The sequence below is a fragment of the Pedobacter vanadiisoli genome (assembly GCF_042684385.1).
GTDB lineage: Bacteria > Bacteroidota > Bacteroidia > Sphingobacteriales > Sphingobacteriaceae > Pedobacter > Pedobacter vanadiisoli.
On sequence record NZ_JBHULL010000009.1, the window covers coordinates 1 to 57,671 of the forward strand.

Annotated in this window: 44 protein-coding genes and 2 tRNA genes (1 of these 46 running past the window's edge); 26 read left to right on the forward strand and 20 right to left on the reverse strand. The window is 39.6% G+C overall.

Annotated elements, in window-relative coordinates; all coding sequences use genetic code 11:
- Positions 1–505 precede the first annotated feature (505 nt).
- From rlmN to ACFSR6_RS11270, 5 genes are all read right to left on the reverse strand, one after another.
- Positions 506–1,561 (reverse strand): 23S rRNA (adenine(2503)-C(2))-methyltransferase RlmN, encoded by a 1,056-nt coding sequence (gene rlmN, locus ACFSR6_RS11250; RefSeq protein ID WP_379078750.1) that lies wholly within the window; start codon positions 1,559–1,561, stop codon positions 506–508.
- Between the two features lie 89 nt (positions 1,562–1,650).
- A complete protein-coding gene (rluF, locus tag ACFSR6_RS11255) occupies positions 1,651–2,625 on the reverse strand; it encodes a 23S rRNA pseudouridine(2604) synthase RluF (RefSeq protein WP_379078754.1) in 975 nt (324 codons plus the stop codon).
- Positions 2,626–2,652: 27 nt separating this feature from the next.
- Positions 2,653–3,174, reverse strand: a complete 522-nt coding sequence (locus tag ACFSR6_RS11260) for an NADPH-dependent FMN reductase (protein ID WP_379078757.1) — start codon at positions 3,172–3,174, stop codon at positions 2,653–2,655.
- 118 nt (positions 3,175–3,292) lie between these two features.
- A complete protein-coding gene (locus ACFSR6_RS11265) occupies positions 3,293–3,829 on the reverse strand; it encodes a DinB family protein (protein WP_379078760.1) in 537 nt (178 codons plus the stop codon).
- A gap of 270 nt (positions 3,830–4,099) precedes the next feature.
- Positions 4,100–4,789: a helix-turn-helix transcriptional regulator gene (locus ACFSR6_RS11270; RefSeq protein ID WP_379078763.1), complete on the reverse strand. Its 690-nt coding sequence runs from the start codon at positions 4,787–4,789 to the stop codon at positions 4,100–4,102.
- Between the two features lie 136 nt (positions 4,790–4,925).
- On the opposite strand from ACFSR6_RS11270, the gene ACFSR6_RS11275 reads away from it, so the two are divergent.
- Positions 4,926–7,403, forward strand: a complete 2,478-nt coding sequence (locus ACFSR6_RS11275; RefSeq protein WP_379078766.1) for a hybrid sensor histidine kinase/response regulator — start codon at positions 4,926–4,928, stop codon at positions 7,401–7,403.
- Here ACFSR6_RS11275 and ACFSR6_RS11280 read toward each other — a convergent pair whose 3' ends face one another.
- From ACFSR6_RS11280 to ACFSR6_RS11295, 4 genes are all read right to left on the reverse strand, one after another.
- Positions 7,404–8,735, reverse strand: coding sequence for a sigma-54-dependent transcriptional regulator (locus tag ACFSR6_RS11280; protein WP_379078768.1), 1,332 nt, complete (start codon positions 8,733–8,735; stop codon positions 7,404–7,406).
- A 69-nt stretch (positions 8,736–8,804) separates the two neighbouring features.
- Entirely contained in the window at positions 8,805–9,119 is a 315-nt protein-coding gene (locus ACFSR6_RS11285; RefSeq protein ID WP_025145420.1) for a hypothetical protein, read from the reverse strand.
- Between the two features lie 86 nt (positions 9,120–9,205).
- Positions 9,206–9,517: a hypothetical protein gene (locus ACFSR6_RS11290; protein ID WP_379078771.1), complete on the reverse strand. Its 312-nt coding sequence runs from the start codon at positions 9,515–9,517 to the stop codon at positions 9,206–9,208.
- A 76-nt stretch (positions 9,518–9,593) separates the two neighbouring features.
- Entirely contained in the window at positions 9,594–9,908 is a 315-nt protein-coding gene (locus tag ACFSR6_RS11295) for a hypothetical protein (RefSeq protein ID WP_379078773.1), read from the reverse strand.
- Between the two features lie 351 nt (positions 9,909–10,259).
- On the opposite strand from ACFSR6_RS11295, the gene ACFSR6_RS11300 reads away from it, so the two are divergent.
- The 3 genes from ACFSR6_RS11300 to ACFSR6_RS11310 all read left to right on the forward strand — a co-directional run bounded on the left by ACFSR6_RS11300 (position 10,260) and on the right by ACFSR6_RS11310 (position 12,529).
- A tRNA-Thr gene (locus ACFSR6_RS11300) sits at positions 10,260–10,332 on the forward strand.
- Positions 10,333–10,406: 74 nt separating this feature from the next.
- Positions 10,407–11,567, forward strand: a complete 1,161-nt coding sequence (locus ACFSR6_RS11305) for an amidohydrolase family protein (RefSeq protein ID WP_379078776.1) — start codon at positions 10,407–10,409, stop codon at positions 11,565–11,567.
- A gap of 5 nt (positions 11,568–11,572) precedes the next feature.
- On the forward strand, positions 11,573–12,529 hold the full coding sequence (locus ACFSR6_RS11310; RefSeq protein ID WP_379078779.1) for an NAD(P)H-dependent flavin oxidoreductase: 957 nt from the start codon (positions 11,573–11,575) through the stop codon (positions 12,527–12,529).
- A gap of 242 nt (positions 12,530–12,771) precedes the next feature.
- Here the strand turns inward: ACFSR6_RS11310 and ACFSR6_RS11315 are convergent, their stop codons facing one another.
- Both ACFSR6_RS11315 and ACFSR6_RS11320 read right to left on the reverse strand, forming a co-directional pair.
- Positions 12,772–13,773, reverse strand: coding sequence for an aldo/keto reductase (locus ACFSR6_RS11315; protein WP_379078782.1), 1,002 nt, complete (start codon positions 13,771–13,773; stop codon positions 12,772–12,774).
- Between the two features lie 239 nt (positions 13,774–14,012).
- A complete protein-coding gene (locus ACFSR6_RS11320; protein ID WP_379078785.1) occupies positions 14,013–14,378 on the reverse strand; it encodes a hypothetical protein in 366 nt (121 codons plus the stop codon).
- A gap of 275 nt (positions 14,379–14,653) precedes the next feature.
- On the opposite strand from ACFSR6_RS11320, the gene ACFSR6_RS11325 reads away from it, so the two are divergent.
- The 13 genes from ACFSR6_RS11325 to sov all read left to right on the forward strand — a co-directional run bounded on the left by ACFSR6_RS11325 (position 14,654) and on the right by sov (position 34,962).
- The gene (locus ACFSR6_RS11325; RefSeq protein ID WP_379078787.1) at positions 14,654–14,926 is read left to right on the forward strand and encodes an acylphosphatase; all 273 of its coding nucleotides are present in this window, start codon (positions 14,654–14,656) and stop codon (positions 14,924–14,926) included.
- A 79-nt stretch (positions 14,927–15,005) separates the two neighbouring features.
- Complete coding sequence (locus ACFSR6_RS11330) at positions 15,006–16,487, forward strand: lipopolysaccharide biosynthesis protein (RefSeq protein ID WP_379078790.1); 1,482 nt, start codon at positions 15,006–15,008, stop codon at positions 16,485–16,487.
- Positions 16,488–16,543: 56 nt separating this feature from the next.
- The gene (gene dut, locus ACFSR6_RS11335; RefSeq protein WP_379078793.1) at positions 16,544–16,975 is read left to right on the forward strand and encodes a dUTP diphosphatase; all 432 of its coding nucleotides are present in this window, start codon (positions 16,544–16,546) and stop codon (positions 16,973–16,975) included.
- 31 nt (positions 16,976–17,006) lie between these two features.
- Positions 17,007–18,704 carry a tetratricopeptide repeat protein gene (locus ACFSR6_RS11340; RefSeq protein ID WP_379078795.1) on the forward strand — a complete coding sequence of 566 codons (1,698 nt, stop codon included), beginning with the start codon at positions 17,007–17,009 and terminating at the stop codon, positions 18,702–18,704.
- Positions 18,682–19,473 (forward strand): DUF4292 domain-containing protein, encoded by a 792-nt coding sequence (locus tag ACFSR6_RS11345; RefSeq protein WP_379078797.1) that lies wholly within the window; start codon positions 18,682–18,684, stop codon positions 19,471–19,473. Before ACFSR6_RS11340 ends, ACFSR6_RS11345 begins: the two co-directional genes overlap by 23 nt.
- A 190-nt stretch (positions 19,474–19,663) precedes the next feature.
- Positions 19,664–20,959 (forward strand): murein hydrolase activator EnvC family protein, encoded by a 1,296-nt coding sequence (locus tag ACFSR6_RS11350; protein WP_379078799.1) that lies wholly within the window; start codon positions 19,664–19,666, stop codon positions 20,957–20,959.
- A 40-nt stretch (positions 20,960–20,999) separates the two neighbouring features.
- The gene (locus ACFSR6_RS11355; protein WP_379078801.1) at positions 21,000–21,362 is read left to right on the forward strand and encodes a Sec-independent protein translocase subunit TatA/TatB; all 363 of its coding nucleotides are present in this window, start codon (positions 21,000–21,002) and stop codon (positions 21,360–21,362) included.
- Between the two features lie 11 nt (positions 21,363–21,373).
- The gene (locus tag ACFSR6_RS11360) at positions 21,374–21,574 is read left to right on the forward strand and encodes a Sec-independent protein translocase subunit TatA/TatB (RefSeq protein WP_029986031.1); all 201 of its coding nucleotides are present in this window, start codon (positions 21,374–21,376) and stop codon (positions 21,572–21,574) included.
- A gap of 18 nt (positions 21,575–21,592) precedes the next feature.
- Positions 21,593–23,011 carry an Asp-tRNA(Asn)/Glu-tRNA(Gln) amidotransferase subunit GatA gene (gene gatA, locus ACFSR6_RS11365; RefSeq protein WP_379078803.1) on the forward strand — a complete coding sequence of 473 codons (1,419 nt, stop codon included), beginning with the start codon at positions 21,593–21,595 and terminating at the stop codon, positions 23,009–23,011.
- Positions 23,012–23,179: 168 nt separating this feature from the next.
- Entirely contained in the window at positions 23,180–24,583 is a 1,404-nt protein-coding gene (locus ACFSR6_RS11370) for a lytic transglycosylase domain-containing protein (protein WP_379078806.1), read from the forward strand.
- A 255-nt stretch (positions 24,584–24,838) separates the two neighbouring features.
- Positions 24,839–27,157 (forward strand): NADP-dependent malic enzyme, encoded by a 2,319-nt coding sequence (locus tag ACFSR6_RS11375; protein WP_379078808.1) that lies wholly within the window; start codon positions 24,839–24,841, stop codon positions 27,155–27,157.
- A 6-nt stretch (positions 27,158–27,163) separates the two neighbouring features.
- Positions 27,164–27,748, forward strand: a complete 585-nt coding sequence (gene ruvA, locus ACFSR6_RS11380; RefSeq protein ID WP_379078811.1) for a Holliday junction branch migration protein RuvA — start codon at positions 27,164–27,166, stop codon at positions 27,746–27,748.
- An 11-nt stretch (positions 27,749–27,759) separates the two neighbouring features.
- Positions 27,760–34,962, forward strand: coding sequence for a T9SS outer membrane translocon Sov/SprA (gene sov / locus ACFSR6_RS11385; RefSeq protein WP_456238600.1), 7,203 nt, complete (start codon positions 27,760–27,762; stop codon positions 34,960–34,962).
- Here the strand turns inward: sov and ACFSR6_RS11390 are convergent.
- Positions 34,949–35,461, reverse strand: coding sequence for a hypothetical protein (locus ACFSR6_RS11390; RefSeq protein ID WP_379078816.1), 513 nt, complete (start codon positions 35,459–35,461; stop codon positions 34,949–34,951). The genes sov and ACFSR6_RS11390 overlap by 14 nt on opposite strands.
- A 198-nt stretch (positions 35,462–35,659) precedes the next feature.
- Between ACFSR6_RS11390 and gcvH the strand changes: the two genes are divergently transcribed.
- The 6 genes from gcvH to feoB all read left to right on the forward strand — a co-directional run bounded on the left by gcvH (position 35,660) and on the right by feoB (position 44,934).
- Positions 35,660–36,040, forward strand: a complete 381-nt coding sequence (gene gcvH, locus ACFSR6_RS11395) for a glycine cleavage system protein GcvH (protein WP_379078819.1) — start codon at positions 35,660–35,662, stop codon at positions 36,038–36,040.
- Positions 36,041–36,050: 10 nt separating this feature from the next.
- Entirely contained in the window at positions 36,051–36,476 is a 426-nt protein-coding gene (locus tag ACFSR6_RS11400) for a VanZ family protein (RefSeq protein ID WP_379078821.1), read from the forward strand.
- Between the two features lie 314 nt (positions 36,477–36,790).
- Positions 36,791–39,601, forward strand: coding sequence for an outer membrane beta-barrel protein (locus tag ACFSR6_RS11405; RefSeq protein WP_379078824.1), 2,811 nt, complete (start codon positions 36,791–36,793; stop codon positions 39,599–39,601).
- Between the two features lie 130 nt (positions 39,602–39,731).
- Complete coding sequence (locus tag ACFSR6_RS11410) at positions 39,732–42,503, forward strand: outer membrane beta-barrel protein (RefSeq protein ID WP_379078827.1); 2,772 nt, start codon at positions 39,732–39,734, stop codon at positions 42,501–42,503.
- 96 nt (positions 42,504–42,599) lie between these two features.
- Complete coding sequence (locus ACFSR6_RS11415) at positions 42,600–42,815, forward strand: FeoA family protein (RefSeq protein WP_379078829.1); 216 nt, start codon at positions 42,600–42,602, stop codon at positions 42,813–42,815.
- 10 nt (positions 42,816–42,825) lie between these two features.
- Positions 42,826–44,934, forward strand: a complete 2,109-nt coding sequence (gene feoB, locus ACFSR6_RS11420; RefSeq protein ID WP_379078832.1) for a ferrous iron transport protein B — start codon at positions 42,826–42,828, stop codon at positions 44,932–44,934.
- A 947-nt stretch (positions 44,935–45,881) separates the two neighbouring features.
- Here the strand turns inward: feoB and ACFSR6_RS11425 are convergent.
- Positions 45,882–46,358, reverse strand: a complete 477-nt coding sequence (locus ACFSR6_RS11425; RefSeq protein ID WP_379078835.1) for an Lrp/AsnC ligand binding domain-containing protein — start codon at positions 46,356–46,358, stop codon at positions 45,882–45,884.
- Between the two features lie 344 nt (positions 46,359–46,702).
- Between ACFSR6_RS11425 and ACFSR6_RS11430 the strand changes: the two genes are divergently transcribed.
- Positions 46,703–46,847: transfer RNA gene (locus ACFSR6_RS11430), tRNA-Asp, on the forward strand.
- A gap of 143 nt (positions 46,848–46,990) precedes the next feature.
- On the forward strand, positions 46,991–48,007 hold the full coding sequence (locus ACFSR6_RS11435; RefSeq protein ID WP_379078838.1) for a LacI family DNA-binding transcriptional regulator: 1,017 nt from the start codon (positions 46,991–46,993) through the stop codon (positions 48,005–48,007).
- Between the two features lie 58 nt (positions 48,008–48,065).
- On the opposite strand, the gene frr is transcribed toward ACFSR6_RS11435, so the two are convergent.
- From frr to nagA, 5 genes are all read right to left on the reverse strand, one after another.
- Complete coding sequence (frr, locus tag ACFSR6_RS11440; protein ID WP_183767326.1) at positions 48,066–48,629, reverse strand: ribosome recycling factor; 564 nt, start codon at positions 48,627–48,629, stop codon at positions 48,066–48,068.
- A 41-nt stretch (positions 48,630–48,670) separates the two neighbouring features.
- Positions 48,671–49,375, reverse strand: a complete 705-nt coding sequence (gene pyrH, locus ACFSR6_RS11445; protein WP_183767328.1) for a UMP kinase — start codon at positions 49,373–49,375, stop codon at positions 48,671–48,673.
- A gap of 172 nt (positions 49,376–49,547) precedes the next feature.
- Positions 49,548–52,817, reverse strand: a complete 3,270-nt coding sequence (locus tag ACFSR6_RS11450; RefSeq protein WP_379078843.1) for a TonB-dependent receptor — start codon at positions 52,815–52,817, stop codon at positions 49,548–49,550.
- Between the two features lie 55 nt (positions 52,818–52,872).
- Positions 52,873–53,835, reverse strand: coding sequence for an MBL fold metallo-hydrolase (locus ACFSR6_RS11455; RefSeq protein WP_379078845.1), 963 nt, complete (start codon positions 53,833–53,835; stop codon positions 52,873–52,875).
- Between the two features lie 10 nt (positions 53,836–53,845).
- Positions 53,846–54,937 (reverse strand): N-acetylglucosamine-6-phosphate deacetylase, encoded by a 1,092-nt coding sequence (nagA, locus tag ACFSR6_RS11460; protein WP_379078848.1) that lies wholly within the window; start codon positions 54,935–54,937, stop codon positions 53,846–53,848.
- A gap of 85 nt (positions 54,938–55,022) precedes the next feature.
- Here nagA and ACFSR6_RS11465 point away from each other — a divergent pair, with 85 nt between their 5' ends.
- Positions 55,023–56,228 (forward strand): metallophosphoesterase, encoded by a 1,206-nt coding sequence (locus ACFSR6_RS11465; RefSeq protein WP_379078851.1) that lies wholly within the window; start codon positions 55,023–55,025, stop codon positions 56,226–56,228.
- A gap of 185 nt (positions 56,229–56,413) precedes the next feature.
- On the opposite strand, the gene tsf is transcribed toward ACFSR6_RS11465, so the two are convergent.
- Positions 56,414–57,259 carry a translation elongation factor Ts gene (gene tsf / locus ACFSR6_RS11470; protein WP_379078853.1) on the reverse strand — a complete coding sequence of 282 codons (846 nt, stop codon included), beginning with the start codon at positions 57,257–57,259 and terminating at the stop codon, positions 56,414–56,416.
- A 129-nt stretch (positions 57,260–57,388) separates the two neighbouring features.
- Positions 57,389–57,671: the 3' end of a 30S ribosomal protein S2 gene (gene rpsB, locus ACFSR6_RS11475; RefSeq protein WP_183767340.1), read on the reverse strand. Its footprint extends 551 nt past the window's final position; 283 of the gene's 834 nt are visible here — the last part of the coding sequence; its start codon lies off the right edge, out of view — the gene reads right to left on this strand; its stop codon occupies positions 57,389–57,391.

Here is a 57,671-nt window from a genome sequence, read left to right on the forward strand (position 1 = left end):
AAGCCCACCAGAGCCGATGGTACTGCGGTAACACGTGGGAGAGTAGGTCGGTGCCAGATCTTAAAAGAGACCCTTTATCAGAAATGATGAAGGGTCTTCTTGTTTTAGGGGTGTTTTGAGTGGAAAGGCCAAAGCAGAAAGACTAAAGCTTAAAGTCCAAAGCAGAAAGACCAAAGCGTAACTTTAGTCTTTTTCCTTCAAGCAGGTTTTAAACCATTAAGGAGTTAAGAGGGTTAAGGCAGTTAAATCGCTTGATTAAAGGAAGTGCCTTAGTCCTTTAGTGATGAATGGGATGATAGAAATTCGGTGGCAGCAGGCCCCTCAATAATAGCCCTGATGGCAGCGAAAATCCCTTTTGGACACAGGGGGTTACTTATACCGGCAATGTTCCCCAAAAGGATTGCAGCCTACAGCAGGACGGAACCCCACCCAAAAGAACTGGAAATTGCGCTCCAATAAATAATTAAGGATTGTACTTTAATGAATGGAATATTAGACCATGGGACTAATTACTTGCTTCTTCTTTAACCGCTAACTGCCCGCAAGCCGCATCGATATCTTTACCACGGCTACGGCGGATGTTGGTATTAATCCCCTGGCTTTTCAGATAATTTGAAAAAGCATCAATTTTATCGCCTTCGGCATTTGTGAAATCTGCAAAAGAAATCGGATTATATTCGATCAGGTTTACTTTGCAAGGAATATGTTTACAAAATTTGGCCAAATCCATGGCATCCGAAATCTCATCGTTAAAATGATTAAAAACAATGTATTCGTAAGTAACCGGATTTTTGGTTTTAGCGAAATAATATTTGAGCGCATCTGCTAAAGATTTTAACGAATTCGCCTCGTTAATCGGCATAATTTCATTACGCTTTTCATCATTAGCAGCATGAAGTGACAACGCAAGATTAAATTTGGCACCATCGTCGCCCAGTTTTTTGATCATCTTTGCAATGCCTGCTGTAGATACGGTAATGCGCTTATAACTCATATTAAGGCCGTCAGGAGCGGTAATACGCTCTATAGACTTCAATACGTTTGCATAATTTAACAAGGGCTCTCCCATACCCATATATACAATATTGGTAAGCGGGTTATTATAGTTCTGCTTGGCTTGTTTGTCAATCAATACCACCTGGTCGTAAATTTCGTCTGCATTTAAGTTACGCTTACGGTCCATGTAGCCTGTTGCACAGAATTTACAGGTTAAACTACAGCCCACCTGAGAGCTCACACAGGCAGTCATACGGTCTTCTAAAGGGATTAAAACCCCTTCAACAATATTTCCATCGGCTAACTTAAATGTATTTTTAATGGTATGGTCGTTACTGAACTGAGAGTTGTTAACCTGAACAGCATTAATGGCGAAAGCGTCGTCCAAAGCCTTGCGAAGATCTTTAGATAGATTGCTCATTTGTTCGAAAGTCGTAGCTGATTTTTCCCAAAGCCACTGGTAAATCTGCTTGGCCCTAAATGCAGGTTGTTGCATCGCTACAAGGTGCTGTTGCAATTGGGGAAGATCTAATGCACGAATATCGATTTTTTTTGCTGTTACCATTTGTTGCAAAGGTACTTAAAAAAGGTAGAAGGTGAAAAGGCGGAGAGTGTAAGCTAATTAGATAATGCCAAATTTTACAATTTGTTGGCTTATCTTCCCCTGCTTCTTGAATTAGATTTATTTGCAGGTTTACCTTTTACAGGCCTCGAATTTTTGTTTGCGATATTACTTTTGCCGCTAGGTTTTGAGCCCGAACGGCCTGTTGTTTTCCTATCAGAAGATTTTTGAACTGATGGTTTAGGTTTGAATGCTTTTTTAGGCTGTTCTTTTCTAAATTCAGGGATTTCCTCCCATACATCGGCCTTTTTCCTGATAGTACCTTTTGTTTTGGTTTTAGCTTCAGAAGATGAGTTTTCGATACTTTTGGTAATGGCTTTCATCTCTTCTTCGGTAAGCTCCCTAAATTCTCCGGTTGGAATACCTTTAAGGCTGATATTCATGATCCGTATACGCTCTAGTTTGTTTACCTCGTAACCAAAATGCTCGCACATTCTGCGGATTTGCCTGTTTAAACCCTGAATTAAGACAATATTGAAAACAAAGGTGCTGATCTGGCGAACCTTACATTTTCGTGTATTTACCCCTAAAATAGGTACTCCGTTACTCATTCCGAAAATGAAATCTTCGGTAATGGGTTTATTGACTGTAACTATATATTCTTTTTCGTGTTTATTTCCGGCCCTTAAAATTTTGTTTACAATATCGCCGTTATTGGTCAGGAAAATCAGGCCCGACGAATCTTTGTCTAACCGGCCGATTGGGAATATTCTTTCGCTGTAGTTAACGTAATCTACAATATTATCGCGGACACTGGATTCGGTGGTACTGGTAATGCCAACGGGTTTATTGAAGGCCAACAGGATGAAATTACTTTCTTCCTTAGGTTCGATATTGTGGCCGTTAACCATTACGCGATCACCTGCGAAAACCTGGTCGCCTACTTTGGCCTTCTTTCCATTGATAAAAACAGTACCTTTTTCGATATAACGGTCTGCTTCACGGCGCGAACATAATCCACTTTCACTGATGAATTTATTTAAACGGGTGGCAGAGTTATTATTCATGCTGCAATTTTACGGAAATAAATCGTGTTATCCATTTTCCATATCAGTAACAAAGGCATCAATAGTATTTTTAAGTTTTGTTAAAGTTTCCCGATCTGTAATTTGGGTATCGAGATTAATCTTTGCTTTTGCAAAGGAAATGAGCTGGGGAGAAACCTTTGCTTCGAGTACGGTTAAAATATCGATGATGGACTGATAGGCTTTTTCGCCCTGCGTAGACGCAACAAGTGCTAAAACAGGTTTGCCGGATAATGATGCTGAACTAACCGTCCAATCGAGCAGGTTTTTTAAAGAACCAGGCAAACCCATCGCATATTCTGGTGTAGAAATGATAATGCCATCTGCTTTTCGGAGGGCTTCGCGAAGATCACGGACTACTTTTGGTTGGTTTTCTAAATCTAAATCAGGGTTGAAATGTGGAACATCTGCAATAGTAGGGAAGACAGAGACCTCAAAATCTCTCCCCAAAAGATGGCTAATTGCCGAAATGTAAAGCCCGTTGGTTGATGAAGATTTGGTGCTGCCAGAAATTGCAAATACTTTTTTCATTGCTAAAAATAGCAAAGTGCAGGTAAATTCTAAAGTGAGACCGGTGATCCAATCGTCATTTCAAATTAACTGTTAAAACGCGCCAGGGTTTCAACAGTTAATTTAAGAATATAAACTACTAAAAATTCTGATCATCGGCACTTGGTCCATAACTTCCCGGAATAGGAATATCAAGCAACCTTAAATACACCCCCAATTGTGCACGGTGATGAGAAGTTTGGTTTAAAGAGTGGCGAATGGTTTCATATTTAGAGTAATCGGCAAGTACCTGTTTGCCCATCCTCAATACCCAACGGCCGTTTAAGTCTTCTTCAGTTGCTTTTTCCAGTTCTGCTTTTCCCAATGCATAATTTTTCTCCAGGATTTTAACCAGATCAGCGGCATTTTCTGCAGGTTCTTCTACATAAGGCGCTGTTTCGAAATCTAATCCTTCAGTAGTTAAAGCCAGTGAAACCCATCTTGGCAAATCGGCAATATGAACGGCAAGCGATTTCATTTTCATGCTTTTTTCGTGCGGTGCCCAGCCAAACTTATCTGTCGGAACAATGGCCAAGAATTTTTTTGTGGTATTAAATTCCGCCTCATACTCTTTCAATAATAATTTAATAATGTCCATATTTTTCTGCTTTGTTTTTTCTATTGTGTGTAATTCCATAAGTAATAAATCAGCAATGCTCATGATTTTTTGAGGTTTGTTTACACAAAGAAAATACGGGTCACTGACAACCCTATGGCAGCGTAAAAAAATAATTTCAACATATCGTCATCTCGAGCGAAGTGCAACGCAGCCGAGAAATCTATCTCGAGGTAGATCTCTCCATTCCACTGCGTTATTAATGCGATCGTAATGCTGTCCCGAAGCTTCAGGATCCGCATCTTTCTTATAGAATAGACCCTGAAATAAATTCAGGGTGACGTGTATAGTTTAATAATTTACAGGTAGCAGATGCATGTAATCGCTTAATGGCATATGCTGGGTTTTTCTGAATGGGATGCCCAGATTTTTTAAACAGTTAATCCGTGTGAGGTTAAAATCGCGGTATTCATTGCGGTAGTGGCACCAGGCAATGAGGTGCCAGCTAAATGCATAGAAAATGAGGCCAATTGGTTCTACTTCTCTTTTGCTTACTTCTTCCTTATTATTTTTATAGTCCAGTTCAATCAAATGCTTCTCCCCGATGGCGTGCTGAATAAGAGACAGGTATCCGAAGTTGAAGCTCAATCTTTCAGGAATCTGCAATTTGATATGCTGATTTAAAGTTTCGAGTTTCTCTTTTTGACTTGTTTTTAATACTGCTTTTACCTTGGTTAGCGCTGAAGAATAATGGCTTCGGATGGAATTGTCTGCAAAACCGTTTACCAGGCTTTCTACCAATAACAGGGCATTGGCTTCATCCATATTAAATGAAACCGGAGGTAAGAAATAGCCTTGAACCAGGTAATAACCCTTATGTTGCTCAAAACTTACCGGTATGCCCTGTTCACCTAATGCCTTAATATCACGATAAACAGTACGTATGCTCATATCAAACCTTTCTGCAATTTTTTCTGCGGTAATGTATTTTTTGGATTGAAGCAGGGTTAATATTCCAAAAAGGCGGTCGATACGGTTCATAGTATGTTTTTTAGGCAATTAAAATTAAAGTTTTTTAATCAATTTTTCTTGTGGTACGTTATTTGTAAAATAAAAACATATCAATTCTAAGCGTAAACCGTTATTATAATGGTTTTAAGTTAATAATCTAAATTAAATGGCGGCTGTTATTCAAAAGCGTTTCTTCCGTGCAATAAAAAGTAAAGTGATCATAGGTTTCTTGTTTGCCTGTTTTGCGCTGCTTTTGGCATGGGGTATCAGCAAGTTCGCTTTCACCCGGATGCTCGATACCGTTGAGGAAATTTCGGCCCCGAACGATCGTTTGAGGATTGTAAATGATCTTTCGCATAAAATTGCACGGTTAGATCAGTTGCAGCGCGATGAAGCTTTTAATAAACAAGGTACTTACAGTTTTTTAAAAGAATCGCGTAAATTAAGATCCAGCCTGGATACCCTAAGGAAATTGTACCGTGGTGACTCTGCCCAGCTGGCCAGGATAAAATCGATTAAAAACTTACTGTCTGATCGCGACAAACAGTTTATAAACTACCTTAAAGTGAGGGAAACACTGGTGAATACCAAATCGTTCTCTGAGGAGGTGCGGAAATTAAATGAGCTGGTGGCAACAAGAGCAAGGCAAACGGATAGTGCTGTATTAACTACCGAAACTACTACTTCGACCACCACGGTTGCACCTGAAGAAGAACAAAAATCGCGTGGTTTCCTGAGTAAACTTTTTGGCAAGAAGAAATCTGATGTTTACAAAATCATCAACGAAGAATTTAAGGTTAAGCGCGATACCTTAAATGCAAAGGCTGAAGACAGCATCATGAAAAGCATGACGGGCTCGTTAAGGAATATCGAGCTGGAACAACGTCAGAAAAGCCAGAAATTTTTAAAACGCGAGGCTGATCTGTCAAGCGCCAGTAATGCCTTAACGGCTAAAATGCTGCAGATTTTACGAGAGGTTGAAGGCCAAGCCATGGCCCAGGTAGATTTAAACGATATACAGGCTAAGGAAGTGGTTAACGATGGGATAACGCAGATTACCACCATTATCATTATCTTTTTCCTCTTAACAGTAATTCTGCTGTATCTAATTTTGGCCGATATTACGAAAAGCAACAGGTATAGAAAGGCATTGGAACTTGCCAAAGATGAAGCAGAATACCATGGCAAGGCAAAGCAGCGGTTTTTGTCTAATATGAGCCATGAGATAAGAACGCCATTACAATCTATTTTAGGTTATGCGGAGCTGATTACCCAGCAGGATGTACCCAATAAAAAAGATGTAGATGCCATTTACCAATCCTCGATCCATTTACTGCAGATTGTGAATGAAGTATTGGATTACAACCGGATTATTTCGGGCGAATTTAGTTTCAATAACCAGGTATTCAACATCAAAAAAGCTTTAGATGAGGTAGTTTCTGTAATGCGGCCATTAGCAGAACAGAAATCACTTCAGTTAAATACAGTGCTCGATCTTAATGATCTGGAGTTTGTAAAAGGTGATGCCTTTAGGCTAAAACAGATTTTATTTAACTTATTGGGTAATGCTGTAAAATTTACTTTGAAAGGCGAAATTAAACTTTCGGTTTCGTATAAAAGGCAAGGGGATGATTTACACTTTCATTTTACCATAAAGGATACCGGGATAGGATTCGAAGAAAAAGATATCCCCAAAATATTTAATGAATTTGAGCAGATAGAATCTCCGGAGAAATATATTATCAACCAGGCCGGTACAGGTTTGGGGCTGCCTATTGTTAAATCACTGATCGAAACACAGGGAGGCAGGATTTATGTTAAAAGTAAACCTGGCATTGGCACCACATTTAACATTTACATGAAATATGAAAATACCACCGAGCGTATAAATGATACATTAGATTTAGAACATTATGCCATAGTAAACCCAGGTACGGTTTGGGTAATTGATGATGATAAACTCATCCTCGATTTATGTGGAATGATTTTTCAGAAAAACAAAATCCCGTTCAGGACTTTTACCCAGGTGGCCGATATCTTACATGCAGAACCTGAAGCTGATTTAAAACATGTATTGGTTGATATGCGTATGCCCGAAATGACAGGTTTTGAACTTTGCCATTTATTGAAAAAGAAATTGCCGAAGCATATTAAGTTCTATGCCATTACCGCACAGGTTCTGCCTGAAGAACGTGAAATGGTTTTAAGTGAGGGTTTTGATGGCCTGATTATGAAACCGTTTAGGGCAGTTGATATCCTATCTATATTTGATAAAACAGAAATTTTAACAGAGCAGCCTGAATTCGATTTCTCTTCTATAGAAAAAATGACTTTTGGCGACCAACAAATGTTGGATAAAATTTTGAGTCGTTTTAAACAGGATTCTATAGATGATGTTGCAGCGCTGAAAAAACATTTAATCGACGATGACGCTGATCAGGCCAGGTTACTGGTTCACCGTCTTGCAGGGCGTATGGCACAAATGGGCTCGAAAACTTTGGCAAATGTATTTCGTTCCCTGGAAATGGAAATTGCCGGAAATGGTTTAACGGAAAATATTAAATCGGAAGTTTTATTACAGATCAGAAAATTGGACGGTTTAATTGCATTTATGGAAAAAATCGATTATGCTAGTGCCGGGTAATTATTCTATGCCATAGCGTTCCATTTTGGCGTATAATGTTTTACGATCGATATTTAAAATCTTTGCCGCTTTTGATTTGTTATGCCTCACTTTGATCAACGTCTCCGTTATCAAGGCTTTTTCATTCTGTTCGTTAACTGCCTTCAGATCGGATGAATTACCTGGAGCAGACTGGTGGTGGACAGAAATCATCATTTCATCCGGTAATGCACCAATCTGTGCAACATCGCCCGGGCTTAATAAAACCATACGTTTAATCACATTACTTAATTCACGCAGATTTCCCGGCCAATCGTAACTCAGCAAAAGTGCTTTTGCCTCATTAGAAATACTTTTCACATTTCGTTCCAGGTCGCGGTTTGATAGTTGTATAAAGTGGTTGATGAAAAGTTCCAAATCACCGCCCCTTTCTCTCAATGGCGGAAGCTGGATTTTGAATTCATTTAAACGATGATATAAATCCTCCCTGAATTCTCCCTGTTGCATGCTATTGGCCAGATCATCATTGGTAGCCGTAATGATGCGTACATTAACGGGAATCTGCTTGGTACTGCCCAAAGGCTGGATTACCCTTTCCTGTAATGCCCTGAGTAATTTAATCTGTACTTCATAACTCAGGTTGCCAACTTCATCTAAAAATAAAGTTCCTCCATTGGCAGCCTCAAATTGACCTTTTTTATCGTTCAAGGCACCTGTAAAAGCCCCTTTTACATGCCCAAATAGTTCGCTGGCGGCTAAATCTTTCGATAAAGCACCACAATCTATTGCAACAAATGGTTTATCAGCACGTTTACTTTGCTGGTGCAGGGTCCTGGCTGCAAACTCTTTCCCTGTGCCACTTTCGCCCTGTATAATGACCGACATGTCTGTTGGTGCTACCAAATTGATGTGTTCATACAGTTTATCTGCAATTGCACTTTTACCTTTTATAAAATCACTGTTTGTTTCTTTTGGCTCAACACTTTTTAAATCCTTTTTAGCTAAAGAATTTTTGATCACCATTAATAATTCATCCGGGTTAACCGGTTTGGTAATGTAATCAAAAGCGCCCAATTGAATAGATTTTACCGCTGTCCGCACATCATTAAAGCTGGTCATGATGATTACCGGTATAGAAAGACCCAGATCGCGAAGGTGAGTAAGTACTTCAAATCCGGTTCCATCTGGCAGGCGGTAATCAATTAAAAGTAAATCAAATGCATTGGTTTCAACTTGCTTAAATGATTGCTTTACCTGGGTTACGAGGGTGACCTCGTGACCGTTTTTTGTTAAAAAACCGTCAAGTAATTGAGCAAATGTGGTATCGTCTTCTAAAATCAGGATTCTCGCCATGTAACAAAAATAAGAAAAGCCGGACATAATCCGGCTTTCTTATAATAGGTAGATGTAATTATTTGAGTTTTATTGAACAGGCTTACCGTCTTTATCAATTTTAACTGAACCGGTTTCCGCTTCTTTTTTAACATTGATTAAGTAGTACTCTTTAGTACCTTCTTTTACAGACCAAGCTTCAGTAGCGGTCCATCCTTTATATGCATCTGATTTTAATGCTGTAGTTACCGGCTCAGGTAATTCTTCCAATTTAACCGGAGTTTTTACTGCACTGTCTTGAACTGCAACAATTGCAGTAGTTTTAAAATCTTTTACTTCACTTGCCTGTACTGCTGAGAATCCTGCGAAAGCTAAGAACGCAGCTGATAAAATTAATTTTTTCATTTTGTTTCTTTTTTAGTTTATGCGCAGCCCGGAGGCTGCGCTAATATTGATTATACCTTAGGGTGTATTTACTTCTTTACTTTGGACTATTGAACTGGTTTACCGTCTTTATCGATTTTAACAGAACCTGTTTCTGCTTCTTTTTTCACGTTAATTAAATAGTACTCTTTTGTACCTTCTTTAACTGACCAGGCTTCAGTAGCAGTCCAGCCTTTGTAAGCATCAGATTTTAATGCGGTTGTTACCGGTGCAGGTAATTCCTCTAATTTAACAGGAGTTTTAACTGCACTATCTTGAACTGCAACAACTGCAGTGTTTTTGATTGTATTTACTTCACTTGCCTGTACTGCTGTAAATCCTGCGAATGCTAATGTAGCGGCTAAAAAAATCTTTTTCATGATATGATATTTTAAAATATGATTGATAATTTTTGTTTAAATACTTGTTGATTGCGGAGCGCTAATCTTATATTGCTTATTGAACTGGTTTACCGTCTTTATCAATTTTAACTGAACCAGTTTCAGCTTCTTTTTTAACGTTAATCAAATAATATTCTTTGGTACCTTCTTTAACTGACCAAGCTTCAGTAGCGGTCCAGCCTTTGTAAGCATCAGATTTTAATGCGGTTGTTACCGGCTCAGGTAATTCTTCCAATTTAACCGGAGTTTTCACTGCGCTATCTTGAACTGCAATAATTGCAGTAGTTTTAAAATCTTTTACTTCACTTGCCTGTACTGCTGAGAATCCTGCTAATGCTAATACTGTAGCTGCTAAAACGAATTTTTTCATAGTATATATTTTAAAATTTAATTTGTGTAACAATACTTGCTAATGTTTCATAATGATGCCAAACGAAATTTTTTTATTAAGTAATTGATTTACAACAAATTGATTCTGTGCCAAAGTTTTGATGTTGTGGACTTTCTCCACACTTTGTGGTGAATGACTACAAGTTTTGCAGTTATTTGTGAGTTTTAATAATTGGTGTTCTTGTGCCATGAGATGTTACCAGCTGATGGATTTTGAAAATCCTTTGGCTATCTGGTAAAATCTGACAGGACTGAAATTTGGCAGCACAAAAAATAAATTTCAATTTTTGAAAAAAGAAGATTTTTTTCTATCATTGCAGCCCGAATAAAAGCCTCCTTAGCTCAGCTGGTAGAGCAACTGACTTGTAATCAGTAGGTCATTGGTTCGATTCCGATAGGAGGCTCTTTTATTTTCCTTCCCATTCTATTTTCCTTAAAATATTTTGACGGCTTGGCGTAATCAGCTTACTTTGCAGGTATGCTTAAATACTTTTCTGCCGATTGGATTTTTCCGGTAAGTAGTCCGCCAATTAAAAATGGTGTAGTTGCCGTAAATGCGACGGGTGAAATACAGCAGGTATTATCTGCTGATGAGGCTAAAAACCTTGATGTAGTTTATCTTAAGGGGGCTATTGTGCCGGGTTTTATTAACACCCATTGCCATTTGGAACTTTCGCACATGCTGGGGCAAATTCCCGAGCATACCGGCTTGGTCGCATTTGTGCAAAGCATTATAAAAAGCAGGCATGGCGATGCAGCGCAGATTAAAGCTTCAATGGAAGCGGCCGATCAAAAAATGTTCGATAATGGGATTGTGGCTGTTGGCGATATTTCCAACCAAATTTCGTCTAAAGAAATAAAAGAGAACAGCAAAATCCATTACCATACCTTTATAGAAGCCATGGGCTTTAATCCTGAACGTGCTGGTGTCATCATGGATACCGTAAAGGGGCTTAGGCAGGACTTTAAACCGCTGGCCGCCTCTATTGTCCCGCATGCGCCATATTCAGTATCACCGTTATTGTTTGAATTAATAAGGGAAGAGGCAGAAAAAGATAATACCATGATTAGTGTTCATAATCAGGAAACAGAAGATGAAAATGCTTTTTTTGAAAACAAAACAGGCGGTTTCTTAGACCTCTATCGATTTTTGGGGTTGGATATTACTTTCTTCAAACCAACCAATAAAACGTCTTTACAGAGCTGGTTGCCCAATATTAAAGAACAGAAAACGTTGCTTGTGCACAATACTGTTTCAAACCAGGCAGATATCTCTTTTGCTAAAGAACACAATACTAATTTATATTGGTGTCTTTGTCCGCAGGCCAACTTATATATCGAAAATGCTTTACCCGACGTTGATCTGTTAATTAACGAAAACGTAAAGATTACCCTGGGGACAGATAGTTTAGCCAGCAACCATCAGCTTAATATTCTATCAGAAATGCGCACCCTGCAGAAACATAAGCAGGTTGCTTTTGAAAAACTTTTGACTTGGGCAACTGTAAACGGAGCCGAGTTTTTAGCGCTCGACAAGCAGTTAGGAACAATAGAAGTGGGTAAAAAGCCAGGATTGAATTTAATCCAGCTGTCGGCTGATTTTAAAATTGAAAATGACCAGGTAAAAAGGCTAATTTAAATTATATGAACCCCATCTGTAAACTATTCAATATTAAATACCCTATTATTCAGGCCGGAATGGTTTGGTGTAGTGGTTGGCGACTGGCTTCGGCAGTTTCTAATGCAGGAGGCCTTGGTATTATTGGAGCAGGTTCGATGTATCCTGAAGTTTTAAGATCACATATCCAAAAATGCAGATTAGCAACGCATCAGCCCTTTGGTGTTAATATTCCATTGCTTTATCCTAATATTCAGGAAATTATTGATGTGGTAGTTGAAGAGAAGGTAAAAATTGTATTTTCTTCTGCCGGTAACCCTGCAACATGGACCAGTTTTTTAAAAGAAAAGGGTATTACGGTGGTTCATGTAATTGCGAATACAAAATTTGCCATAAAAGCCCAGGAAGCTGGCGTAGATGCGATTGTTGCCGAGGGCTTTGAAGCAGGAGGGCATAATGGCAGGGAAGAAACAACTACCATATGTTTAATCCCGATGATTAAAGCGGCCGTCCGGATTCCTGTTATCGCTGCAGGTGGCATTGGGAGTGGAAAAGCCATGCTGGCAGCTTTTGCTTTAGGCGCCGATGCCGTTCAGGTGGGTTCGGCTTTTGCCGTTTCAGAAGAGTCGTCAGCCCATCCTGCATTTAAAAATAAAATTATTTCAGCGACCGAGGGCGATACCAAACTGGCGATGAAAAAGCTCGTTCCGGTAAGGTTATTAAAAAACGAATTTGCCGATGCTGTTTCGCTTGCAGAGGCCGATGGTGCGGGTCCTGAACGTTTAAAAGAGCTATTAGGCAGGGCCAGAGCAAAACTGGGTATGTTTGAAGGTGATATGGAAAACGGAGAACTAGAAATAGGCCAGGTTTCGGCAATGCTGAATGAAATTAAACCTGCAAAGGTTATACTCGAAGAAATATGGCAGGAATTTAAGATAGAAATTGCCCGCCTTACACAACTGCAAAACGAATTGGATCGCTAAAACAACATTTGTCAAATGTTTATATAGTACTGGTATATTTTTGGTTTTAGGGACTAATTAATCGCTTATTCCACATAGATGATCTTAAAAAATCAAGGGGTTGTATCATAAATTGTAATTCAATCGAATTTGTCACGTTGAGCCTGTCGAAACGGCCTAAGACATTTAAAACAGGTTCTTCGACAAGCTCAGGATGACAATTCAGTATTAATGATACAACCTCTTTGTTCGGGTTGCTTTACTTAGTGGTTAACCATTTTCATTGCAGCATCACTATATCGCTCACCAATTACAGGATATTGCTTAATAAGCGCATTAATCTCTGTAAGATCAGTATCGGTTAGTTCAACTTCGGTCGCGCCAGCATTCTCTTCCAGGTATTTTATTTTCTTGGTTCCAGGTATAGGAATAATGTCATCACCTTGTGCCAAAACCCAGGCCAGTGCAAGTTGTGCAGGTGTGCAGTTTTTGGAAGCTGCAAACGCGGCAAATTCCGTTATTAATTTATTGTTGTTCCCTATATTTTCTTGCTGGTAACGTGGCAAAGTCCTCCTAAAATCATCATCTGCAAGAGTATTGATATCAAGCGTATTGGTAACCAGGCCCCTTGCCAAAGGTGAATAGGGCACAAGTGAAATGCCAAGCTCGCGGGTTGTTTGCAATATGCCATTTTCAACATCCCTGGATAGCAGCGAATATTCACTTTGCAGTGCTGCAATCGGATGAACAGCCTGGGCCTTCCTGATAGAAGCCGCAGAAGCCTCGCTTAATCCAAGATAGCGCACCTTTCCTTCTTTTACCAGATCGGCCATGGCACCAACTGTTTCTTCGATGGGCACATTAGGGTCAACCCTATGCGCATAGTAAAGATCAATAGTTTCAATTTTCAGGCGTTTCAGGCTCTGTTCAACTGCAATTTTTATCCAGGCCGGCGAGCCATCAAAATATGCTCCTACAGCGCTGCTGGGTGCCGCTACTCCATCCTTAAAACGAAAACCGAATTTTGTTGCGATAAATACCTTGTTGCGGTTGGGTACCAGGATTTTGGAGATCAATTCTTCATTGGCACCATCGCCATACATATCGGCCGTATCCCAGAAATTGATACCAAGATCAAGTGCTTTCTCCAGGGTTGCCAAACTTTCCTTATCATTTGCAGGTCCGTAGGCAAAGCTCATGCCCATGCAGCCAAGGCCAAGTGCAGATAGCTGCTCGTCTGTTGTTCCAAGTTTTCTGTATTTCATAGTGATTATAATTTATTACTCAAATGTAGGTATTACAATGAAAACACAACTTATAACCATTCTGTTGCCACCTGTTATTTCAAAAGACTTAAAGGGATCAGAAATTCGTGGATAAATTGTTGAGGGGAGCAATTTTAATATTGACAGCCAAAAATCTCAATGTAATTGGACATGTCATCATTAATGTCGCAATATGTTTGGGATAAAATTGTTTTTCAGAGGGAATTTTGCCTCCCCAATTAACGGTACTGTACTTTTTCGAGTAAAGAAACAGTTTGTGATAGATTTTGAATGATTTTATCTTTAAGTTCGATGGTTTTGTTTTTCTCGGTTAGCAGGCTTTTAAGTCTTTTGATCTCTTCTGCCGATGCTTGTTTTTCCTTTTGATTGAGCTGGGATAACAGCTTGCCCTTTTCGTAATAGCTGAAAAAATTGTAGCCCAGTATTTCACTCACAGTGGCAAGCAAGGAAACGTCCAGGGTAGAGCTATTGATGATTTCCTGCGCCTTGGTTTTGCTAATGCCCATTTTTTCTGCGAACATGGAAACAGAAATCTCTTTGGTTTTCATTTCCTTCCAGATCATCAATCCTATATGTACACTCATTATGGTCTCCGTTTTAAAATTCAAATTACCTAAATGTTGTCCTATTCCGGAAAAATTAGTGTTAATGATAACCAGTCTAATTATAGCTTTCGGCTTAGTGGGTAATTCCCGTTTTTTATAAATATTTTGGTGGTAAAATACGAAACCAGCGTGCAAAATAGCATAACCTGCAACCTCACTAAATCAGTTCGATGCCGTTTTTAACATGTGCTGAAGAATTGTGATAATTCATTTACCTTTACAGCTTTAAAATATTTCAACTTTGCGGCAAATAAATGAAACATCTCAATATAACAATAACGGGTAAAGTGCAGGGCGTTGGTTTTAGGGAAACTACTAAAATTATTGCCAACCAAATGATGGTAAATGGTTTTGTAAGGAACGAAAAAGATGGATCGGTTTATATCGAAGCAGAAGGTGAAGAAATTTTTTTGGAGGAATTTGTAAACTGGTGCCATGAGGGGCCTGACCGCTCTCGTGTAGAAAATGTGGCGGTGAGCGATGGTGAAGTAAAAAACTATCGTAATTTTGAAGTTTTAAGGAAATAAATTGCTGAATTGTTGGATTGCTATAGTGTTCCGCTAATGGAGCTTATCTCAATACGCAATGCTCAAATCTCAATATTAAATGTCGGTATATAAAAAGTTTCTTGGGCAGACCATGGTTTATGGTATCAGTACCGTTTTTTCCAGGTTGTTCAATTTTATCCTCACACCTATCTATACAGGTGTTTATAAAAAGGGTGTTTATGGCATTTTCACAAATATGTATGCCAATGCATCTTTAATCAATGCAGTTCTGGCTTTTGGTATGGAAAGTACCTATTTTAGGTATTTAAATAAATTTGAAGATAAAAAGCAACAGGTGTATAATAATTCATTTCTGTGCATTGCTTTCATTTCAACACTTTTCTTAATTACAGGATTAATTTTTTCCTCTTCGATTGCGGCTTATTTAGCAACCAAAACATCCGAAATTGCTGATTATAAGCAATATGTAAGTTTCTTTTTATGGATACTTTTTGTTGATGCTATTTGTGTAATTCCTTTTGCTAAGTTGAGAGCTGATGGGCAGCCATTTAAATATAGTATTGCCAAATTTTTAAATATCGGTTGCTTTGTTGGTTTTAACCTTATATTCATTTACCTGATTCCTGCCATCATAAAACACCATTGGGTAGGTTCAGAATGGTTTGTATCATGGTATAGGTATCAATGGATCGGTTATGTTTTTGTAGCCAACCTTATTGCTTCGGTTGCTACCCTGATTTATTTGCTGCCTCAATTTATGAAGCTGCAGTTGCGTTTTGACAGCAAACTTTTTAGCAATATGTTCTCTTACAGCTGGCCAATTCTCGTAGCGAACTTATCATTTATCGTAAATGAAAACCTGGATAAAATAGTACTTCAAAAACTATTACCACCTGAAATTGCCGATGGAGAGGTTGGAATTTATGGCGCGGTGTGTAAAATAGCTATTTTCTTAAGTATTTTCATTACAGCTTTCAGGTTGGGTGCCGAGCCGTTTTTCTTTAGCCATGCAAAAGAGAAAAATGCAAGAGATACCTATGCTACAATTTTGAAATATTTTGTAATTGCCCTGTCTGTTCTCTTTATTGCCATTATTGCCAATATTGAACTGTTGAAATTTTTCATCCGTAAACAAGAGTATTGGGTAGGCTTACCGGCAGTTCCTTATTTGTTGTTAGGTTACGTATGCCTCGGCATTTATATGAACCTGTCTATCTGGTACCGTCTGTCCGATCAGACTCGTTTCGGACTCTATATTTCTGTGGCAGGAGCTGTGATTACAATCGTACTCAATGTTGTTTTAATTCCAAGGTTTAGCTATATGGGATCTGCCTGGGTAAGTATGCTGGCTTATTTTGTAATGATGGTTTTATCTTATGTTCTCGGGCAGAAATATTACCCTATTCCTTATAACCTTAAAAAGATTTTATCCTATTTAATTATCTCAACAATAATTGTATTCTTTTCGTTTTTTGTATTTAATAAAAACATATATGTTGGCAATGCCCTGTTAATTGCATTTGTTGCAGGTATTGCTTATTTCGAAAGGAAAGATTTGTTGAAAATACTTAAAAGGTAATGATCGAGATTGGTAATTGTCTCCAATCTCACCTCTCCAATCTCATATCTAATAAAATGGAAATAAAAATCATCAATACATCTGGGCATCCGCTTCCTCAATATGAAACTGCACATGCGGCAGGCATGGATCTTAGGGCTTCAATAGCAGAAGAAATAGTACTGAAACCTTTGCAGCGCTTATTGGTGCCAACAGGTCTGTTTATCGAGTTACCGGTTGGTTACGAAGCGCAGATCAGGCCAAGGAGTGGACTGGCCTATAAACATGGCATTAGCATTGTAAATTCGCCAGGTACAATAGATGCCGATTACCGTGGCGAAATAAAAGTTTTATTGGTAAATTTATCAGATACAGATTTTAAAATCGTTAATGGCGATAGGATTGCCCAAATGGTAGTGGCCAAACACGAAACTGTTAGCTGGCAGCCGGTTACAGAACTAAGCGGAACGGCTCGAGGTGACGGTGGTTACGGACATACGGGAAAATAAGTTTGGAGTTAACTTTTGATGTAAAAATGATATGAAATACAAGGTACATTTTCTTATCGGGGCCGCTTTAGTTAGCTTTCAGGCCTTTGGCCAAGGAGTAGTTGCGCCAGCTACCAATCGCGACAGCAATGTTGTAAAACAATTGTTTTTTGCTGGTCTGCGTGAGAAAATGTCAGAAAATTACGTTGTTGCTTCTACCAATTTCAATAAAATTGTTGGATTGGATCCTAATAACCATGCAGCCTATTTCGAGCTGGCCAATACAGACCTGCGTTTAGACAAGCTGCCGGAAGCCGAACAGCACATAAAGCAGGCAATTAAACTAAACACTGACAATTTATGGTATTGGCGTTTACTCGGAGAGGTATATAAACGCACCAATAAAATGCCCGAACTGATCGATGTATTTAACCAGTTGATCCGTCTCGATCCGGAAAACGATGGCTATTATTTTGATAAGGCCAATGCCCAGTTTTTAGCTAACCAGCTCGATGCCGCCAGAAAAACCTATGATGAAATTGAAAGTAAATTCGGCGATTCCAGAGATCTGGTAAATGCCAGAAAGCGACTGCAATCTAACGGCAATGCTACCGAAAGCGATATTGTAAAATTATTGGAAGGCAACCAGGCCGATGTAAAGAACTATTTATATGCAGCTGGTTTACTATTACAGAAAGGGAATGATCCGGAAGCATTAAAAGTGCTGCTTAAGGCGCAACAGTTAGAACCGAATAACTTTGAGGTAAACCTTGCCCTCGCCGATATTTACCGCAAACAGAAAAATGAAGGAGCAGCTTTTGCTTCATTAAAACTTGCTTTCGAAAGCGGCGAAATGCCCTTAACCGAAAAAGTTAAAATCATTATGTCGTTATTCCTGGAATTGAACCGGCCCATTGTTGCAAAAAACGTAACAGAGCTGTGTAAACTGCTTGCCGAAAAAAATCCGAGTGATGCTAAGGCTTTGGCACTTTATGGTGATGTGCTTTATCAGCAAAACAACCTGAAAGAAGCTCTTGTACAATACCAGGCTGCTTTAAAGCTTAACGAGCAGGTTTATGCCGTTTGGGAGCAGGTTATCAATATCCAGACTTTGCTGGGCCATTACGAAAATGCCATTAAAGTTGGTGATGAAGCTTTAACCATTTATCCAAACCAGGCCAGTTTGTATTATTATATGGCTTATGCGCTATATAAAACCGAAAAATATGAACTCGCGTTGAGCAATTTGAAAACTTCGCTACAGCTGGATGTAGAGAATAAAAGTTTGCAGGCACAGATTTATGCTTTGCAGGGCGATATTTACATCAACCAGAATAATTTTCAGGCCGCTAAAACCGCATTCGAAAAAGCCATTTCTTTAGAACCAGATAATTACCTCATCATGAATAATTATGCCTACTACCTGGCCTTAAGAAGTGAAGATCTGGCCAAAGCGGCAAAATATGCCGAAACGGCGGCCACTGCAATGCCAAACAACCCTTCAGTTGCCGACACTTATGCCTTTGTACTGTTTAAACAGCAAAAGTATGATCTGGCAAAAACATGGATTGAGAAGGCCTTGCAAAACAATAGCGCTAAAAACGGTGTTTATCTGGAGCGGTTTGGAGATATACTTTTCATGAAGGGCGAAAAGGATGCTGCATTAATCCAATGGCAAAAAGCAAAAGAAGCAGGAAACGGATCAGAAGTATTAATTAAAAAGATAAATGAAAAAAAATATTTTAAGTAGCATATTCCTATTGGGAGCAGTTGTTTTTGTTTCAGCGTGTAAGCCTAAAAAAGAAATTGTGGTTGCCCCGCCTACCCAATCGGAATCTAAAACCGATAATTCCAAAGCAGAAACCCTAACGTTGTTAAATAGCAAACAGCTGAAGTTTAATACCCTTTCATTAAAAGCCAAGGCAAGCCTCGATATTGGTGGCGATGCAAACGATGTAACCATGAATTTTAAAATGAAAGACAAGGAAACCATCTGGGTAAGTGTTACTGCTTTGGGGGGATTGGCCGAAGTGGCCAGGGCATTGATTACACCTGATAGCATCAAGATCATGAACCGCCTGAAAAACGAATACCTTAAAAAACCTTTCAGCTATATTTATAATTTCACCAACAAACAGGTAAATTTTAATACTTTGCAGGCCGTTTTAACCGGCAATGCCATGGGCGAATTTTTAACCCCGCAATCTGATCTTAAACTTGAAAACGGTGCTTGGATAGTATCGGGCAGCAAAGAAGACCTTGATTATAAATTGCTTTTTAATACCTTGTTAAAGGTTGCCGAAACCAATTTAAACGATGTTAAAAACGGTCAGGCTTTAAAGGTGACCTATTCTGATTATCAAAAACTGAACGAATCTTTATTCCCTGGCTCATTACAGATCAAAACCTTGTCGAAAGCAAAAAAAATAAACATAGATTTGCAGTTTGTTAAAATTGATGGCAATGTTCCTGTCGATTTTCCGTTTAATGTTCCAAAGAGATTTTCGGTTATAAAATAGATTAATCTTAATCTTTATTTATTTAAATTGGTAATTTGCCAATGATAGCTGTTGTTGTATAAACACAGCACTTTTGATAATCTTTGCATTATATGAAGATTGAGTGAAGACTGTTCTTTAATAGTTAATTATGACTTTAGTATCTCGATTTTAATATTTTTTACTGCAAAATTTTTATACTTTTGGCTCAATGAAGCTACACAAATTCCTATTTATCTTTTTTTTTAGCGTGTTAACCCTTTCGGCCGTTGCACAAACAGAAAGTCAGCTGAGAAGGAAAAAAGAAGCAATACAGCGTGAAATTGAACAGCTTCAGAAAAATCTGAACAAAACTGCCAATGGTAAAAAACTGACCCTGCAGCAGATTAATACCATAAATGCCCAGATCAGGTTGCGCCAGGATAAAATCGGAACAATCAATTCTGAAATAAAAAATCTTGATAACCAAATCTCTCAGAACACCAATACCGTACATACGTTGCAGGGCCAGTTGGGCGACCTTAAAAAAGAGTATGCAGGTATGATCCGTTTTGCACAGCGGAACAGGAATGCGTACGATAAGATGATGTTTATTTTTGCTTCAAAAGATTTTAACCAGGCATATAAAAGGATAAAATATTTACAGCAATTTAGCCAGTATAGGAAAAAACAGGCAGGTTATATCGAAAATACCCAAAATGATCTTAATGGAAAGATCAGGGTTTTGGATAAAACCCTAAAGGAAAAAAGTAACCTGTTGAAAGAACAGGAAAGGGAACGTGAGCGTTTGGGGAAAGATAAAAATGAACAGTCTGTTGTATTAAGCAAGCTAAGTAAAGACGAAAAGCAGTTTAAACAGGATATTGTAGCCCGTAAAAAACAACAGGCACAGATAGACAGAGCCATTAGTGCGGCCATCCAAAGGGCAATTGAAGAAGCGAGGAGAAAAGCGGCAGAAGAGGCCAGGAGAAAAGCAGCGGAGGAAGCGCGTATTGCTGCAGCAAAGGCAAAAGCTGAAAACAGGCCGGCGCCGGCAACACCAACAGCACCTGCTGCCAAATCAAAATCAACAGCAGAATTGCTTACAGCCACACCTGAGGCTGCCAGGTTATCAGCAGGTTTTGAAAACAACAGGGGAAGACTGCCTTGGCCGGTTGCAACCGGAACCATTACCGAGCGCTTTGGTCTGCACAAGGTAGACCAGGCCACCTATACCAATGATGGCGTGGATATTACCACAAGTGATGGGGCAACCGTTAGGGCAGTGTTTGCAGGTAAAGTAGCCGCAGTACAGGTAGTTATGGGCAGAACAGTGGTGCTGATTAACCATGGTGAATACTTTACCGTTTACCAGAACCTGAGATCGGTAAGTGTGAGTGTGAATGAGCAGGTTGATACCAAACAGGCAATAGGGGTGGTGGCCAACACAGGGGATGATGCCATCCTGAAATTCCAGATCAGGAGAGGGCAGGCCACTCTAAACCCTGAAGCCTGGATTAGTAAATAGATTTTTTAAATTGTTTATATTTGTATAAATTATATCAGTGATGTATCAAGGCACGTTATTAGAGTTTTTAAACATGGGGGGATCGGAGATCGTACTCATTTTAGTAGTAGTTCTGTTGTTGTTCGGCGGTAAAAAACTGCCTGAGCTGGCAAGAGGACTTGGAAAAGGGATCAGAGAGTTTAAAGATGCGTCGGAAGGGGTGAAGCGCGAGATCCACAGAAATATTAATGCAATGGATTTAGATAAAGAAGAAGCGGAAGAAACAGCGGTAAACAACCATAATCAACGTCACCACCCAACAGAAGAAAGTCCTGTTAACGAAAATGCTGCGGCAAGTACACCGCATGCTGAAGCAGGTACTCCCGTTGATGAAAAAAATGTAGCAGACAATCAAAAAGTTTAAACAAAAAAGTTATGTTAAATACAACAATAGCAGCAATGCTTGGAACACCTGAAATTATCATTATCGCGGTAGTGGTTTTGTTATTATTCGGTGGTAAGAAAATTCCTGAACTGATGAGAGGTTTAGGTAAAGGTGTTAAAGAATTTAAAGACGGTAAGGATGGTGTTGATGGCGATCAGGTAGATCCGTCTAACCGTGATAAAACCGTTTAATTGCAATAATTTTTAGTTTTGAAGAAGTACAGCTCTCTAAAAGAGATTCAAGCACTCATTTCGCAAAAGCAATTAACCTTACCCGATTTACTAGCTTATTATTTTAAGCAGATTAAAGATAAAGAACACCTCAATGCATTTAACGAGGTGTTTTTTTATTCGGCCGAGGTTCAGGCAAAGGCGATACAGCAGAAGATAGACGAAGGCACAGCAGGTAAGCTTGCAGGAATGGTAATTGGTATTAAAGACAATATCTGTTATAAAGACCATGTGGTAACCGCATCTTCAAAAATGCTCGAAGGCTTTGTATCTCCATATTCATCAACCGTTGTTGAACGTTTGTTACAGGAAGACGCCATTATTATAGGACGTTTAAACTGTGATGAGTTTGCTATGGGCGGCTCTAACGAAACTTCTTATTATGGGGCTGTTAAAAATGCAGCAAACCCCGAGCTTGTTCCAGGTGGTTCATCCGGAGGTTCAGCTGTTGCCGTTCAGGCCGATATGTGTTTATCTGCCCTTGGTACAGATACGGGAGGTTCGGTAAGGCAGCCCGCAGCTTTTTGTGGGCAGATTGGCCTGAAACCTACTTATGGCCGTATTTCGAGGTATGGCGTTATCGCCTATGCCTCATCATTCGACCAGGTTGGTCCCATTACTTCATCGGTTGAAGATGCCGCTTTGCTTTTACAGGTTTTAGCTGGCGCTGATGAGCACGATTCAACGGTTTCACCTTTGGCTGTTCCCGATTATCCTGCACATTTAAACACATATAAAAAACAAAAAATAGCGGTTTTAAAAGAAACCATCGAGAGCGATGCCCTTGATCCTGAAATTAAATCGGCTATTTTAGCTTCAATCGAAAAACTAAAGGCAGACGGACACAGCATTGAATATGTATCTTTTGACCTTTTAGATTACCTGGTTCCGGCCTATTATATTTTAACCACGGCCGAAGCTTCTTCCAACCTTTCGCGTTATGATGGTGTGCATTATGGCCATCGCAATACCGAAGCAAAATCATTAAACGAACTCTATAAATTATCACGTGCAGAAGGTTTTGGCGAGGAGGTAAAACGTCGTATCCTTTTAGGAACATTTGTTTTAAGCGCCGGATATTACGATGCCTATTACCAGAAAGCACAGCAGGTTCGCCGTCTTATAAGAGAAAAAATGGATGCATTATTCCAGGATTATGACCTGATCCTTTCTCCTGTGGCACCAACGGCAGCGTTTAAAATTGGAGATAATGTGCAGGATGCGCTGGTGATGTACATGGCCGATATTTTTACCGTGCTACCATCCCTGAGCGGAAATCCGGCTATTGCGCTGCCTTTAGGCAATAATGAAGCGGGTTTACCGTTAAGTATTCAATTTATAGCCAAACATTTTGAGGAAGATCAGCTTTTAGCTTTTTCTCAGGCATTTTTAAAATAGGCATCAGCTCATTGAGCTGTATGCAGTAGCTGTCAAAAAAAACGTAGCAAAACTTTTACTGATTTTTGATCGGTAACGGAAGGTTACGGCTTAATTTTATTTCAATACCATTAATAATGGTGCAAAAGTAGAATTAGTTATTGACGCGACTGAGTAAACCAATAGCCCATGATTAAAAAAATTCTTTTTGCTTCAATTTGTGCTTGCTTAGGATATTTTTCTTCCGCTTCCGCACAACAAACCCTCAAATTAGATAGTCTCCCTAAGGTACACAACAACATTTTTATCAATACCGATACCGTAGCCGTACCTGTAGTTTCTGAAAACCCGTTAACTATGGGAGGGAACTTTATCTATAAACTCAGGCTCGATTCCATCACGAAAACCATTCCACTCCCTTACAACGAATACGTTCAGCAGTATATCGATATTTATGCCAAGCGGAAGGATATGTTCGGAAAAATGATCGGCTTATCCCACTATTACTTCCCGATTTTTGACAAAGCATTAAAAGATTATAACATCCCACAGGAAATAAAATACCTAACCATTGTAGAGTCGCAGATGAACCCGCATGCCATTTCGCGTGTAGGGGCAACGGGTATCTGGCAGTTCATGTTCGGTACAGGAAAGGCCTATGGTTTAAAAATGGACAATTTTGTTGATGAGCGTAAAGATCCGATACAGGCCAGCTATGCTGCAGCAGCTTATTTTAGGGATGCTTTTGAAGAACTGGGCGATTGGCTTTTGGCCATTGCAGCCTATAACTGTGGCAAGGGTAATGTAAACCGGGCCATTGATAAAGCCGGATCAAGAGATTTTTGGGTAATCAGACAGTTTTTACCTAAAGAAACGAGGAATTACGTGCCAGCCTTTATCGCTGCGGTGTATGTAATGAATTATTCCAGCAAACACCAGATCACGGCACAGGCTTCGAACATGTTCCTTAAAACCGATACCGTTCAAACTACCCGCTTTGTTTCTTTATCAACCCTGGCAAAAGTGCTTAATGTTGAAGAAGAAGCGATGACGGCCTTAAATCCATCTTATAAGAAGAAAATTGTAAATGGTACCGATGATGAGCCCAAGCGGATTGTAATGCCTAAATTAAAGGATGCCGATTATGCTGGTATCTATGATGTGCTTAACAACCAGGAAGTAGATGTAAGCATGAAGGTGATAGAGGCTGGTACCGATGATATAAGGGAGTTAAGGAAAAAGAAAACGAAAAACGTATCAACATCATCCATTGTTTACCATAAAGTTACCACAGGCCAGAATCTTACTTCAGTCGCCGATAAATATGGGGTAGAGGTGCAGGATATCCGGGTTTGGAACGGACTAAAGAGCAAAACTTTGGTGCCGGGACAAAAATTAAAAATCTACACTAAAAATCATAAACCTTTAAAAGCACCTTCGTCATTCTTAAGCTATAAAGTGAAAACGGGAGATACCTTATCGGAAATTGCAGAGAAATTCGATGGCGCAACAGTTCAGAGCATCAAACGCGATAACCGTTTATCAAAAGCAGGTTTACAGGTTGGAATGGTGCTAAAGATCAGTAAGGGGTAAGGTACAATATTCACCTTATCACATGATTTAGACGGTCCCTTTCTCCTTCTCCGGAGAACCACATTTTGTTGTAATCAGTAAAGATGATTTATAACTATTAAGCATTGTAAGCAATCCTTTTATGGTCAAAGTATAAGCCAGTTAGGGTTTCGCTGGTAACGCCATTATGTTCTTATTTAACTTTTTTTGAAAGGCTTTTATTTTAAGCCTCATAAAAAGAATTGTACCTTTGCACGGTCACTAATAAGTTACTTAATGAGTAATACGAATAGAAAGCAAGATGCATTGGATTACCATTCGCATGGTCGTCCGGGAAAGATACAGGTAGTACCCACAAAACCTACAACCTCGCAAAGGGATTTAACTTTAGCATACTCTCCAGGAGTTGCAGAGCCCTGTTTAAAAATAGCAAACGATAAGGAAGATGTTTATAAATATACCGCCAAAGGTAATTTAGTTGCAGTAATCAGTAATGGAACTGCCGTTTTGGGCCTTGGTAATATCGGCCCTGAAGCCGGTAAGCCCGTAATGGAGGGTAAAGGCCTTCTGTTTAAAATATTTTCTGACATCGATGTGTTCGATTTGGAGCTGGATACCGAAAATGTGGATGATTTTGTGAAAATTGTTAAGGCATTGGAGCCAACTTTCGGCGGAATCAATCTCGAGGATATCAAAGCCCCTGAGTGCTTCGAGATCGAGCGCCGTTTAAAACAGGAGATGAATATCCCTGTCATGCACGATGACCAGCACGGAACCGCCATTATCTCTGGCGCAGCTTTATTGAACGCCTGCGAAATCCAGAAAAAAAAGATCGATAAAATTCAGGTAGTAGTAAGCGGAGCAGGTGCCGCAGCTGTTTCCTGCTCAAAAATGTACCTGAGCCTGGGGGTTAAAAAAGAGAACCTGGTGATGTTCGATATCAATGGTTTAATCGATATCCACCGTACTGATCTCGACGATATCCGAATGGGTTTTGCAACCACCAGAAAAATTGCCAATATCGGCGAAGCCATGAAAGGTGCCGATGTTTTCATAGGACTTTCGGCTGCTAATGTAATTTCTCCTGAAATGTTGATGGGGATGGCTAAAAACCCTATTGTTTTTGCCATGGCCAATCCAAATCCCGAAATTGCCTACGAGCTGGCCATTAAAACCCGTAAAGATCTGATTATGGCTACCGGCCGTTCCGACTATCCGAACCAGGTAAACAATGTATTGGGTTTCCCGTACATTTTCCGTGGAGCACTGGATGTTAGGGCAACCAGCATTAACGAAGCCATGAAAATAGCTGCAGTAAGGGCCATTGCCGAACTGGCTAAAAAATCGGTTCCTGAAGCTGTTAACTTAGCTTATAATGCGCGTAACCTTAAATTCGGTAAAGATTATATCATTCCAAAACCGGTTGATTTCAGGTTAATAACCGAGGTTTCTACTGCAGTGGCAAAAGCAGCCATAGAGAGTGGTGTGGCCAGAAAAATCATTACCGACTGGGACGCTTACAATGAAGAATTGAGGAAACGTTTAGGCTTGGATGATGCCATTATGAGGGCAGTAACCACCAAAGCAAAAATGGCTCCCAAACGGGTGGTATTTGCTGAGGCTGATAATTATAAAATCTTAAAAGCAGCACAGATTGTAAAAGATGATAATATCGCCATTCCGATTCTTTTGGGCAATAAAGATAAAATACAGGCCATTATTGATGAACACGCTTTGGAATTGGAGGGTATTGAGATCATTGATCAGATGCAGAACCCTGATAAAACCAAACAGTACGCCGAGGCACTTTTTAAAAAACGTCAGCGTAAAGGGGTTTCCTCTATGCGCGATGCCACCAAATTATTGAGAGACCGTAATTACTACGGCGCATCAATGGTAGAATTTGGAGAGGCCGATGCCATGATTTCGGGCTTAACAAAAAACTATGCTGCTACCATTAAACCCGCTTTGCAGATAATAGGTGTAAAGCCAGGGGTGAAACGTGTGGCTGGTATGTACATGATGATGACCAAAAAAGGTCCGGTTTTCTTCGGCGATACCACGGTAAATGTTGATCCGACTGCAGAAGAACTGGTCGACATTACTTTATTGATTGATAAATCGGTAAAACAGTTTAACATTAAGCCACGCATTGCGCTGTTGTCTTATTCAAACTTTGGCTCAAATGATGGTGTAACCCCTAATAAAGTAAGGGAAACTGTTAATTTACTTCATAAAAACCACCCTGAAGTGGTGGTAGATGGCGAGATGCAGGGGAACTTTGCTATTAACAATGAATTGCTAAAAGATAACTTTCCTTTTAGTACATTAGCTGATGCGCCGGCAAATACGCTTGTGTTCCCGAATTTGGAATCGGGAAACATTGCATACAAATTGTTACAAGAGCTAGGGGGTGCCGAAGCAGTTGGTCCGATCTTGCTTGGATTAAATAAACCTGTTCATATTGTTCAATTAGGAAGTTCTGTGCGAGAAATTGTAAATATGGTTACTATTGCAGTTGTAGATGTTCAGGCTAAAGAAGAAATTGAAACATCAAAACGAAAAGGTATATTTGGAAAAACAATTAAAAAGTAGAATTACATGTACGCTTATATTGATGGTAAATTGACATTCAAAAACCCAGCATATGTTGTGGTTGAAGCCGGAGGTATAGGTTATCATATTAATATTTCTTTGAATACGTACAGCGCTTTGGGAGGCGAAGAAAGGTGTAAACTCTACACCTGGCTGCATGTAAAAGAAGATGCACATACATTATACGGCTTCGCCGATGAAGGCGAACGCCGTTTATTTTTACACTTAATATCAGTATCTGGAATTGGGCCAAATACAGGTAGAATGATTTTATCATCCATTACACCTCTGGAAATCCAGGCCGCGATTATTAAGGCAGATTTACCGCTCATTCAGCGGATTAAGGGCTTAGGGGCTAAAACGGCACAACGCCTGGTTTTAGAATTACAGGATAAATTAAAAAAAGAAGGGGCAGATTCATTAATTTCTGTTCCTCAACACAATACTGTTAAAGATGAAGCGTTATCAGCATTGGTAATGCTCGGATTCGCCAAACAAACCGCCGAAAAAACTATAGACCAGATTTTAAAAGTGACAGAGGGAACACTTTCGGTAGAGCAACTAATTAAACAAGCTTTAAAAACTTTATAGATCTACTGCCTTTGAAGAGAATATCTACATTTCTGTTTCTCATCCCTCTTTTTTTAATTGCTTCTCAAAACACTTTTTCACAAGTGATTCCAAGCAAGACAGACACTATTGCCTCAAAAAACAACTTCGGTTTAAAAGAAAAAGAACGTTTAGGGCTTAGTCCAGCCGTTAATCCGTTTTATCCTGCCCCCAGCAATTTAAAGCGTGTTGTAGAGTACGATGCCAAAAACAAACGGTATGTAGTAAAAGAATTAATTGGCGAAAAATTTGTTCTAAATACACAATATTTAACTATTGATGAGTACCAGCGACTAGTTAACAGTGAGATAAAACGAGGTAACTGGCGCAGTATTTCAAATGCAGAGGTAAGTGATTACAGAAGCACTGGTATTATTCCCCAGATCCAGGTAAACAGCAAAGCTTTTGAAAAGTTATTTGGAGGAACAACCATCGATATTCAGCCCCGCGGAGAAGCTGAGCTCACTTTTTTGGGCCGGGTAAATAAAAATGAAAACCCACTTTTTAACGAAAGACAACGGGTACAGACGAATTTCGATTTTAACCAAAGGATACAAATGGATCTGGTTGGTAACATCGGAACCAAATTAAAAATTAAAAGCAACTATAATACAGAGGCCCAGTTTGATTTCGAAAACCAGATTAAGCTCGATTATACCGGCGGCCCTGATGATATTATCCAAAAAATTGAAGCAGGTAATGTAAGCTTGCCTTTAAATACCTCTCTGATTACCGGAACACAGGCGCTCTTTGGTATTAAAACACAGCTGAAATTTGGACGCTTAAATGTAACCAGTGTTTATACCCAACAGAAATCGCAATCGAGGGAGATTAAAATTACCAACGGTGCGCAGCAGAACAGTACCACGGTAAGTATTGATAGTTATGAGGCCAATAAGCACTATTTCTTATCGCAATATTTCAGGAACAACTACAATAAAAACCTGGCTAATGCGCCTATTATAACCTCGCCTATCCAGATTACCAAAATTGAGGTCTGGATTACCAATAAGGCCGGTAACACTACCGACTCAAGAGATGTACTGGGTTTGCTTGATTTGGGAGAGAATGTTCCTTTTAACAATATTTTAATTAATGGGGGGACCTCTGGTTTACCAGCAGGAACAACTGCTACGGGCTTCCCTCAGCAATCGAACAATTTGATTGCACAATTAAATGCTTATCAGGGTGGCGCCATACGCCAGACCAATTCTAATGCAGTTTTATCTTTCTTTCAAACCACCCCTGCCAATAGCAGTAATACCGATAACTTTGCCAAACTGATTTACGCCCGTAAGCTTACTGAGCGCGAATTTACCTTTCAGCCACAATTGGGTTATCTCTCATTGAATAATCCTTTAAATGCAGATGAAGTTTTGGCTGTTGCTTACCGTTATACTTATAATGGAGTAGAATACCAGGTAGGTGAGTTTTCTACTGATATTCCTTTTGATGCTGCAAATCCGAGGGTGCTTTATGCCAAGTTATTAAAGAACGAAACTACAAAAATTCAATTGCCAACCTGGGACCTGATGATGAAAAACATCTATTCTATTGGTGGATACCAGATCAGCAGCCAGAATTTTAAACTCGATATTTACCGTATCGATAATGAAACAGGTGTAGATAATCCGGTAATGACAGAGGGACAGAATACCGCAAACAAGCAGTGGATTGCCCTGACCGAATTTGACCGTTTAAATCAACAAAATGAGCGTAAACCAGACGGTGTTTTCGATTTCGTGGCCGCAAATAATGCTTTTGGTTCTTATTCTACCGCCAGCAATGCCAACCAGGCCAGTATGTTCGGTGTGGGTAGCAACGGGCAAACTTCATTGGTTACCAATACCAATTCGGGCTATATTACCATCGATCCGGCAAACGGAAGGATTATTTTTCCTGTAATTGAGCCTTTTGGTAAAGATTTGGCCGCAAGATTTTTGCCTAGTGAGCAGGCTTTGATCAATAAATACGCTTTTACCGCACTTTACGATTCCACTCAGACCATTGCCAAGCAATTGTTCCAGAACCAGAACAGGTATGTAATCAAGGTGAATTATCAATCAGATATCTCTTCTGAATTTAGTTTAAATGCCATTAACGTTCCTGAAGGATCAGTAAAGGTTTTTGCCGGAACCATGCCATTAACGGAAGGTGTCGATTTTACGGTCGATTATCAGGGTGGCCGTGTAAGTATCATCAACCAGGCCCTTTTAATTTCTGGTCAGCCCATCAGGATCACTACTGAAAACAACGAACTTTTTGGCTTGCAGCAACGTTCGCTTTTCGGAACGCGTTTAGATTACCGTGTTAACAACAAACTAAACCTTGGGGGTACCTTCATGAACCTTACCGAGAAGCCTTTAACACAAAAGGTAAATCTTGGTGAAGAACCCATTTCCAATACCATTTGGGGAGCCGATATCAACTACAGTTCGCCTTCGAGGTTTTTAACCAAAATGGTGGATAAGCTTCCGTTCATTTCAACCAAGGCGCCATCAAGCGTAACTTTTTACGGTGAGTTTGCACAACTGATCCCGGGTCATCCGAGGGCATTAAATTTTGCCGGAAGTAAAAATGGAGTAAGTTATCTCGACGATTTCGAAGCATCCAGATCGGTAATTGATTTAAAGAGTGCCATTGCCTGGCAGCTTTCGGGTACGCCGCAGCTTTTTCCTGAGTATGAACGATCCAACGATTTATCGTATGGCTATAACCGTGCACGGATTGCCTTTTATAATATCGACCCTACTTTTTATAATTCTGCTGCTTCTACCACTCCGGCCAATATCCGCAACAACCGGAACGAGCTTTCCAACCACTACGTAAGGGAAGTAATTGAGCAGGAAGTTTTCCCTTTTAAGGAAACTGCAACAGGACAGGCATTGAATATTACAACGCTTGATGTGGCCTATTATCCAACCGTTAGGGGACCATACAATTTCCGTACAACAGATTTTAAGCCAGACGGATCTTTATTGCTGCCTAAAAATAGCTGGGGTGGTTTTCAACGGAAAATCGAAACCAACGATTTTGAGGCCCTGAATGTTGGTTTTATCGAATTTTGGGTATTGGATCCATTTATTTATAAACCAAACTCTGCCGGTGGCGATGTGTATTTCAACTTAGGTAATATTTCCGAAGATATCCTTAAAGATGGAAGAAAATCGCTGGAAAATGGTTTGCCAGCTACTAACGATCCAAGTAAATATGATGAAACCGTATGGGGCCGTGTACCGAAATTGCAGCCCGTTATACAGGCTTTTGATAATGATCCTGATTCGCGCCGTGCACAGGATGTGGGTTTGGATGGGTTATCGGATGCAGATGAGAAAATAAAATTTGCTGCGGCAATCGCACAGATCAAATCGCAATTAAACGCTACTGCAGCTACGGCAATTGATGCGGATCCGGCATCAGATAACTATGCTTATTTCAGGGGACCTGCTTTAGATCAGATCAATGCCGGAATCCTTAAGCGTTACGAAAAATATAACGGAACAGAAGGTAACTCTAAAACTTCACAGCAATCGCAGGCAGAACTGGGTTTGGAAAATTCGGCTTCTACTTCATTGCCTGATGGTGAAGACATCAATCGCGATAACAACATGACCCAAAGCGATGAATACTTTCAGTATAAAGTTTCTATGCGCCCTGGCGATTTAACTGTTGGACAGAACTTTATTACCGATAAGGTTACCTCGCAGGTAAAATTGGCCAATGGAAATACACAGGCAGTTACCTGGTATCAGTTCAGGATTCCGATTGGCCAGTATCAGGACCGTGTAGGTGGTATCCAGGATTTTAAATCAATCCGTTTCTTCCGGATGTTCATGACCAATTTTGCCGATACAGCAGTATTGCGTTTTGCAAAATTACAATTAATCCGTGGGGAGTGGAGGGAATACAATGCTTCGAACCTTGCAGCACAGGTAATTGTCGATCCATCTTTACCGGCACTTACACCAGATAACTCTACTATCGAAGTATCGACTGTAAACATCGAAGAAAACGGTAAACGCTCGCCGATACCTTATGTTACCCCTCCGGGAATTTTGCGTGAACGCGATTATAGCAATTACCGTGGCGATACCAGGTTGAACGAGCAATCGTTATCGGTTACCGTTAAATCATTAAGGGATGGCTATGGTAGAGCTGCATTTAAAACTGCCTATAGCGATTTTAGGTCTTACAAGCATTTAGAGATGTTTGTGCACGCAGAAGCGACAAACAATCAGGTATTGAATAATAATGATGTTGCTGCTTTTTTAAGGATCGGAACAGATAACCAGGATAACTATTACGAATATGTAATGCCTTTAAAGGTAACGAACCCGGGGACGAGCGATCCAGATGCGATATGGCCTGAAGCCAATAGAATGGATATCGAATTAACCCTTTTCCAAAATGCCAAACTTGCCCGTAATGTAGCTAAACTGGCCAACGGACAACCCTGGCCGATCAATGTTCCATTTACCTATACCGATGGCGAGCGGACCATTATAGTAAAAGGTCAGCCTGATATGAGCAAGGTAAGGGTTTATATGCTGGGGGTTAAAAACCCGTTGCGTGCTGCAAATGGTGGAGCCAACCGTGATGACGGACAGGACAAAAGCGCGCTGGTTTGGTTCAACGAATTAAGGTTAACCGAATTTGATGAAAGAGGAGGTTGGGCAGCCACAGGAAGATTGAACTTAAAATTGGCCGATTTTGCAGATGTAAACATTTCTGGAAGTAAATCTACCGTTGGCTTTGGCTCTATCGATTCGAAAGTGAGTGAAAGAAACCGTGCAGACAATGTGCTGCTGGATGTATCTTCATCAGTAGAGTTGGGCAAATTCCTGCCGCAGAAATCGGGGGTTAAGATCCCAATGTTTGTTAATTATTCGAAACAGGTTTCTACGCCACAATACAATCCAAGAACACCAGATATCGAACTGAAAAATGCTTTAGATCGATCGACAAAAGAACAAAAAGATTCGATTTTAAATTTTGCACAGGATTATACGGTTAGAAGAGGTATAAATTTTACCAACGTTAGAAAAGACCGGATGAACAGCACCAAACCTGTGCACTTATGGGATATTGAGAATTTTGCAGTAAGCTATGCTTACACGCAGTACAATCACCGCGATTTTATTAATCAGAACAGCATTCAGAATACTTACAGGGCATCTTTACAGTATAGTTATTCTAAAGAGGCTAAAACGATAGCTCCATTTGAAAAGATTATAAAATCAAATATGCTGGCTTTATTGAAGGATTTTAATTTTAGTATTTTCCCGAGCGCCATTAATTTCAGGATTGACGTAGACCGTTTATATTCAGAAAATACCTTACGGAACAACGATCCAAATAATACCATCGGAGTTTACCGGAGTGGTTATGGAACCACCTTTAATAAAAACTTTACCATGAGCAGGGTTTATGGCATTGCGTGGAACCTTACCCGCTCTTTACAGCTGGATTTTAATGCGACCAACTATTCGATCATTGACGAACCTGATGGAAGAATTGATGGTTTAAAACGCGATACCGTTTGGCAAAACTTAAAACGTTTAGGGCGTACAACCGATTATAACCACAATTTAAATGTTACCTATAATCTGCCGATTGATAAAATCCCCGGACTAAACTGGATTTCGGTAAAAACCCGTTACGGGACCAATTTTAACTGGCAAACCGAGCCCCTTTCTACCTTACGCGATCCTAATATCAATTTGGGTAATACGATCCAGAACAGTAGGACCGTTCAGGTAAATCCTACCTTAACCCTTACTACGCTTTACAATAAATTTGGTTTTATCAGGAATTCAGCCAATGATCAGGATGCAGGCGGGGCTAAAAAGTTTTTCATTAACCTGTTAACAAGTTTGAAAAATGTGAATGCCAGTTTTGTGCAAACCAAAGGTATTTTCTTGCCGGGTTATATGCCTACAACGCAGTTTTTTGGTCTCGATAAGGCTACCGGAGCGCCGGGTCTGGGCTTTGTTTTTGGTAGTCAGCGCGATATCAGGGAAATGGCACTTGGCAACGGCTGGTTAACAACTGATACTTTGCAAAACCAGTTATATGTAAATACACTGCGCGAAGATTTCCAGCTTACCGGACAATTAGAACCATTTAAAGATTTACGGATTACCTTAAAGGCCAATAAAGCACAAACACGGAATTTTTCTACCAACTTCAGGTACGTGGCCAGCGTTTCCTCTTTCGAAAATTTAAGCGCCATTACCACCGGAGATTACAGCATTTCGTACATAGCTTTGGGTACCGCATTTAAAGAAAGCAATTCGAATACCATTTCGGTACTGTTTAACCAGTTTATGGCCAACCGGATTATTATTTCAAGAAGGTTAGGCGCGCAGAACCCTAACTCATCAGGTTTAAACGGAGGTTATGCCGATGGTTATGGTAAAGAAAGCCAGGATGTAATTATCTCTGCTTTTTTGGCGGCCTATTCGGGTAAGGATGCAGGTAAAATGAGCATGAATGCTTTCCCTAAAATCCCACTCCCTAACTGGAATTTAACTTATAGCGGATTAACACGTATTCCTTTTATTGCCGATAAATTTTCATCTGTAGATATCCGTCACGGTTATCGCTCGGTTTATAACATCAATGGATTTAATTCACTATTACGTTACCAGGAAACCAATGGAGCTGTGAGCAGCCGCGATGTAAACAACAACTTCCTGCCCGAATATCAGTTTGCACAGGTAACTGTTTCAGAGTATTTTGCCCCGTTAATAGGGGTTGATACCCGGTTTAAAAATAACCTTACTGCTTCTTTCGAGTTAAACCGGTCGAGGTTACTCGGGCTGAGCCTGGCCAACAGTCAATTGGCGCAGCTATCAGAGAATAATATGGTGTTGGGCATAGGTTACCGTACCAATAAATTCCGTTTCCCTTTTGGCTGGTTTAAAAGCATAAAGATGGATAACAATATGGACTTTAAGCTCGATGTGGCCATCCGCGATAACAAAACAGTCATCTATCGTGCTGATGTAACTGAGGCAGAAGTATCATCGGGAGCAAAAAACATTACCTTAAGGCCAAGTGTAGATTATGTGTTGAATCAGAAATTTAATATCAAGTTGTTTTACGATTCGAATATTACCAAGCCTTATACTTCGCAAACCTTTAATACTTCTTTCAGTAATTTTGGATTTAGTTTAAGGTTTACGTTGAATTAATTGGTTCTCGTTTGTAGAAACATGCTGTATCATAAACAGGTTTCTCTAAAACTTTTAATTCATCATCACACCTCTTATTAAGTGGGGGCCAAACAGACCTCTTACCTGGTGAAGAGAATATTTTACTGAATATGTAGGCTGTGATGAACATTGGAACGTAACTAAATAAAATATAGTCGAAATCCATTGAGAAAATGTTTTTGCTCACAATCAGATAAAGTGTAAATATCACGATGGAATGTACTATGGGCCTGTCGTTGATAAACCTTTTATAACCCGTTTTTTCTGTTAGGTACATATTGAGGCTAATTAACACCGCAATAATCCCTACAAAAATTAACACATGGCTAAACGGAATAATAAAGGTGAAAACATAATTTGTTGGTTTAACTAAGGTGATTAAACCGATATAAGTAAATCCAATAGCTGCGGTAAGAGGAACTGCAGTAAGCAAGGTTGCCAAGCATACTTTTAAAGTATAAACAATCGAAGGTTTCATATTGAGGGTTAATTTGTATATCAATATACATATTATTTATGAGTTTAATATTCACCTGCTGCTCTGCCTGTAACATTTGATTTTTTGTTAAGTTAATTTTTAAGCCATTGCGAATGGATAAACTAAATTGTATTTTTGATGCAGAAACGATAGCAAACGAGATTAAACGAACAACTTATTTTCAAAACATATAAAATAATGAATTTTCCATCAGAATTAAAGTACACTAAAGACCACGAGTGGGTTAGAATTGAAGGTAACGAAGCTTATATTGGCGTAACTGATTTTGCACAGCGCGAATTGGGCGATATCGTTTATGTTGATATTAACACTGTGGGTAGCGAAGTGGCAAAAGAAGAAGTTTTTGGTACTGTAGAGGCTGTTAAAACTGTTTCTGATCTTTATATGCCAGTTACGGGAACAGTATTGGAAGTTAATGCCGAATTAAACGATAATCCGGAATTGGTTAATTCAGATCCTTACGGAGAGGGCTGGATGGTAAAAGTATCTTTGACCAACCCGGCTGAAGCAGAAGGTTTATTAACAGCAGAAGCTTATCAGGAACTGGTAGGCGCTTAATCACTATATTTTGTACAAAACACTAAAACATCAAAAATGGGCCATCCTGTGGACCATCATTGTTTTAGTGTTTTGTAATATGCATATTTCCGATTCCGTTTCGAAAAGCGGTTTTTTCTTTGAAGGATTTGATAAAATGACCCATTTGGGCTTTTTTTTCGTTTTATCAGTCTTACTCTTTTTTGGCAAGATAAAATATCAGCATACTTACGCTTTCAGAACATTAACCATTTTTAAAATTTTGCTGATTAATGCCATAATAGGCGGAGGAATAGAGTTACTACAATGGAAAGTTTTTACCTACCGGTCTGCAGAATGGTGGGATTTTGGATGTGATATGTTAGGCGCATGTATGGCCGTTTTTAGTTATGTACTGCTCCATAAATTGAATTTCAATGAAACCATCACGAATACATCGCTTACCAAAAACAATTGATGTATTCTGAACACTTTCATTACAATTGAAAATAAAATAAAATCGATGAAAACAAGGGTTAGTATTTTCTGTGTAATTGTATCCATATGTTTAAGTGCATGCAGCATCTTTAAAAAGAACTGTAACTGCCCAAAAGTATACTATAAAGTTTATCCTTCACGCCAAAAATAATACCCCGATCCCAATCGACCTTCTTTTCAGGCCTGATGGCCTCTCCAAAAGCTGTATTTAAAATGTTACCAAGCTTTTAACAAACCTTTAAGCTTTTCTGTAGTCTGATAGCTTAGTTATATTTTTATATTTAATTTTTTTTGATGAAAAGAAACATACAGAAGGTAATATTTATTGTACTCCTTTTTTGTGGTTACATCGCTCAGGCGCAAAATACTGGTGCGGTAAACGGTAAAGTAATTAACGCAAAAGATAAAAAACCGGTCGATTTTGCTACCGTGGCACTTAAAAGTTTGAAAGATTCGAGTGTGGTAGCCTCCGTTCAAACCAGTCCTGACGGAACTTTTAGTTTTAAAACTATAGCACCTGGCAGATATCGTATTTATGCGGCCTTTCTAGGCTTAAAAACAGCAACCAAAGATGTTGAAGTAGCTAAAACTACCGTAAATGCCGGTGAAATTGCCATGAGTGACGATGGCGTTGATTTAAATACAGTTAATGTAACCGCAACTATTCCTATCGTGGTAAAAAAGGATACGCTTGAATTTGATGCCAAATCGATTAAAGTACGCGAAAATGCTGTAGTGGAAGACCTGTTAAAAAAAGTACCAGGGGTTGAGGTTGCAAAAGATGGTAGTGTTAAGGCCCAGGGCGAAACCATTACCAAAGTAAAAGTTGATGGTAAAGAATTTTTTGGTAACGATCCTTTACTGGCCACGAAAAATCTTCCTGCCGACATGGTAGATAAGATACAGGTAATTGATGAACTGTCTGAGCAGGCGCAGTTTACAGGTATTGATGATGGAACAAGAAATAAAATCTTAAACATCACTACTAAAAACGGGATGAAGCATGGCTATTTTGGAAACAGTACGGCTGGTTATGGTTCTAATGACCGTTACGATGCCAGTTTAAATGTTAACAAATTTGACGAAGACCAGCAGATCAGCTTTATTGGCCAGTTTAACAATGTGAACAAGCAGAATTTTGGCCAGGGCGGTGGTGTTGGTAACGGTTTCGGTGGTGGAGGCTTTGGCGGTGGCCGTGGTGGTTTTGGCGGCGGTGGAGGAGGTAACTCCGGTGGTAGCGGCGGTATAACCAATACCAATGCGGCAGGTTTAAACTTTGCCGATACCTATAAAGATGGTACCCAGTTCCAAGCCAGTTATTTCTTTAACAAGGCCAATTCAGAAAGTATTCAGAACTCTAATACCCAAAATCTTTTAGGTACGGGAACCACCAATATCAGTCAAGATCTGGATAATACAACCGATCGGATCAACCACCGTTTCAATTTTATGGTGGATACTAAAATCGATCCCTCATTATCAATCAAAATTCAGCCTAACCTGACTTATACAGAAACTGATGGGAACAGTGTTACAAACTATACACGTGATTTTATTACCTCTTTAACAACTGGTTTACAGCGTAACACCACAACAGCTGCTACTCCTGCAGTGAGTAATAATTTGTTGATAAGGAAAAGCTTTAAACGAAGGGGCCGTACCCTTTCCCTAAATGTAAATACCAGTATAAACGATAATGATGGTACCAACCTCAATTACCGTAATGAAAAGATCACAATCAATGGGGTTTCAAGAGATTCGTTAACCAATCAGTTAAACAATACAACCAGTCACTCGTTAAATAATACCGCACGCGTAGTTTATACAGAGCCTTTAAACAAAACATTGAGTGTAGAGTTTAACTATCAGAACGGTTATTCAAACAGCGATTCGCAAAGGGATGTATTTAATTATAATCCATCAACTTTACAGTTTGATATTGTGGATAATACTTTTTCGAATATCTATAACAACCGTACTTTAACCAACGCCTTAGGCGCCAGTTTAACCACAACCGAGAAAAAGTATAACTGGAATATTGGTGTAGCTGCACAACAGACCAATAGGGTAAATACCAATTTAACCACAGGTTTAAAACGTACACAGAATTTTATCAATATTACCCCTTCTGCACAGTTCAGGTATAACTTTAGTAACCGTAAACGCTTGTTTATCAACTATCGTGGTTCTACCACTCAACCGACTATCGATCAGATCCAGCCAATTCCGGATAATACAAACTCGCAGACCATTTATGTAGGTAATCCGGCTTTGAAACCTTCATTTAATAACCAGTTGAGAATCAATTTTAACAATTTCAATATTGAAAATGGTAGGTTTTTCTTTGCAGGTTTAAATTTAACCCAAACATTTAACAGTATTGGTAACAGTGTAGCACAATTGCCAAGCGGGATCCAACAGGTGAGTTACATTAATGTTGATGGTGTTTACGCAGGCAATGCTAATGCAACCTGGTCTTTACCGTTAATGGCAGAGCGTAAATTAACCTTAAACATTTCAGGTAATGGCGCTTACAATAGAAATGTGAATTACATTGTCCCGCAGGGAGGTACCACCTCTGTTAAAAACATTACAAACAGTTATACCATTTCAAACAGTTATAAATTGGTTACCAATGTTGATAAATTCGATTTAACAGGCGGTATAACCGGTAGCTATACCCATTCAACGTTTTCAGCTCAACAATCAGCAAATACACAGTTTTATACCATAAACCCAAGTTTTGATGTGAGTTATGTATTGCCGGGCAATATCAGGCTGGCAATGGACATCGATTACTTCAGAAATTTTGGCGGTGGCGATTTATACAACCAGGAGTACACCATTCTTAACCCTTACATCAGCCGTCAGTTCTTTAAGAACAGGGGAACATTTAAGTTTTCTGTAAATGATGCATTGAACCAGAATACAGGTGTAAGCAGAACAGCCACAGGTACTTCAATTACTGATTTAAATTATAATGTATTAAAACGTTATTACATGTTTTCATTCACTTATTCGTTAACCCGCATTGGCGGAAGAAACATGAGTGGCGATATGCAGATGCCAGGTCAGCGCGGGGGCGGTGGCCGTATGAGAATGTAAATTAATGTCTAATAAAACAAAAAAGGTCCCGGTTAAAAGCGGGGCCTTTTTTGTATTTCAAATGTTACTAAAGCAGAACTAAACCTTTAGCCTAACAGTTAGTCTTTAACCCAACAATCAAACTAACCGGATGAAACAAATTTTTACGCTTTTCCTCATTTTATCATCATTTTATGTTTATGCCCAAAAAACTGGTTCGGTAAGTGGCAGGATAATCCAGTCGAAAGATAAAAAACCAATCGATTATGCTTCAATAGCGATCAAAAATCTTAGCGATTCGAGCATGGTTGGTGCAATAAGTACAAATGAAGACGGAAAATTTGTTTTCAAAAACCTAAAACCCGGTAGTTATAAATTATATGCTGCATTTTTAGGCTTAAAAAATACCACAAAGGATTTTACTATTGCTGCTGATAAAACAGATGTAGCTTTGGGTGATATTGTTTTGGAAGGTGGAGCTATCGATCTTCAAACCGTTGATATCAAAGCCGAAGTTCCGCCAATTGTAGTGAAAAAAGATACCCTTGAATTTAATGCAAGCTCATTTAAAGTAGTAGAGAATGCTGTAGTAGAAGATTTGTTAAAGAAATTACCAGGAGTGGAAGTAGACAAGGCCGGAACAGTAAAAGCACAGGGTGAGACCATTACCAAAGTGAAGGTAGATGGTAAAGAGTTTTTTGGGAATGATCCTTTATTGGCTACTAAAAACCTTCCGGCAGATATGATTGATAAAATTCAGATTATTGACGAACTTTCCGATCAGGCACAGTTTACCGGAATTGATGATGGCTCGCGAACCAAGATCATCAATATTACCACCAGGAAAGATAAGAAAAAAGGTTACTTTGGAAATAGCACAGCAGGTTACGGTTCTAACGACCGCTATGATGTAAATACGAATATTAACCATTTTAACCAGGATAAGCGGCTGAGCATAATTGCACAGTTTAACAATGTAAATAAACAAAATTTTGGAGGTGGCCTGGGCGGGGGAAATGGTGGCAGCACCGGCGGGCGTGGAGGAATTACCGATACAAAGGCCGGCGGATTCAATTTCTCAGATATATATGCCGATCAAACTGAAGTGAGTTTAAGTTATTTCGTTAATAAATCTGATAACCTTATTTTAAGGAACAGTGTAACCCAAAATCTGTTGGGTAATGTAACCACTGTTTTTAATAATAACCAGACCAACAATTCGGATCGCTTAAACCACCGTTTAAATTTCATGATCGATACCAAACTCGATTCCTTAACCTCACTTAAAGTACAGCCTAATTTAAGTTATACCGATAACGAGAGTCTGAACATCAGCAAGTATACCCGCGATTTTAATACCTATATGATCAGTGGTTCGCAAAATCTCAGGAACCACAGTACTGCCCCATCCATCAGTAACAATATTCTATTGAGGAAGAAATTTATGCGCAGGGGCAGGACACTTTCTCTAAACTTCAATACGAGCATTAACAACAGCGACGCAGATAATTACAATAGCAATCCCGAAACCAGGCAGGAAAACGGCGTTACTACATCAAAGACCACTGATCAGTTTAATGACCAGGAGAGTGAATCTATCAGTCAGAATACCCGTCTCGTTTATACCGAGCCCTTGGATAAAACCCTGAGCCTGGAGTTTAACTACCAGAACGGCTATAACCACAATACTTCCGACAGGTTCACTTACGACTTTAATCCGGCTACGTTAAATTATGATTTACGGAATGATTCATTGAGCAATGTTTACGAAAACACCATTTTAACTAATACGGCCGGTTTCAGTTTTAATAAAATGGCCAAAAAGTACAACTGGAATGTGGGGATAGCCGTTCAAAATACCGATCGTAAAAACAATAACATATCACGGGGCTTTATATTAAAGCAGAATGTATTTAACTATACGCCATCTGCCATGTTCAGGTATAATTTTAGCAACAGTAAACGTTTGGTTTTCAATTACAGGGGCAGTACCAATCAGCCTACCATACAACAATTGCAACCTGTACCTAACAATACCAACACACAAAGCATCCCGTTGGGTAACCCCAATTTAAAGCCCGAGTTTAACAATACCCTACGCATTGCATACAATACTTTTACGGTTGGAAAAAACAGGTCGTTATTTGTAAATATAAACCTCACCCAAACCTCCAACAAAATTGCAAACAGCAGCAGCTTAATTGAAAGCGGTATTAACCAGGGTAAATTTGCAGTACTGCCTGTAAACGTGAATGGCGTTTACTCAGGCTCACTATCTTCCTCGTTAAGTTTGCCCCTTATGGCCGAGAATAAGCTTAATTTCCACGTCAATATCAGTGGAAATTACGACCGCGATGTAAACTTTACCAACTCTTTAAAAAATATCACCAATAGCTGGTCTATTACTAACGGCTACCGCTTGGTCTCGAATTTAGATAAACTCGATTTAATAGCGGGTGTAAACGGATCAATCAACCGTGCCACCTATTCAGTACAGCCAAATTCCAATACCCGTTTTTATACCTTCAGTCCCAATATCAATGTAAGCTATTTGTTTCCGGGCAATATCCGTTGGTCAATTGATGCCGATTATAACCAGAATACCGGAAGGGGAGAGGCTTTTGATACCCACTTTACACTAGTTAATTCTTACATCAGCAAACAGTTTTTTAAAAACAGGGGGACTTTTAAAGCTGCGGTAAACGATTTATTGAACGAAAACCAGGGGGTAAGCCGCACCGCCAATAACAACACTATACAGGATGTAAGTTATAATGTGCTAAGGCGTTATTTCATGTTTTCATTTACCTATTCGTTAAACCGCATGGGGGGCAAAAACAGGATTAGGGGAGGTGAAGAAGGCGACCGGAGCCGTGGCGAAAATGGTGGTGGCGGCTTTGGTGGCGGCAGACAAAGAAATTGATCATTTTAGCGTAAACCTGTATAATTTATAGCTGCATATCTTGTTTCTTATTTGGAATAAATCTAAAGAAAGGCTAACTTGCACCAAATTTAGCACATGAAGCTGTCGCACCTAAAAATTGGAGAAAAAGGAACAATTGTAGCCTTTACAGATCTAGATATGTCTGTAAAGTTAATGGAGATGGGCTGTTTGCCGGGCGAGATGGTTGAGGTAGAGCGGTTTGCCCCTCTTGGCGATCCAATGGCGATCCGTGTTGCTGGTTATCAGCTTTGTTTGCGTAAAAGCGAGGCTGATGTGATCATTATACAATAAATAAGCTGGTTTGGATATTAAAGTTGCGTTAGTTGGTAATCCCAATACAGGTAAATCTACTTTATTTAACCGTTTAACAGGGTTAAATCAAAAAATAGGAAACTTCCCAGGCATCACTGTCGATAAGAAGACTGGTTTTACAAAACTTACTGACGATAAGGATGCCGAGATTATCGATTTACCCGGAACTTATAGCTTATATCCTAAAAGTTCTGACGAAAGTATCGTATTTCAGGTACTTGCTGATAAAAATAACAATAGCCATCCCGACGTAATCGTATTAATTGCCGATGCCTCTAATCTAAAGCGAAACATGCTGTTGTATTCGCAGGTGGCCGATTTGGGTATCCCAATGATTTTGGCCCTGAATATGATCGATCTTTCCACCAAACAGGGTATTGAGATCGACCTTGATAAACTTTCGCAAAAACTGGGCGTTCAGGTAGTTTCCATTTCAGCAAGAAATAACATCGGAATTGATAAATTAAAACAGGCTATTGCCAATACTAATAAAATTGCCACCCAGTTTCAGGATGTTGATGTAAACTTTCTGGCGCCAGAAGCCATTAATGCCATCAAATCGAAACTGAATTCGGATAACGATTATTATGCCCTTCAGGTGCTCCATCAGCACGAATACCTTACTTTTTTTAGCGAAAAAGAACAGGAGGAAATTGAAAAGATAGAGCAATCGCATCATTTCGAATCGTCTAAAATCCAGGCGGCAGAAACCATTTTACGTTATAAACACCTCAGCAGCATACTATCAGGCGTTGTGGCAGATAAAGGCACTGAAAAGAAATTTTCTTTTAGTGATAAAATAGATGGAATTCTTACCCATAAAGTATGGGGCTTCGCTATTTTCCTGTTGATCCTGTTCGTTATTTTCAACGCTATTTTTGCATGGTCGTCTTATCCGATGGATTGGATTGAAAGCGGCTTTGGTTATATCACCAATGTTGGACACGAATATTTACCCGCCGGCATGCTTACCGACCTGTTATTAGATGGTGTAATTGCCGGTTTAGGGGGTATTTTTGTGTTCATTCCGCAGATTGCCATTCTTTTTGCCTTTATATCTATTTTAGAAGATACCGGTTATATGGCCCGTGTTACCTTTATGATGGATAAAATCATGAGTAAAGTTGGCCTTAACGGAAAATCTGTGGTCCCAATGATCGGTGGTTTGGCCTGCGCTGTTCCATCTATTATGGCCGCCCGGAATATAGAAAACTGGAAAGACAGAATGATTACCATCATGGTTACCCCATTGGTTAGCTGTTCGGCAAGGCTTCCGGTATACATCCTTATTATTTCCTTAATTATCCCTTCGCAAACAGTTTTGGGCATTTTCAATTTACAAGGCCTGGCACTGATGGTGATGTATCTGGTGGGTATTTTTGCTGCAGTAATGGTGGCTTGGGTAATGAAATTCATCATCAAAACCAAAGAAAGGTCGTATTTCATCATGGAATTGCCGGTTTACCGCATGCCCAGGTGGAAAAATGTGTTTTATACCATGTACGAGAAATCTAAAACCTTTGTTCTTGAAGCAGGTAAGGTAATTATTGCCATTTCGGTTATCCTGTGGGTAATGGCCTCGTTCGGACCGGGGAACCGTTTTGAAAATATTGATAAAAAATACGAAAGGGCATTGGCCGATACCACAAAAAATACCGCACACATCAAAACTTTGGTGGCTACAGAAAAGCTGGAAAACTCTTATGTCGGAATTCTTGGTCATGCTATTGAACCCGTTATCCGTCCATTAGGTTACGACTGGAAGATCGGCATCGGTTTGATTACCTCTTTTGCAGCCCGCGAAGCCTTTGTGGGTACCATGGCTACCATTTACAGTGTTGATGGTGGTGATGGGGATACAAATACCATCAGGGCGCGTATGGAGGCCTCTAAAAATAGCCGTACAGGTTTACCGGTTTATACCTTCGCTACAGGGATTTCGCTTATGCTTTTTTATGCTTTTGCGATGCAGTGCATGAGTACCGTAGCCATTGTTTACCGTGAAACCAAAGGATGGAAATGGCCGGTAATTCAGCTGATTTATATGACCTCTATGGCTTACGTTGCAGCGTTGGTTGCCTACCAATTGTTGAAATAAGGCGTATTTTTTCGGAGATTATTTCTAAGTTATCGTCGTTCCCAACTTATATGTTGACTACTGATGCTCAAAAATGATTTATTTAAAGTATTTGTCACCCTGAGGGATAATTTATTGCATAAAAATCGATATAAATGACATTTAATTATTGGTCTTGTGCGATATGTAATTCCCCTCTTTCAGAGGGGTGTCCGCAGGACGGGATGTTTTATTAGTCCTAGCCAGACAGGCTTCTTTCTTTTTGGTGTCAAAAAGACCAGCGCAGCTAGCTTGAGTGCAATTAAAGACATAAAAGCTTATGAAAAAACAAAAGACACCGGCTGAAAATTTTTCTTTCGAAGCTGGTAGGTTGGCTTAGGCAGTGCAGCCCGAAAAATTTATTAGGCAGGTTTTAAGTAGAACGGGGACACTGTGCTATGGCCTAGCTATACGGAAATACATAATGTCGCAATTCGTTCATTAATAAGTGATTACAAAATAACGTCAATGATAGCAGAGTCGAAGGGTAGGAGAGCAGTGACTATACAACTATTGATGTTCCCTCCCGCTTTCCGTTTTACTTTGCCTACGGCTTCGTGTTCACTTCAATCGGGTCTAGATGGCTAGTGAGGTGATACTATTTTTGGCTGGGAGCATATGTGCCTTTTTCTGAGTCCTTTTCTGGAGCAGTTTGTTGCGTTTGTCGCTCTGAACGGATTCGAAGAGCGAATAGGCAAATTGCTATTTATTGCACGAACCTTTGTTTCTAAACCCGGTAGAAGCGGTAGCCCCCGATTTTTAATCGGGACTATAGCAGATAACGGGACTACTGTTTCCGAATTTCTCCTGAATGTTCATTTTCAAATAAAACACTAATTTCTTACCGTATAAGACATACGAGATCATCTGGGCTTATAACTTTTTCTACTCTTTGGTCTTTAATCTTTTAGCTTTAGTCTCCTTTCTCCTTAACCAAGCTCAATCTGCCTTTTAATGCTTTCTTCTAACGAAATTAATGTTTCTGTACGCTGGATGCCGGTTACGGCCTGGATTTCTTCATTTAAAACATGGCGCAGGTGGTTGGTGTCTCTGCAGATTATTTTAGCAAACATACTATAAGCGCCTGTAGTATAGTGTAACTCTACTACCTCTTTAATTTTACTCAACTGGGCAACCGCATCTTTATATTGGATGCCTTTTTCCAGGTAGATGCCTAAAAAAGCGCAAATGTCATACCCTGCCTTCTGCGGATCGATAATTAAGTGAGAGCCTTTTATAATGCCCATTTCCTGTAATTTCTTCATCCTAACGTGTATTGTTCCACCCGAAACAATCAGATCTTTGGCGATTTCTGTATAAGGTTTAGTGGCATCCTGCATCAATTGCTTTAATATATCGATGTCGAGGTTGTCAATTTCTAAATTGGAATTGTCTTTTTTAAGCATATTTTTGAATTATGATAAGCGAATTTACAAATATTTATCAATATTATAAAAATAAAATTAAATGTTTAAAATATTTGCAAGGTATTGGATGTTCCTTTACATTTGTATCAAGCAATTAACAAAAAGGAAACGTTCTTTCAAAATTGTTTAACAAAATGTAGGGTGGTGAAACAGGCAGACACACCTCCTTGTCTCGGTGGCGGAGAATAATGGGAATATACTGGTAACAGTACTAACCACTCCTTGAAGGTTCGATTCCTTCCCCTACAGCGGCTTTAGTCCTAAGTCAAGAGTCAACGTCTTTAATAGGCTTACGACTGCAGGCTTTGGACTAATGACTAAATTGTTGGGTGGTGAAATTGGCAGACACGCCTCCTTGTCTCGGTGGTGGGGAATAATGGGACAAACGCAGTTTATTGGGTTGACCACAAATTAATTTTTTGAACTGTAGCTAACTACCCCTTGAAGGTTCGACTCCTTCCCCAACAGCATTTTTTATGAATAATAAGTTAGTTAATTGAGCAACCTGGATGGGTTGCTCTTTTTATTTTTAGGCCAGTTTTTAATATCGCGGATATTTACAGATATATTATTATATTACCAATTAATTTTTTACTCGTTCAATGCATGTGATGAAGAAACGCGTCTCCATTAAAGATATAGCCAAACAGTTAAATATTTCCATTACAACCGTATCGTTCGTAATCAATGGAAAAGCGAGGGAGAAGAACATCAGCGAATCGCTTACCAAAAAGGTTTTAGATCTTGTTACCGAATTAAACTACCAGCCGAATGCCCTTGCTACCAGTCTGCGAACAGGCAAAACAAAAATTATCGGTTTCCTTGTTGATGATATTTCTGAGCCGTTTTTCTCGGGAATAGCGCGGCACATTGATGAAATTGCCTCGAGTTTGGGTTATAAAATTCTTTTTAGCAGTACCCGTAACGATACAGAAAAAGCCATACAGCTCTTACAGATTTTTAAAGACAGGCATGTTGATGGTTACATCATGGCGCTACCTGAAGGTTTGGAAGAAGAAGTGAAAAAACTGATCCAAACGGATGCGCCGGTGGTACTTTTCGATCGTTATGTGCAGGATGTAAAAACCGATTATGTAATTATCGATAATAAGAACAGTACCTTCCAAGCTACCGAACACCTGATAAACAATGGTTATAAAAATATAGGTTTTGTGACGATAGATACTGCTCAGCTGCAAATGGTCGACCGTTTATCGGGCTACGAAACTGCTATAGAAAAACATAAACTCCCAGCTGTTGTAAAAAAGATCAGCTATGTTAACTCGGCAGAATCGATCAAGGAAATGGTGAAATTCTTTAAAAAGGAAAAACAGCTGGATGCCGTAATTTTTGCAGCCAACTACATCTGCCTGGACGGTTTAAGAACGTTCAGAAAAGAAGGTATCCGTATCCATAAAGACCTAGCGGTGGTATCTTTTGATGATTTCGAGATCCTCGAATTCTGCAATCCACCTGTTACGGCAATTGCGCAGCCGCTTGAAGCCATTGCGGAGAACGTTATGAAAATTTTATTGAACAAGCTCAAAAAAGCAGGTAGAAATATAGAAAGTGCACAGGTATCACTTCCAACAGTATTGAATGTAAGGGGATCAAGTGCGAAAAAATAATATAAAAAAAGGGAACCGATTTTTAGATCAGTTCCCTTTATAATAATTTTAATGAAAGTTAAACGGTCATTACGTCTTTTTCTTTAGCTTCTGCGTGTTTATCAACCTTGATGATATAAGCGTCGGTCAGTTTTTGCACTTCATTTTCGCCGGTTTTAATTTCATCGTCTGATACACCTTCACCTTTTAGTTTCTGGATTTTTGAATTGGCTTCTTTGCGGATGTTACGTACTGTAATACGGCCTCTTTCTGCTTCCTCTTTCACTTTTCTAACCAGTTCTTTTCTGCGCTCTTCTGTTAAAGGCGGTACAATCAGGCGGATCACAATACCATCGTTTTGGGGATTGATGCCGATATTGGCAACCTGAATTGCTTTTTCGATGGTGGTTAAAAGTGATTTTTCCCAAGGTTGGATTACGATTGTTCTTGCATCTGGTGTATTGATGCTTGCTACCTGTGCCAGTGCTGTAGAAGCGCCGTAATAGTCAACAAAGATACCATCCAACATACCAGCTGATGCTTTACCAGCCCTTATTTTAGTTAATTCAGCTTCACAATGATCGATCGCTTTATCCATAGAGGATTGCGCATCCATTAATTGCAATTGTATGAGTTCGTTCATAATTGTATTTATATCTACAAAAATAATATTTTTTTTAATGCTTACTTCACCAGTGTACCGATTGGCTCACCACTGGCAATTTTCATGAAGTTACCATGTTTGTTCATATCAAACACAATAATAGGAAGTTGGTTTTCTTCGCATAGGGTAAAGGCCGTCATATCCATTACATTAAGCCCTTTATCATACACTTCCCTGAAAGAAATTTCGCCGTATTTTGTAGCTAAAGGATCTTTTTCCGGATCTGCGGTATAAATTCCATCAACACGCGTTCCTTTCAAAACCACATCGGCTTTAATTTCGATTGCACGTAAAGCCGCTGCAGAATCGGTGGTGAAATATGGATTTCCGGTACCGGCGCCAAAAATGACCACACGGCCTTTTTCCAGGTGGCGAACAGCTCTCCGGCGGATAAAGGGCTCGCAGATCTGTTCCATTTTAATTGCGGTAAGCAAACGGGTTTTGATACCAACTTTCTCTAAGGCATCTTGTAGGGCCATAGAGTTGATCACGGTTGCCAACATGCCCATGTAATCGGCCTGTGCCCTGTCCATCCCACTTTTTTCAGCGCTTAGGCCTCTAAAAATATTTCCTCCTCCAATTACGATGGCGATTTCTAAACCTTTATCGTGTACCGCTTTAATATCTTCTGCATATTGCTTAACACGATCATTATCAATACCGTATTGTTTGTCGCCCATTAGCGATTCTCCGCTAAGCTTTAGTAGGATGCGCTTGTATTTCATGACCTCAAAAATATTAACATTTTTTTAATACCGAGCTATGCTTTTTAATAATTGATGTAAATATTTAAATAGAAATAGTGGTTTAAAGAAATAGATGGAATTTATTAAATACGCTGCCCCCAAAAAGCGATACTATTTGGGGGCAGCAGAAAAAAAATATTTAAATTATTTACTAGTTAAAGATATAACGTACACCAAATTGGGCCTGCCAGCGCGAAATCTGGTCGGTAATATTTTTATACGTTGTGGTATATGGTATTAAATTGGCTTTATCCTGATAAGGGAATGAATAAGTTGGTTTTCCTGTTGTAGGATCTAAACCTTTATAGGCCAATAATACTGCGGTATTATAAGTAGATAATGGGATATTAGGCGTTTGATATAAGCCCCAATCACTGTTTAACAGGTTGCCAAGGTTAATAATATCCAGTGTAAACTGAAGTGTGTTTCTTTTTCCTTTCGGCCCAACAAAGAAATCCTGTGCAAGGTGTAAATCTGCTCTTTTAAAGTACGACATGATGGCACCGTTTCTTTTTGCGAACTCGCCTCTATGTTTACTAAGGTAGCTATCCTGATTAATATAGGCATTCAGTTGGTTCCAGATCTGATCCTGAGTACGGGTATCGCTGGCAAAATCAGGAACCAGAATAATATCGCCTTTGTTACGTGGGATGTAAACAAGGTCATTCGCCCCACCATCGTTGTTAATATCACCGGATGAAACATAGCTAAATGCCCCGTTATTTGCCGATTCGAAAATTAAACCTATAGTGGTAGCTGCATGTTTAAAATACTCTTTTTTATAGCTTAAAGAAGCAATAACCCGGTTTGGTTGGATAAAGTTGGTATTGGCCAGGACATCAGAATTTGCATCGCCTGCAATTGCCCTTTGCGACCAGATCGAACTTGCTGTAGAGCCACCATCATTTACAGATTTGGATTGGCTGTAGGTATAAGCTACACTTGCGTTAAATCCATTGAAAAAAGATTTTTGCAACTGACCTGTAATGAAGTAAGAATAGCCTTTTTTGGTATTCTGCATGTAAATAAATGGCGAAATAGAAGGATTTGCCGCCGTATTACCTGTTTGTGTAGACTTTGCGTTATAACGTTGCTGTCCTTCAATTCCGGGAAGGGTAATTAAGCCTGTTGAATTGTTCGGCAATGCCGCATTTGAGAAGTTTACAGCATTAATATCTTTAGTGTACGATGCTTCCAGAGTGGCAATGATGCCCATTGGTAATTTTTGATCAACGGCAACGTTTGTTCTCCAGATCTGTGGATATTTAAAATCTTTCGAAGCTGCATCAACCTCATAAGAAGTATTGGCCGTTGCGGTACCTGGTGCAGGGCGGTTGGCGTTTACATTCGGATTAAAAATCAAACGGGGATCGCCAGGGGTAGAAACGGTACTTGAACTAAATAATGTTCCGGTGTTTGAAGCCTGGTTAGAAATCCAAACATAAGGTACCTGACCGGTGAAAATTCCGGTTCCGCCACGTAATTGTGTGGTTTTGTCGCCAAAAACGTCATAGTTGAAGCCTACACGTGGTGAGAACAACAGTTTTTTATTCGGGAATTTAGAAATATCCACCTGTAAACCATTTTGGAAGGTTAATGCTGCCAAATTTGGATTTGGATCCAGTTTGGTAGGGAAATAGGTATAATCGGCCCTGATGCCATAGGTTAATTTAAAATTATCACTCACCTGGTATTTATCCTGCGCATATAAACTTAAGTTGTACGACGACATTTTAGCGAAAGGAAATGATCCATCGGCCAATGCCGAGTTACGGTAGGAGTAACTTACAGCAGGCTGATTATTGATAAAATCATCGGCCGTTTTAAAATAATAGAGCCCGTTATAGTTTGGAGCAAAACCGTTTAAGAATTTATTCAACTGGTTGCTGGTACCAATAGTGATTTCGTGTTTACCTGCATAAATCGAGAAATCGTCCGAAAACTGGTAGATATCAGAGTTTAACAGGTTATTAGCAGTAAATACTTCGTAACCAAAGCTGGTTAATATACCGCCGTTTCCATTACCGATATCAACCATTGGCAATTCAGAACCGTTCGAATTGCGGAAATCTCTTAATGCAGAGTAACCCAGCGTTAATTTGTTCGACATGTTGTTGCCGATCCTGGTATTCAATTCTACAATACCAATGTTAAAGTTATTGTTGATGGTATAACTCGAACCGAAATAAGGCATAGAGGTTGATGATGGCGAACGGCTGCCGTTTAAGCCTGCTGGAATGCCCGAGCCACTGGCAACAACCTGTCTGTTCGATTTCAGGTAGAAATATTTTGCACTTAAGGTGTTATTAGCATTAATATTCCAGTCTATTTTGGCTGTAATTTTATCGCTTTGGGTTTTATATGGATAATTTTCGTACGGACCGGTTGAATAATTGTACTTGCTCATTAGATAGTTTGACAAGCGGTCTAATGTAGCCGCATCTGCAGCTGAAACATTGGCTCCAGATAAACCTGGCCTTGATGCTACGAAAGAAGTTGCCGGTGTACTGATCCTTTCCTGTTCGCCAGAAACAAAGAGAAATAATTTGTCTTTAATAATTGGTCCGCCAATGTTTAAACCACGCTGGTTGTAGTTGAAATCAACAATTGGAATTTTAGTTACACCTGCTGAGTAGCCTGTTAAATCAGTACCCCTGGTATAGTAATATGCGGAACCTTTAAAATTGTTTGTTCCGGATTTTACGATGGTATTGATCCCTGCTCCGGTGAATGATCCCTGGCGCACATCGTAAGGGGCAATATCAACCTGGATCTGTTCAATGGCATCTAATGAAATCGGTTGTGAATTGGCCTGTCCGCCCAAACTGCCCGATAATCCGAACGAGTTGTTAAATAAGGCCCCATCTACCGTTAAGTTGTTGTAAGAGCCGCTTCTGCCACCAAAACTTAAGCCTCCAATGGTTGTAGAGTTTGCTGATGGCGTTAATTTGGTAAAATCAGCCAACGAACGACTGATGGTTGGTAAATTATCAATCTGCTGTCTGGTAATGGTTTCCCTTGCACCTGTACGCGATGAATTGATCACCTTATCTTGCGTTCCTTTTACCACCACATCGGCCAGGTTCTGCGAGGTTTCGGTAAGCGAAGCATCAACTCTTAAATCTTCCCCAATGGTGGTGTTCAGGTTTTCTTTTACCAGTTCGTTATAACCAATATAACTTATTTTAATGGTGTATGGGCCACCTACACGCACGTTTGGTAGGTTGTACCTGCCATCAGCCCGGGTTAGGGTAGAGTATTTTGTACCCGATGGAATATGTATGGCAGTAACCGTTGCGCCAGGTATTACCCCTTTTTGATCTTTAACTGTACCAATAAATGATGCAGTGGTAACCCCTTGTGCAAAGCCGTAAACCGTTACGGCTAACATAAAAGTTATTAATAATATAAGTTTTTTCATCAATGTTTTTTTAGCAAAAATACACTGACATTTTACTGCTTATGTTTTGGTTATATTAATTAATTGTTAAGGCCTGTCCTTGCTCTGGGAAGATTAGTTTTAGGTTTTGTATGTTTCTTGAAATCAATTGCTGCTTTACTTTTTCTGCTGTTTGTTGTGGCGGTTTGATATGGGTAACAATAAATGAAATTTTTTTAAAGGCTCTATTGGTTGTTAATGCTTCAAGTTTTGCCAGTTCGCTAAAGAAAAGCTTTGGCGTAAGGTGCCCGAACAGTTGTTTATCGGGCTGCTCATCAGGGAATGAAACTTCTAAAAAAATAGCTTTTAGCTGACCTGCGGTAATTAGCGGTGCTATATTTTGCCATAGGCTGGCGAGTTTATCTGATTTTTCAATTTCATCGGCGCCGGTATCCCCCAGGTAAAGTATATAAACATTATCATGGCCGATCAGAAAAGCCGTGCTTTTATAAGGATTACCATGGCTCAGTTCAAAAGCCCTTACTTTCATTTCCGTATCCTTCAGCGGATACGTAGTGTTTTCAGTCAATGGAAAATAAGTATACTTTTTTAGCTGTGGCTTTTCACCTTCATTGGCAAAATTGGCCCAAGCATCCCAGGTAAAATATTTATCCTTTAAAATATTGAGTACTGAAGGCAGGCCATAAATGTTTTTTGCGGTATCAGCCGGAGAATTGATAATCAATCCGGCTAAATGATCTAAATGACCGTGCGATATCAGGTAATCTTTAATCTGCCTGCGCTGAACCTCCTCGCTGATTCCTTTCAGCGATTTCATATCGATTGCCTTTTGGATACCGGCATTTATAGTTCCTGCATCAAGACAGACGTATTTTTCACTTCCTATTGGAGCAATCATGTAAGATGATAAATTGCTTTCATCATCACCTCCTTTAACACCAAGGGGGATAATGGTAAAGCCTTGGTTTGTTTCCTGTGCCCACAGCTTACAGGTACAAATGAAAAACAAAATAATTGCAGGCAGAATTCTTCTGAACATATTGGATAAATTATACTGTCTCGCCTTTAAAAATAACCTCTTTTAAATTTATTTCATTGTCCAGTACCACCAAATTTGCCTGTGCTCCTATTGCTATTTTTGAACAAAGATTTTCAATTCCGATTAAACCGGCGGGATATTGTGTCGCCATTTTAATGGCATCTTTTAAACTAATACCGCAGTGCGATACACAGTTTTTAACGGCTTCTAGCATGGTGAGCGAGGACCCCGAAAGCGTTCCATCAGGCATTACATATTTATTCCCCTTTTGGATATGCTGGTATGGGCCGGTTGAACAGGCTGTAACGGCATCGGTGATCAGGAACAGCCGTTCTTTTAACAGCTTCTGGGCAAACTTAACCACTTCGTAATCCACATGCTGCCCATCAGCAATGATACTGGCCATCGCTTTATGATGGCTAAAAACCGCAGTAGGAATACCGGGCTCCCGGTGATGGATGGGACTCATGGCATTAAAAAGGTGTGTGGTGGTTTGTACACCTATATTGTAGGCAGCTGTAGCTTCCTCAAATGTGGCATTACTATGGCCTAAAGAAACCACTACTCCATTATCCAGCAGGTACTGTATTACCTCATCATCCTGGAGCTCGGGTGCAATGGTCATCATTTTAATTACACCATCGCCGAAATCGAGCAATTGTTTGATTTCATCCAGTGAGGCCTTGCGAACAAATGTTGGGACATGCGCACCTAAACGTTTCGGATTTAAAAACGGACCTTCTAAATGTAAGCCCAGGCAGTTTTTTGCGAAAGTGCGGTGTGCTTTAACGGTTTTGATACAGGCATTGAATACTTCTGGCGTATTGGTAGCCAAGCAGGCCAGGAAACCCGTTGTTCCTTTTTTCAGCAAATCATCTTCCATAATGGTTAACGATTCGACGGTTGGATCGGCAGAGAACAGACGTCCGCCTGAGCCATAAATCTGTAAATCTATAAACCCGGGTACGGTGATCGACTGGTTATTGACTATTGTTGTTGCAGGTCTGATGTTGGTAATATCAGTATGGCTGATTTCAATTTCCCGGCCGCTTATTAATGTATCGTTATGGTAATATGAAGTATTGGGAATGATCTTGGGCATAACAAACGTTTGAGTAAATTTAAGCTTACACAATCAAAGTTAACTATTGTAGCGATATATTTGGTTAATAAGATAAACTAATCAAATGAATGAAAATCAGCCCAATAGAAGGAGCTTTCTAAAGGCCGGACTTACTTTAAGTGCTGCAACATTAGTTGCACCTGGGGCAGCTCTTGCAGATGTTGCCGAAAAAGAAGATGCATTTAAAATTGCAGTAGGGCCTTATCTGCAAACTAATTTTAATAACTCGATGACGATTTTGTGGCTAACCAATAAAAATGCGGCAGGATGGGTAGAATTTGGTGAGCAGGCCAATCAGTTGAACCAGAAAGCTTATGGGAAAGCTGAATTAGGTTTAATGCAAGCCAATAGTAAATTAAACGCAGTTACGCTCCAGAATTTAAAACCCGGTACAAAGTATTATTATAAAATTATTTCCAAAGAAATCAAAGATTTTCAGCCTTATAAATTAACCTATGGCGAAACGGTGAGCAGCAATGTTGAGTCGTTTTTGAATGCCAATCAGGCTAAAGAAGAGGTATCGTTTGTTATGCTGAACGATATTCATGATCGGCCTGAGTCTATTCCGCATTTATTGGGGCTTATACCGGCTGCACAGCAGGATTTTGTTTTCTTTAATGGTGATATTTTTGACTACCAGACGGATGAAAAACAGATTATCGACCATATGTTGCAGCCATGTGTAGATAATTTTGCTAAAAATACGCCTTTTATCTACGTTAGGGGCAATCACGAAACCCGTGGTAAATTTGCGCGTGAGTTTGCACAATATTATATGCATGTGGGACATACTGCTTTTACTTTAGGACCTGTGCGTTTTGTAGTTATTGATACAGGGGAAGATAAGGAAGATGCACATCCGGTTTACGCAGGCATTGTTAATTTCGACGATTACCGGATGCAACAGGCAGCATGGCTTAAAACAGAAATCAATACTAAAGAGTTTAAAAAGGCTCCTTTTCGTGTTGTATTGATGCATATTCCGCCCCGTTATTCTGGTGATGCGCATGGGCCAAAACATTGTACTGAGTTGTTTGAACCTTTATTGAACCAGGGAAAAGTTGATTTGGTACTGAGCGGGCATACCCACAAATACATGGTATACCAGCCCGACAAAGACCTTAACCATTATCCATTAATTATTGGTGGCGGGCCACAGAAAGGTACAAGAACCATTACCCGTATAAAAGCAGACAAAAATAAACTGATTGTTAGCATGCTCGATGATTCGGGTAAGGAAGTAGGGGCATATACCGCTTTGAAGAAGTAGGAAATTATCGCCGTTTGGATTCGATAGTTATTATATTAAGTCCTCCAGGGCGGGAAGATTGAGCTTCGCTGAGCACTTCGTGCTTCTTGACTACGCTGCATTTCGCTCGAAATGACAACCTTTTTCTGTAGTATAACGCAAAAAAAAGCCCCAGAAATGGGGCTTTTTATATGTTTTATGTGTGCTTATGCACCTAATTGTACGCGTTTGAAAGCAGACACAGTTAATCCTTTAACAGTGTTGTCTAAGAATTTACGAACATCTACAGAACTATCTTTAACAAACTCCTGGTTTAATAAAGTGCTGTCTTTGTAGAATTTGTTCAATTTACCAGCAGCAATTTTCTCAACCATTTCTTCTGGTTTACCTTCCTGACGGATAACATCTTTAGCGATCTCGATTTCACGCTCAATAGTAGCAGGATCAACACCGTCTTTATCAACAGCAACCGGGTTCATTGCAGCAATCTGCATAGCAACATCTTTACCAGCTTCAGTAATATCTACACCGTTAGCACCTTCAAATACTACTAAAACGCCCATTTTACCGTTAGAGTGGATATAAGAAACGATTTTTTCACCAGAGATATTTACATACTCCTGGATAACGATTTTTTCACCGATTTTACCGGTTAATTCAGTGATTGTTTCAGCAACTGTACGTCCGTCTTCCAAAGCAATTGCTGATAACTCTTCAGCAGTAGCAGGGTTGTTGGCAACCGCTGCAGCTAAAACAGCCTGAGCCAGGTTACGGAAATCTTCAACTTTAGAAACTGGTTCAGTTTCGCAAGCTAAAGCAACTAATTTACCATTTGTACCATCTGCTGAAACAGCGATTGATACCAAACCTTCTGAAGTAGCATTGCCAGAACGGGCGGCAGATACTTTCTGACCTTTTTTGCGCAATAAATCAACAGCCGCTTCGAAATCGCCATTAGCTTCAACTAAAGCTTTTTTGCAATCCATCATACCAGCGCCAGTTTGTTGACGCAATTTGTTTACATCTGCTGCAGAAATTTGTACTGTAGACATTTTATTTCCTTTTTTAAAATTTACAATCTTGTTATAACAACTACAGGTTACAAGTTACAAGCGCTAAGTTAAACTCATGTTAAGCCAACTTAAAACCTGAAACCAGTAACCTGCAATTAAAAAATATTACTATTCTTCTGTTTTAGTTTCTTCTGATGAAGAGGCTTCAACCTCAGCTTCAGCAGCTTTTTTACGTCTTGGCTCTTTAGCTTCAGGCGCATCAGCTGCAGCTTTAGCAGCTACTGCTTCTTTTTCTGCTTCATCATCTTTTTCGCGTTTACGCTCTTCTAAACCTTCTTCAATCGCTTTGATAATTACATCAGTAATTAAAGAGATCGATTTTGTAGCATCATCATTCGCAGGGATTGGGAAATCGATGTTAGAAGGATCAGAGTTAGTATCAACCATCGCA

What these genes read in the sequence shown, in the direction of transcription:
- rlmN (WP_379078750.1), bottom strand. Translation starts at nt 1,561, where the DNA reads ATGGTAACAGCAAAAAAAATCGATATTCGTGCATTAGATCTTCCCCAA.
- rluF (WP_379078754.1), bottom strand. Translation starts at nt 2,625, where the DNA reads ATGAATAATAACTCTGCCACCCGTTTAAATAAATTCATCAGTGAAAGT.
- ACFSR6_RS11260 (WP_379078757.1), bottom strand. Translation starts at nt 3,174, where the DNA reads ATGAAAAAAGTATTTGCAATTTCTGGCAGCACCAAATCTTCATCAACC.
- ACFSR6_RS11265 (WP_379078760.1), bottom strand. Translation starts at nt 3,829, where the DNA reads ATGGAATTACACACAATAGAAAAAACAAAGCAGAAAAATATGGACATT.
- ACFSR6_RS11270 (WP_379078763.1), bottom strand. Translation starts at nt 4,789, where the DNA reads ATGAACCGTATCGACCGCCTTTTTGGAATATTAACCCTGCTTCAATCC.
- ACFSR6_RS11275 (WP_379078766.1), top strand. Translation starts at nt 4,926, where the DNA reads ATGGCGGCTGTTATTCAAAAGCGTTTCTTCCGTGCAATAAAAAGTAAA.
- ACFSR6_RS11280 (WP_379078768.1), bottom strand. Translation starts at nt 8,735, where the DNA reads ATGGCGAGAATCCTGATTTTAGAAGACGATACCACATTTGCTCAATTA.
- ACFSR6_RS11285 (WP_025145420.1), bottom strand. Translation starts at nt 9,119, where the DNA reads ATGAAAAAATTAATTTTATCAGCTGCGTTCTTAGCTTTCGCAGGATTC.
- ACFSR6_RS11290 (WP_379078771.1), bottom strand. Translation starts at nt 9,517, where the DNA reads ATGAAAAAGATTTTTTTAGCCGCTACATTAGCATTCGCAGGATTTACA.
- ACFSR6_RS11295 (WP_379078773.1), bottom strand. Translation starts at nt 9,908, where the DNA reads ATGAAAAAATTCGTTTTAGCAGCTACAGTATTAGCATTAGCAGGATTC.
- ACFSR6_RS11305 (WP_379078776.1), top strand. Translation starts at nt 10,407, where the DNA reads ATGCTTAAATACTTTTCTGCCGATTGGATTTTTCCGGTAAGTAGTCCG.
- ACFSR6_RS11310 (WP_379078779.1), top strand. Translation starts at nt 11,573, where the DNA reads ATGAACCCCATCTGTAAACTATTCAATATTAAATACCCTATTATTCAG.
- ACFSR6_RS11315 (WP_379078782.1), bottom strand. Translation starts at nt 13,773, where the DNA reads ATGAAATACAGAAAACTTGGAACAACAGACGAGCAGCTATCTGCACTT.
- ACFSR6_RS11320 (WP_379078785.1), bottom strand. Translation starts at nt 14,378, where the DNA reads ATGAGTGTACATATAGGATTGATGATCTGGAAGGAAATGAAAACCAAA.
- ACFSR6_RS11325 (WP_379078787.1), top strand. Translation starts at nt 14,654, where the DNA reads ATGAAACATCTCAATATAACAATAACGGGTAAAGTGCAGGGCGTTGGT.
- ACFSR6_RS11330 (WP_379078790.1), top strand. Translation starts at nt 15,006, where the DNA reads ATGTCGGTATATAAAAAGTTTCTTGGGCAGACCATGGTTTATGGTATC.
- dut (WP_379078793.1), top strand. Translation starts at nt 16,544, where the DNA reads ATGGAAATAAAAATCATCAATACATCTGGGCATCCGCTTCCTCAATAT.
- ACFSR6_RS11340 (WP_379078795.1), top strand. Translation starts at nt 17,007, where the DNA reads ATGAAATACAAGGTACATTTTCTTATCGGGGCCGCTTTAGTTAGCTTT.
- ACFSR6_RS11345 (WP_379078797.1), top strand. Translation starts at nt 18,682, where the DNA reads ATGAAAAAAAATATTTTAAGTAGCATATTCCTATTGGGAGCAGTTGTT.
- ACFSR6_RS11350 (WP_379078799.1), top strand. Translation starts at nt 19,664, where the DNA reads ATGAAGCTACACAAATTCCTATTTATCTTTTTTTTTAGCGTGTTAACC.
- ACFSR6_RS11355 (WP_379078801.1), top strand. Translation starts at nt 21,000, where the DNA reads ATGTATCAAGGCACGTTATTAGAGTTTTTAAACATGGGGGGATCGGAG.
- ACFSR6_RS11360 (WP_029986031.1), top strand. Translation starts at nt 21,374, where the DNA reads ATGTTAAATACAACAATAGCAGCAATGCTTGGAACACCTGAAATTATC.
- ACFSR6_RS11370 (WP_379078806.1), top strand. Translation starts at nt 23,180, where the DNA reads ATGATTAAAAAAATTCTTTTTGCTTCAATTTGTGCTTGCTTAGGATAT.
- ACFSR6_RS11375 (WP_379078808.1), top strand. Translation starts at nt 24,839, where the DNA reads ATGAGTAATACGAATAGAAAGCAAGATGCATTGGATTACCATTCGCAT.
- ruvA (WP_379078811.1), top strand. Translation starts at nt 27,164, where the DNA reads ATGTACGCTTATATTGATGGTAAATTGACATTCAAAAACCCAGCATAT.
- ACFSR6_RS11390 (WP_379078816.1), bottom strand. Translation starts at nt 35,461, where the DNA reads ATGAAACCTTCGATTGTTTATACTTTAAAAGTATGCTTGGCAACCTTG.
- gcvH (WP_379078819.1), top strand. Translation starts at nt 35,660, where the DNA reads ATGAATTTTCCATCAGAATTAAAGTACACTAAAGACCACGAGTGGGTT.
- ACFSR6_RS11405 (WP_379078824.1), top strand. Translation starts at nt 36,791, where the DNA reads ATGAAAAGAAACATACAGAAGGTAATATTTATTGTACTCCTTTTTTGT.
- ACFSR6_RS11410 (WP_379078827.1), top strand. Translation starts at nt 39,732, where the DNA reads ATGAAACAAATTTTTACGCTTTTCCTCATTTTATCATCATTTTATGTT.
- ACFSR6_RS11415 (WP_379078829.1), top strand. Translation starts at nt 42,600, where the DNA reads ATGAAGCTGTCGCACCTAAAAATTGGAGAAAAAGGAACAATTGTAGCC.
- ACFSR6_RS11425 (WP_379078835.1), bottom strand. Translation starts at nt 46,358, where the DNA reads ATGCTTAAAAAAGACAATTCCAATTTAGAAATTGACAACCTCGACATC.
- ACFSR6_RS11435 (WP_379078838.1), top strand. Translation starts at nt 46,991, where the DNA reads ATGAAGAAACGCGTCTCCATTAAAGATATAGCCAAACAGTTAAATATT.
- frr (WP_183767326.1), bottom strand. Translation starts at nt 48,629, where the DNA reads ATGAACGAACTCATACAATTGCAATTAATGGATGCGCAATCCTCTATG.
- pyrH (WP_183767328.1), bottom strand. Translation starts at nt 49,375, where the DNA reads ATGAAATACAAGCGCATCCTACTAAAGCTTAGCGGAGAATCGCTAATG.
- ACFSR6_RS11450 (WP_379078843.1), bottom strand. Translation starts at nt 52,817, where the DNA reads ATGAAAAAACTTATATTATTAATAACTTTTATGTTAGCCGTAACGGTT.
- ACFSR6_RS11455 (WP_379078845.1), bottom strand. Translation starts at nt 53,835, where the DNA reads ATGTTCAGAAGAATTCTGCCTGCAATTATTTTGTTTTTCATTTGTACC.
- nagA (WP_379078848.1), bottom strand. Translation starts at nt 54,937, where the DNA reads ATGCCCAAGATCATTCCCAATACTTCATATTACCATAACGATACATTA.
- ACFSR6_RS11465 (WP_379078851.1), top strand. Translation starts at nt 55,023, where the DNA reads ATGAATGAAAATCAGCCCAATAGAAGGAGCTTTCTAAAGGCCGGACTT.
- tsf (WP_379078853.1), bottom strand. Translation starts at nt 57,259, where the DNA reads ATGTCTACAGTACAAATTTCTGCAGCAGATGTAAACAAATTGCGTCAA.